The organism is Actinomyces denticolens (assembly GCF_002072185.1).
Lineage (GTDB): Bacteria > Actinomycetota > Actinomycetes > Actinomycetales > Actinomycetaceae > Actinomyces > Actinomyces denticolens.
Map to the genome: position 1 here is coordinate 1 of NZ_MVIW01000019.1, position 57,258 is coordinate 57,258.

A 57,258-nucleotide genomic window follows, 5' to 3' on the forward strand; every position below is an offset into this window, starting at 1 on the left:
CCTCAAACGCGCCGTCGCCCGAAACCTCCACCACGCCCTCAAACAAGCCCTGAACAACCCCACCTACCACCCCACCACCTTGACACCCACAACATAGGAGCGCTGGTCCGGAGGACCGGCCACCGGTTTCGATGACGGTTTCGACCGGTCTCGCATATAGAGGGGGGCTATGAGACGGCGGAGGCGGACAGGTCGACGTCCGAGGCCTCGACCCTCACATCGATGCCGTCGACCCCCACCTGGGCACTGGTGGCCCGGAACCCGGCCGGGAGGGCATCGGCCGGGAGCTCGATCGACGAGGACCCCATCCCCAGCCACTCCAGCGCGGTCCTGCCGGCGATGCTCTGATCGGCGGGGATCTCCTTGCCCGCCCATGAGATGCTCGTCACGGTCAGGCTCACGCCCCCCGCCTCGGTGACGGCGGGCGCCAGGTTGATCCCCACGCCCTGGCCGCAGATGGTCCCGCTCAGGATCGCCGTGCCGGGGGAGTCGGCCGTGCTCTCCTGGAGCGCCGATGAGGAGGGCGAGGACACGCCGACGACGACGAGGCCCGCCATGCGATCGAGCTCGGCCCAGGGCAAGGTCCCGGTGAGGGCCACGTGGTCGGCGTGATGCGCGCCCGAGGTGCTCAGTCCCTCGACCGCCACGACGACATCGCTCAGCTGCGCGCCCTGGATCGCCGCGGGGTCGCCGACCCCGGGAACGGAGCAGTCCTGGGCGCCCGTGACGATGTTGAGGAGCCCCCCGAACAGGCCCCTGTCCCCCGGGGTCGGCTCGGGCGCGGGCTCCGGGGCCGGCGCGGCGGCCTGGGTCGCGGGGGCCCCTCCACGCGCGATGGTCAGGGTCGATGCCGTGACGCTGAGACTGTCGAGCTCTCCGCGCACGACCTGGGGCAGGACGGGTCCGTCGAGGCTGAGCCTGGCATCCGGGGAGAGCCCGTGGAGGGAGCCGAGAACCCGGGAGGTGATCTCGCGGCGCGCGTAATGCTCCGCCCCCACCCCGGCCAGGCCGAGGAGCGCCGCCAGGATCACGACGACGGCGATCCCCCGTCGCCAGGTCAGGAGGCGGCGCCGGGGCTCCTCATCGGCATCCCCGAGGCCCTGCGGGCCCTCGGAGTTCTCATGACCCTCGGGGTCCTCGGCGACCGGGGGCCCATCCTCAGGGCGCTCATCGGGGTCGTCGGCCCCCGCCGCTCCCCCGGCCCCCGCGGGGCCGCCGGAGGCGTCAGTGCCATCCGCACCGTCGGCACCGTCGGTACTGTCAGCGCCGTCAACGCAGTCTGGATCATCGGCGCCGATGGGATCGGAGGGCTCGTCGGCGTCGCCGGGACCGTCAGGGGCCCCGGCACCGGCGACGGCGTCGCGCCCGCCCAGGTCCTCGTCGGTCATGCCCGCTCCTGCCCGTCCTACTCGCTCATGGTCACGTCACTGCCGGCGAGAGAGATCTTCAGGCCGTTGTCGGTGACCATGACCTGGCTGATCCTCAAGCCCTGGGGCAGCTGATCGGGAGTGATCTCCACTCCGTCGATCGGGATGCCCAGCAGCGTGAGAATCCTGCCCCCCTCGGAGTCGGGGCCGTCAATGGGCACCTCGACCCCGTCGGCCTTCGCCGAGCTGACGGTGATGCTCAGGCCGCCGTCGTCCGTGACCCGCGGCTCGAACACGATCTCGAAGGCGGAGCCGTAGCCGACGCCGGAGGCGCGGGCGCTGCCGGGGTCCGTTTCCGTGCCCGGGCGCACCACGTCCACCGTCACATCGTTGGGATTGATGTTGGCGGTGGTCACCAGGTCGTTGGCCCCCTGCCAGTCGACGATCCCCGTGGCGAGCGCACTGCGCGCGCGATGCGGGCCGGAGGTGCTCACGCCGGTGAGTTCCACGTGGACGTCGCCGACGCTCAGGGTGCTGGCCGTATCCGCTCTCACGGGCAGGTCGAGCCGGGAGGCATCGATGCTGATCGAGTCGACGCGGCCGTGGAGGAGCTGGAGGATGAGGTCATCACCGGTGGTGATGGAGGCGTCCTTGTCCAGTCCGGGAAGCGCCTGGCGGATGGCGGAGGCCACGCGCCCGGAGAGGTAGGAGTCCAGGGCGGGGCGGGCCGCGAAGTTGCCCACGGCGAGCAGGGCGACGAGGCAGGCGGCCGTGATGGCCAGTGCCCGCCCCCGGCGGGGGGAGGGACTGGCGGCGGAGGGGACGGGGGCGGAGGAGGAGGGGTTCAGGGAGGACGCGAGCGAGGAGGTCTCAGGCACGGTCGGCTCCCGCCCCCTTCGCGGCGCCGTCCATCTTGGTCGGAGCAGTGGTCACCGGGGCGACGGCCGCGGCTCGGTTGGCGGCCAGCTCCTCGTCGAGCATGGGCAGGTCCTCGGCGGTGACCATGAGGGTGGAGACGGCGTGCTCGACGAGCGCCGTCCGGCGGTTGGAGGCGGCACCCTCGGCCCTGCCCCCTCGCAGCCCTCGCACGCCGACGCGGTCGAGCTTCTCGCAGACGTTGTCGAGCTTGCGGTTGAACTTGGTGATCGGCCATCCCAGGCGCGCGGCGGCGGCCTGCGAGGAGGGGATCTCCGCTGCGCCGGTGCCCGCGCGGCGCAGCACCGGCTCGGACAGGGCGAGGATGAGCAGCAGCTGGGAGCGGGTCATCGGGGTGACGCCGATCGTCGTCTGGCCGGTGGACTGCCGGGCGCCGTCGATCCCCGCGAAGTGATCCTCGCCGGCGGTGATGAGGTCGATCTCATAGGTGGTGGGGCCGGCGGAGAAGGTGAGGATGACCCGCGGGAAGACCAGGGGCATGCGCGCGCCGGGGGCGAGGCGGGACTGGACGAGCCCATCGCCGTCGGTGAGGGTGGCGGACAGGCGCGAGCCCTCGTTGGCGATCCACCACAGGCCGTTCTCCCGGACGAGCACGACGAAGCGCCGGTGGAGGTAGGGGTTGTCATCGATGTCGAGGTCCCCGCCGCGGCCGATGACGAAGGTCTCGTCCGGGGCGATCCTGTGCACCTCGCCGGAGAAGTCGAGCACGAGCTCCTCGGGGCGGTCGGGGTCGACGGAGGGCAGCGATTCCGTCCACGTTGCGTCACTGGTCATGGGGAGAATCCTTTGCTTACTGCTGGTAGTGCTGGAATGGGTGGACCGAGGGCGGCGATGGCTGCGACGGGATCCACGGAGTCGCCGATGACGAGGATACAAGCGGCGGCATGGGCAGCGGACCCGCCGGGAGCATCTCGGCCTGCGGGGCCGATGAGGCGGTCGCCGACGGGGCGATGGCCGGTTGGGCCGGCGGCGCCGCCCCCGGCGACGCGGAGGGGGCGACGAGTCTGAGGGTGATGCCATCGCCGATGCTGAGCACATCCCCCATGCTCAAGGGCGTGGGCAGGGCCGAGGCGATGAGCACGGAAGGGCAGCCGGGGCGGTTGAGGGTCGTGCCGTTGGAGGAGTCGAGGTCCTGCGCCAGGAGCGAGGAGCCGGCGGTGGTGATCCGCACGTGGGAGCGGGAGACCATGTGGGAGGTCGAGGGGACGACGACGAGCGCGGCCCGTGCGCTGGTCGACTGGGGCGCCCTGCCGACCACCACCTCGCTGCCCGCGCGGACGAGGACGTCCTGCCCCGTCGACAGGCGCAGCAGGGCGAGGACGGGGCGGGCGTCGCGCACCATCGCCGTCGCCAGGGCCTCGGCGACGGCGGAGGAGGGCAGGGTGCTGGGCACCGACGCACTGCCCGCGGCCCCGATCGCGGGGCTGCCCGCGGACGCACTGCCCGCGGTGGGCGCCGAGGAGGCTCGGCGCCGACGCCTGCCCGAGCCGGGCTCGGGCTCGGGGAAGGAGTCGAAGAGGTCGTAGCTGTCGGAATCATCCTGGGAGGCCTGCGCCGGGCCGGGCATCTCGGCCGTCGCGGGCCCGACGTCCTCCTCGGCCTCGTCCCAGACGCCGGTGGCGGGCAGGTCCTCGTCGTCGACGCCGTCGATCGCGTCCCACGGCGAGGCGGCCTCATCGGGGCTCGGCGCGCTGGTCGCACCCGCCGCGCCCACTGCCTCCCCTGCGCCCCCTGCGCCCGCGACGGCCGGGGATGCGGGGACCGGGGCGTCCGGGGAGGGCTCCGCCCCCGCCGGGTCATCGGGCTCGTCGGCGGCGGCGAGCCGGTCCGGCTCATCGGGATCGGGGGGCTCCGGCCCGGTGGAAATGGCGGCCTGGGCGGCGGCGCCCTGGACGGCGCCGTCGTCGCCCTGGACCACGGGGCCGCCCAGGGCCGCCAGAACGGCGGCGGCCACGTGCTCGGGGGCACCGGGGACCAGGAGGGCCGTGCCGAGCATCCCGACGATCACCTCGCCGCGCTCGGCCTCGGTCAGGGTCTCCGCCGAGCGGCCCTCGGGGACAGCGCCCTCATCAGCCGGGGGCATCCGACGCACCTCCCCCCGGCTGCTCGGGGGCCGTGACGACGCCGACGAGCGACGGGCGCTCCACGAGATCGACGACCAGTGCCGTGGCGTTGTCATGCCCGCCGTTCTCCAGGGCGGCGGCGACGAGGGCCTCGGCCGTGCGCTGCGGGGTGAGGCCGGCGCCCAGGATGAGGGCGAGCTCGTCGTCGTCGAGCTCGTCGCTCAGGCCGTCGGAGCACACGAGGAAGCGCTCGCCCCCCGTGGCGGGCAGGAGGCGCGCGCTCGGCGTGAAGGGGCCCGCCAGCCCCCCGCCCAGGGCGCGGGTGACGATGTTCTTGCGGAAGTCCTCGCGGGCGTCCGCCCGACTGAGCTCACCGGACTCGATGAGCTCCTGGACCTTGGAGTGATCGGTGGTGACCTGGTGGAGCCCGCCGTCGCGCAGGAGGTAGACGCGCGCATCACCCAGGTTGAAGACCAGCCAGGCGGGGACGCCGCCGGGGTGGAGAAGGGCGATGCCGGCGATGGTCGCGCCGGGCCGGTGCGAGCCGGAGGAGGGCAGCGCGTCGACCTCCTCCCCGGCGTCCTCGATCGCCTCGATGACCTGAGCGGCGTCGTCGATGACGCTCCCGGCCAGGGCGGAGATCCGCTCCAGGGCGGTGCGGGCGGCCAGGCGCCCGGAGGAGTGCCCGCCCATGCCGTCGACGACGACGTACACGGGCTCCAGCGCCAGGTAGCCGTCCTCATTGGCGGTGCGCATGCGACCGACATCGGTGGCGGCGCCGACGATGGGGGCCCGGGACACGGCCGCGCCGGCGACCGGATCAGTGGTCTCGCTCATCGGTTGGTCCCGCCCTCCTTGTTGCCGCACTGGGGCTGACCATACCGTTCCTTCCCGCTCCCTATGGTCATCACGGCTCCCTCAGGTAGGCTCGCAGCCGCTAGTGCCCCCCGGCACTCCGGGACCCTCGCCTCCCCCGGCGGCTCCCGGCCCCCGATCGCCGCTGAAGGACCGTCATGTCTCAGGCTCAGGACGAGCTCATCGCACGCGCTCAGGATCCCACGACCCCCTGGGCGGAGCTGCACGAGCTCGCTCAGAACTACCCGGGGCTGCGCCCGTACGTCGCGCGCAATCCGAATACCTACCCGGACCTGCTGAACTGGTTGGGATCCCTGGGGGACGCCGCCGTCGACGCCGCGCTGGCATCCCGGCCCAGCGGGGCCGGCCCCATCAGCCCGATCGACCCCGCCGCCATGAGGGGCCCCAGCACGCGCGCCATGCCCGGCACGATCGCGGTCCCGCCCGCGGCCCAGTCCGCCGCGACGGCGCAGGCCGCGCAGCCGATGGACCCCGCCTGGGCCGCGCAGCAGGCCTCCCCGCAGGCCTTCCAGCCCGCGTACCAGCAGCCCGGCTACGCGGGAGTCGCGCAGCAGCCGCAGTACTCCTACGCGCAGGGCTACGACCAGCAGCCGCTCCTGCCCGGAGTCGGCGAGCCCGTGCCGCCGAGGAAGGAGAGCCACCAGCGCTCCAACCTGTTCCTGTGGTTCCTGGCCCTGCTGGTCCTGGCCCTCATCGGGGGGATCGTCTTCTGGGTCCTCGCCGAGGACGACGACGCCACCAAGGCCAGCCGGGCGAACACGGAGCAGCCGGTGGCTTCGGCCACCGCCCAGGACGCCGCGCCGCCGACCCCCTCGGCCAGCGCCTCGGCGAGCCCGACGGGCAAGAAGGCCTTCCCGGCGCCGTCGGACGCCGCCGAGCTCGGAGCCTTCACAGCGCCGTCGGGCAATATCTCCTGCACCCTGACCGACTCGGGCGCGACCTGCATCATCAAGGAGCACTCCTTCAGCCAGGGCGGCTGCACCTCCTCCCCCTACGAGGCCACCGTCGGCAATGGTGAGGCCACCGGGAAATGCACGACCTCATTCTCCGGCGGGGGCGTCACGCTCAACTACGGCGCCTCGGCGAAGCACGGCGACTACGCCTGCACCTCCTCGGAGTCCGGGATCTCCTGCTGGAGCCAGGTGACCGGCAAGGGCTTCACGCTCTCGCGCGAGAGCGTCCAGAGCACCTCGAAGAACTGAACCCGCGCGGCGCCCGCGCCCCGGCATCGCGGCGCCGTCAGGGCTCGGGCGGCGCGCCCGCGTCTACCATCCACGTATGCCGTCCTACCGCCGAATCCTGCGCCAGCCCGGTGCCCTGCGCTTCTCCAGCGCAGCGCTCATCGCCCGGTTCCCCATGTCGATGCTGGGGATCTCCCTCATCCTCACCGTCCAGGCGGTCTACGGCTCCTACTCGGCGGCCGGCGCGGTCAGTGCGGCCTTCGTCGTCGCTCAGGCGATCGGCTCACCGCTCCTGGCCAGGCAGGTCGACACCCGGGGACAGGCGGCCGTCATGCGCCCGGCGCTGGCCGTCTCCGCGAGCGCGTTGGTAGCGCTCATCGCTTGCCTGTCCACGCGCGCTCCCCTGCCCGCGGTCCTCGTCCTGGCAGCGGTGGCGGGCGCCTTCACCGGGTCGATGGGCTCGCTGGCCCGCTCGCGGTGGACCATGGCGCTGGACACCCCGCAGGACCTCCACGCGGCCTTCTCCCTTGAGGCGGCGCTCGATGAGGTCGCCTTCGTCATCGGCCCGCCGCTGGCCACCGCCCTGAGCACCGCGTCGGCGCTTCCCGCCGCCTCGGGCGTCGTCGCCTGCGCGCTGCTGCAGACCGGGGGTGGGGCGTGGCTGCTGTCCCAGAGGTCCACGGAGCCCCCGGCGCATCCCCGCACCCGGCGCGGGCGGGGCCGTGCGAGGGGCGGGGCGCCGTCGGGCGGGGGCGGCGTCGCCCCGTCGGGCGGGGGCGCCTCCCGGACCCCGGTGCTGCGGCACGGGGCGGTTCTCGCGGTCATCGCCGTGTTCATGCTCACGGGCGGGCTGTTCGGGGCGAATGACGTCGCCGCCGTCGCCGTCGCCAAGGAGCTCGGGCACCCCTCCGCGGCGGGCATCGTGCTCGCCGCGTGGTCGGTGGGCTCGCTCAGCGCGGCACTCGCCTTCGGGGCGCGCGCCTGGGGGTGGCCGCTGTGGAAGCAGCTCCTGGCCGGCGTCACCGGGCTGGCCGTCGGGTGCTCGGCCCTGCCGATGATGCCGGGCCTGGTGTCGATCGCCGTCGTCATGGCGCTCACCGGCATGGCGATCGCCCCCACGGTGACGATCGGCAACAACATCGTCCAGGTGACGGTGGCCGCCTCCCAGCTGACCGAGGGCCTGGCCTGGATCGGCACCGCCCTCAACATGGGGGTCTCCCTGGGCTCCCTCGTGGCGGGCTACGCGATCGACCGCACCGGCTCCCATGGCGGATACCTCCTCGTGGCGGGCTTCGCCTGGATGGGAGTCCTCGCTACCATCGTCGGGCTGCCGACGCTGCGATCAGCCAAGGCGAGAACCGATTTGGAGAAGCACGAATGACATCAGCCCCGCACGGCCCCGCGGCGAGGGGAGCCTCGCACCAGCGCGCGCTGGACACCATCCTCCGCTCCCCCGCCCTCCTCGTCCTGGGCTGCGCGGGCCTGCTGCTCATCCCCGTCCACCAGTTGTGGAACGACCTGGTGCCCTCGTTCAAGCTCGACGCGTGGATCTACTACCACGCCGTGGCCCAGTGGCATGCCGGCGGCTCGCTCTACGACTGGTACGCCAACCCCGGGCAGAGGACATGGCCCTTCACCTACCCGCCCTTCGCCGCGTGGGTCTTCACACCCATGCTGCTCATCACCGATCGCGCCGCGCAGGTCCTGCTCACAGCGCTCACGCCCTGGGCTGCGGCCCTCACCGGCTGGGCGAGTCTGCGCTGCCTGGGAGCGCGCGGGAGGGAGGCTCTCACCGGCGGGGTGTGGCTCGCGCTGGCGGGCTGCCTGGTGGCCGAGCCGCTGGACAAGACCATGGAGTACGGGCAGATCAACGCGATCCTCATGATGCTCGTCGCGCTCGACCTGCTCGTGGTGCCCGCCGGCTCGCGCTGGCGGGGGGTGGGCAGCGCCGTGGCCGCGGCCATCAAGCTCACCCCGGCGATCGCGATCCTCGTCTTCCTCGTGCGCCGCGAGTGGCGGGCGGCGACGACGATGGTCGCCACGGCCGCCGGGCTGACGGCGGCGGCGTGGGTGGCCTCGCCCCAGGAATCGGCGCGGTTCTTCGGTCAGGCGATGCTCGACCCCTCGCGCGCGGGGCTCCCCGATTACTCGGGCAATCAGAGCCTGCGCGGGCTCGTGGCCCGGGCCCTGCCGGAGGGGATGTGGGGCCCGGCGTGGGCGGGGCTCGCGCTCCTGGCGGTGATCGGCGCCGTGCTCCTGGCCAGGGCCCTGGGACGAGGCGCCTCCGCCTCGGACGGCCTGATCCTGCTGCTCCAGACCGGCGTGGTGATGACCTGCGGGCTGCTCGTCTCCCCCATCAGCTGGTCGCACCACTGGGTGTGGTGCCTGCCGCTGCTCATGGGCCTCGGCGTCGCCTCCTGGCGCTGGTGCTCGCCCGCCCTCATGACGGTGACGGCGGCCGGCGGGCTCGTCTTCGCCCTGGCCATGCAGTGGTGGTTCCCCGAGCAGAACCACGTGGAGCAGGACTGGCCGTGGTGGGCGGGACCGCTGGGCTCCTCCTACACGCTGTGGGCGCTCGTCGCCGGAGCGGTGCTGTGGGCCCGCGCCCCGCTCGGCGCGCACGGCCCGGACGCCGACGCATACGATCCGGACGCCGACGCGCCGGAGGGCGAGGGCGCGGACCGCCCGGCTGACTCCCGGGAGTCGTGAGGCTACGTCCACGGGAGCGGCGCGGAGCGCCCCCGCGTCACTTCTGCTGCCGTGGCGGAGGAGGCGCACCGGAGGCATGTGAGGGATCGGCGGGATCCCAACGATCGCTGCCGGCGCTTCCTCAGCGGGATCGTCCCACGGCAGCAGAATTGACACCTCCGGCCGAGGAACGAGTGCGCGGGGTCATCCCGCCCGGCGGGGAGAACCGTGACTGGCCCCGTCCGCACCCACCGGCGTCGCACACCGACCAGTGGAGAACTCCACTACCGCCCTATGGAGTTCTCCACCAGGAACTAGCGGATTTCTCCACCAGGCGGCGTGTTCCGCCGCCATGACCTGCCTCTCGTCCTCACCGGCTCCTTCACTCCCGACGACGACCCGCTGCGCCACTCCGGGGCGGATGATGGGCTCGACCATGCGACCTATGACCCTCAGCGAGACCGCCGATTCCTCCGCCGGGGTCTCCCTGACGTCCCTGCTACGGGGCGAGGAGCCCGCGGGTGTCGATGGCCCCGGCGGAATGGAGGACGTCACCTCCCGGCTGGTCCGTGCCGGATGGCCGGCCTGGTTCGGTCTGGACGAGCCCATGAGGTCGAACTCGGGGTGAACCCCGTCGATGAGGCGGCGGCGAACCTCCTACGGGTCTCGGCCAAGGTTGAGCGTCCACCGGTCCGTTGCGTCGTGGTCATCCCGACCGGCATCGCCTATACGCGTCCCGACGGCGACGCCGTCGTGCCGCTGACGGCACTCGGGGCGTGATCGCGCACCGGGGGCGGCGGCGCCCGTAAAATCGGCGGGTGCCGCTCTTCGATATCGCCCGCGCCGTGGAGGACCAGTTCCATCGCGACGTCATCCCCGTGCTCAAGCGCCGTGGCTGGCGCCCGCGCGTTGTCGCCTACGACGGCTACGGAACCAGCTCTGACCAGGCGGGCGGCGCCGATATGGCGCGTGTGCTGGCTCGAATGGTGCTGCGGCCCGTGGACGCCCCCACCGAGGGTCCGTTGTTCCGCTCCCTGCCGGAGAGGCGCCCGGCCTCGGCGGCGGAGGTGATCGACAACGCCCGCATCTCCCTGGCGGATGCGCAGCGGGGCTGGCGCCTGTTCATCGACGCGCCGGTGCCCTTCCTCCCGGTGACGATCACGGTGGGCGGCGCCCGGATCCGCACGCGGGCGGATCGTGAGGGGTACATCGACGTCGTCGTGCGCGGGCACGGCCTGGGCGCCGGCTGGCATGACGCGGTGATCGACGCCGCCGGGGCCGGGCGGTCCAGCGCGCGCGTGCTCGTGGTGGGCCCGGAGCCGACCCTGGGGATCATCTCGGATATCGATGACACGGCGATGATCTCGCACGTGCCGCGCATCCTCGTGGCGGCGTGGAACCAGCTCGTGAAGTACTCCTCGGCGCGCGAGCCGGTGCCCGGGATGGCCCGGCTGTACCGGCGCGTTCAGCGGGCCCATGAGGGGGCGCCGGTGTTCTACGTGTCCACGGGCGCGTGGAATGTCATGCCGACGCTGCGCGCCTTCTTCGCCCGCCATGGCTTCCCGGAGGGGCCCGCGCTCATGACGGACTGGGGGCCGACCAACACGGGGTGGTTCCGCAGCGGCATCGAGCACAAGCGCACGGAGTTGCGCCGCCTCATGATCGATCTTCCCCAGGTGCGCTGGCTGCTCGTGGGCGACGACGGCCAGCACGACCCCCTCATCTACGGCGAGGTGGCCCGTGAGCACGCGGATCGCGTGGCCGCGGTGGCGATTCGCCGACTGAGCGCCACCGAGCAGGTGCTCGCCGGGGGCATCACCGCTCATCCCATGGGCATCGGGCCGGCGGCCCACACGCTCGCGGAGGCCGATGTCCCGGTGATCACGGGCACCAATGGCTTCGAACTGGCCTCCCGACTGCCCGCTGCGATCGGCGGCGAGGGACGCTGAAGGACGAGGACGATCGGCCGACGGTCAGACCGCTGGGCCGGAGACCGAATCTCCGGCGGTGTCGGATCCAGTCGTGGTTGGTGAGGGCGGTGGGGTGTTGCGCCAGATCGGGGGCGTTCCGGCCTCGACCACACGGGTCCCGACCTAGTCCATTGAGTCGGGTGTCGTGCATGCCGTTCCGAGCCTCCTTGTCCCTCTCGGCATCGGATTGGCCGGGCTCGTCGGCCAACTCATGCTTCGCCTCCCTGCCCGCCCAGCGCTGGGAACGGACCCGCCGTCGGCGCCGCCGATGGCATCCCCGAGGCTCCGGCACCGCCGCCATCCGCGCGCCTCGCCCAGGAGTCGTCGGACGGCTAGGCTGGGCGCCGCGGCCCGGGCACAACGCGCCCGCCGCGCATATCTAGGAGGCACGCATGAGCAAGCTCCCCTTCGTCCTCGGCCTCGGCGCCGGGTACGTGCTGGGCACCCGGGCGGGCCGCGCCCAGTACGAGCGCATCAAGGCGACCGCCCGGGGCGTCGCCGAGCAGCCCTTCGTCCGCACCCGGGTCGACGCCGCCCAGGCGAAGGTCGCGCAGGCCGTGCGCCAGCAGGGTGAGGCCGTCACCGACAAGGTGGCCGACGCCGTCAAGGAGCGCCTCTTCGGCTCCCCCGCCGCCCCGGCCCCGGCGAGGGGCTCGGAGCCGACCGCGGTCGCCGTCGACGACGCCACGATCCGCCCCGTCGAGTAGCGCCACCGCGCGGCACCCCTCCTCCGCGCGGCTCCGACGAGAGCCCTGGCCCTCAGAGGTCCTCGGGGGCGAGGGGCTTGCGGCCGCGCCGTCCCCGGGAGGATCCGCCGTCGCCCGTGCTCGCCCGCCGGGCGCCGTCCCCCCTGAGACGAGGGCCCATGAGCCCGCGGCGCCATCCGATCGCGGATGCGCTCGGGATCGCCCACCGGGCGGGCCTGGCCCCCGCCCCGCCCCGGGCGCGCCGCCGCATCTCACGGTCCCCCACCACGGGCAGTTGCCAGCAGCGCCAGTAGGCGAGCAGGCACATCCCGGCCCCCACGAGCGTGGCGACGAGAATGCCCCAGCTCTCGTGGAAGCCGACGCGCACCATCGCCACATCGGTGAGCGCCGCGCACAGCGCCGGGATCGCGTAGAGCTTGTTGCCGCCGAAGACCGCCGGCGTCTCCCCCACCGACACGTCGCGGATCATCGACCCTCCCACCGCCGTCAGGCAGCCCAGGAGCAGCGCCGGCATGACGCCCAGCCCGTTCGCCAGGGCCTTGGTGGCGCCCGTGGCCGCCCACACCCCCAGGACCACGGCATCGGCCACCACGAGGAAGCGTCGGGCCGGGCGCGAGGTGAAGGGAACCACCCAGGCGATCACCGCCCCGGCGCAGGCGGCGTAGAGGTAGTAGGGGTCCGTCAGGGCGAAGGGAGGGCCGTTCTGGATCATGACGTCGCGCAGGATGCCGCCGGCCGTCGCCGTGAGGATCGCCAGGACCACGAAGCCCACGAGGTCGAAGTTCTTGCGACGGGCGATGAGCGCTCCCAGGATCCCGTTGAGCAGCACGCCGGACAGGTCGATGGCGCGGAAGGTGACGGGCAGGGCGCCGAGGGCCGTGATCTGCGCCGGGTGAAGCGCGATGGGGAGGCAGATCGCTGACAGCACGGCCACACGATAGAGGATGCGCGGCGGCCAGGCCCGCACGCGGCGGGGTCGAACCACGGGCGCGACCGCGCCGCCCTGTCTCCAGCACTGCCGCCCGCCGACCGGCACTGCCGCCTCAGGCTCGCCGAAACCACCGCTGGCGGGCACGACCGGCCCGGGGGGAGGATCGGGCGCGTGCCGTCGCAGTCCCTGCCCCCTCAGCCTCCTCAGCCCTCCCGGCCCTCGCCGTCGCCCCCGGCGCCGCGGCGCTCGCCCATGGGCTCGCGCTACGCCCCGCCCCAGGACCTTTCCAAGTACGCGTGGCTGTCCATCGGGGCCGCCCTGACCACCATCGCCCTGAAGTCGTGGGCGGCATGGGTGACCGGCTCGGCCGGGCTCCTCTCGGACGCCGCGGAGTCAGTCGTCAACCTGGTGGCAGCAGTGGTGGCCCTGTGGGTCCTCAAGGTCTCGATCCGCCCGGCGGACGAGGACCACCAGTTCGGCCACTCCAAGGCGGAGTACTTCTCAGCGGTGGTCGAGGGCGTCATGATCTTCGTCGCCGCCGCCTTCATCATCGTCACGGCGGCCGAGAGGATCATCCACCCGGTCATGCCCGAGAAGCTGGGACTGGGCCTGGCGGTCTCCGTGATCGCCTCGCTCATCAACGGCGGGGTCGCCTGGGTCCTGCACCGGGCGGGGCGCGCCGAGCGCTCGGCCACGCTCATCGCCGACTCCAAGCACCTGGCCACCGATGTCATCACCTCCGCGGCCGTTCTCATCGGCGTGGGGATCGTGGCGATCACGGGCTCACCGGTGCTCGACGCCCTCGTGGCCCTGGGAGCGGGCCTCAACATCATGTGGATGGGCTTCAAGCTCATCAACGAGTCGGTGAGCGGGCTCATGGACGCGGCCCCCGCCGCCGAGGCGATCGCCCGGGTGGAGGAGGTGCTGGGCGCCCGCCGCGAGCCCGGGCGCATCGACTTCCACGCCATGCGCATCCGCGAGGCGGGCAACCGCCGTTTCATGGACCTCCACGTGCTCGTACCCGACGCCTGGACGGTCAAGCAGGGGCACGATTACACCGAGGACCTCATCGATGACCTGGTCCGCTCGGATCCGGGCCTGCGAGTCTCCGCCCACCTCGAGCCGATCGGCGATCCGAAGAGCTACGAGGATCTCGACGACGTCTGAGCGCCCGGGCCCGAGGTCCTCGACGCCGGCCATCGTGCAGGCGCGGCACGGCGCCGGACCGTGTCCGGCGCCGCATTCGATCGCGAGATGGGGCGCTGCGTGCCACACTCGTGCCATGAGCCCAGCAGTTCTGTCCGCGACCGCTCCGTCCCTGCGCCATCACACCGCGCCGCACCCCGCCCCCTGGCGCGACCTCGACCATATCGGGGTCGAGATCTGCCTGGAGAACGTGGCCGGCGTACGGCTCGCGGTCCGCGCGGGAGCGGATCGCGCCGAACTGTGCGACAACCTCACCGTCGGCGGCACCACGCCCTCGATCGGCGCTGTCGAGGCCGCCATCCTGGCCGCCGCCGAGGAGGTCGAGGCCAAGCGCCAGCGCATCGGCGCTTACTGGGCCTCCTCCAAGGACGGCGCCCCCTTCGGCCTGCGCATCATGATCCGCCCCCGCGGCGGCGGCTTCATCTACGACGGCGACGGCAGGCGCGCGATGATCGCGGATGTCCGCAGGATCGCCGCCCTGGCGCGGGAGATGAGCGAGTACACCCGACCGGTGCCCACATCCAACCCGGCCCAGCCGCTGCCCCCGGCCGTGGACCTGGGGATCGTCGTCGGCGGCCTGACGGATGACGGCGCCGTCGACCGCGGCCTCATCCGCCTCCTCAAGGACCTCGCCGACGGCGCCACCCTGACCTACCACCGGGCCATCGACGCCAGCCGCGACCCCCTGGAGGCCTACCGCGACCTGCGTCGGCTCGGCGTCGACTACGTGCTCACCAGCGGGGCGGCGGACACCGCCCTCGACGGGGCGCGGACCATCGCCGCGATGGTGGCCGAGGAGGGGCCGAGGGTCATCGCCACCGGCACGGTGCGCAGCCACAACGCCGCCGAGGTCATCGCGGCCACGGGCGCCCGGGAGATCCACCTGCGCTGCTCCTTCCCGGACCTGCCCCCGCACCTGCCCCAGAACACCGATGAGGAGCAGGTGCGCGAGATCGTCGAGGTGACGCGTGCCCTGCCGGTCCCGGGCGGTCCGGGCCGCTCGGAGGGCTGAGAGACCCGGACCGGCCCGAACCGTTCCAGCGCTCAGTCCTCCAGGCCGCCCCGCACGCGCGCCGCAGCGGCCACGAGGTTCCTCAACGAGCTCGTGGTCTCCGCATAACCGCGGGTCTTGAGCCCGCAGTCGGGGTTGACCCAGACGCTCCCGGCGCCCAGGGCGTCGACCGCGCGGCCGATGAGCTCGGCGCACTCCTCGGTGCTGGGCACCCGCGGGGAGTGGATGTCCCACACGCCCGGGCCGAGCTGGCGGGTGAACCCATGCGCGGCGACCGCCGGGAGGATGTCCATCCTGGAGCGGGAGGCCTCGATGGAGGTGACGTCGGCGTCCAGGTGGTCGACGGCGTCGATGACCACGTCGAACTCCGAGTAGCACAGGTGGGTGTGGATCTGGGTGGCGCTCGCCGCCCCGCCGGTGGCCAGGCGGAAGGAGCCGACGGACCACTCCAGGTAGGCGGGCTGATCGGCGCGGCGCAGCGGCAGGGTCTCGCGGATGGCCGGCTCGTCGACCTGGATGACGCCGATGCCCGCGGCCTCCAGGTCGGCCACCTCGGCGCGCAGGGCCAGCCCCAGCTGATCGGCCACCTCGGCGCGGGGCAGGTCGTCGCGGACGAAGGACCAGGCCATGATCGTCACGGGCCCGGTGAGCATGCCCTTGAGGGGCCTATCGGTGAGAGACTGGGCGTAGGAGGACCAGGCGACCGTCATCGGGGCCGGCCGGGCGACGTCGCCCCACAGGATCGAGGGGCGGGTGCAGCGCGAGCCGTAGGACTGGACCCAGCCGTGCTCGGTGGTGGCGAAGCCGTCGAGCAGCTCGGCGAAGTACTGGACCATGTCATTGCGCTCGGCCTCGCCGTGAACGAGCACGTCCAGACCGATCTCCTCCTGGAGGCGCACCACGCGCTCGATCTCGGCCCTCATCTGGGCCCCGTAGCCGGCGGCGTCGAGCTCGCCCCTGCGATGGGCTGCGCGGGCAGCGCGGATCCCCGGGGTCTGGGGGAAGGATCCGATGGTCGTGGTGGGCAGGAGCGGCAGGCCCAGGCGGGCGTCCTGGAGCGGCTTGCGCTCGGCGTAGGGCGGGCGCGCCCGATCGGCGGGGGTGATGGCGCCGACGGCGTCGCGCACATCGGCGCGCCGCACCCCGGGGTGGGCGGCCCGCTGGGCGCGCAGGCTCGCATCACGGGCGAGCTCGTCGGCGATGGCCTCCCTGCCCTCGGCCAGGCCGCGCGCGAGGGTGAGGACCTCCCCCACCTTCTGGTCGGCGAAGGCCAGCCAGGAGCGGATGGCCGGGTCGAGGCGGGTCTCGCGCTCGACGTCGTGCGGGACGTGCTGAAGGGAGGTGGATGTGGCCACGGTCAGGGGCGTGCCCGCGGGCAGGGCGCCGCGCAGGCGCTCGAGGACGGTCAGCGCCGCCTCGAGGTCCGTGCGCCAGATGTTGCGGCCGGAGACCACCCCGGCGACGAGGCTCTTGCCGCCCAGGGCTGCCAGGTCGTCGGCCGGGGGCAGCTCCCCGGCCACGAGGTCCAGGCCCACGGCCTCGATCCCGGTGGCCCCCAGCACGGGCAGGGCGTCGCCGAGCGAGCCGTAGGCGCCGGTGACGAGGACCCGCGGGCGCTCAACGATGGCGGCGATCCAGGTGCAGGCCCGGTGGACGGCGGCCAGGACCTCCTCGCGGGGCACGCCCCAGGTGTCGGAGACGAGGGCGGGCTCGTCGATCTGGACCCACTGCGCCCCGGCGGCCCACAGGTCGGCCAGGAGGTGGCCGTAGGCGCCCAGGAGGTCGTCCAGGCGGTCGATCGGCCGGAATCCGGGGGCCGCGCCGTCGGCGGGCTTGGAGGCGAGCAGGTAGGTGACCGGGCCGACGATGACCGGCCGGGGATCCGGCTCGCCCGCGGCGAGGGCCTCCAGGACCTGGGCGGCGGGCCCGTCCGTGGGGTCGACGGCGCCGAATCCGGGGACGTAGTCGAGGACGGTGGACTCGTCGATCTCGGGGACGAGGTAGTGGTAGTTCGAGTCCATCCACTTCGTCATCTCCTGCGCCGCGAGGTCCCCCTGGCCGCGCGCCACCGTGAAATGCCCCTCGAGGCCCAGGCCGGGGTGCCCGTGCCCGGCGCCGCCGCGCAGGTGGGCGAAGCGGGAGGGCACGGCGCCCAGAGCGCTCGTGATCTGGAGGACCTGGTCGTAGTAGGCGAAGTCGGCGGGGACGGCGGCCGGTCCCGACAGCCCCAGGCCGCGCAGGCGCTGCCGGGTGGCGCGGCGCAGCTCGGCGGCGGAGGCGCGCAGCTCATCGGCGCTGGTGGCGCCCCTCCAGTAGGACTCGACGGCGCGCTTGAGCTCGCGACCCGGCCCGATGCGCGGGTAGCCGAGGATGGTGGCGGCGGGCAGGGGCGTCGAGGGGATGGGCGTGGTCGTGGCGGCGGGCGTGGTCGGGGTCGTCGGCGTGGTCATGATCGTCGCTTTCGTCGTCGAGATTCAGGGGCGCGCGGAACCGGCGTGAGCCGGCTCGGGCATTCGACGATCACCGCCGGGCGTGGCGTTGAGGTAGGCGCGGCGCACGTCGCGCTGCATGGAGGCCGAGACGCGCTCGCCGCCGAGGATGCCGCCCAGCCGCAGCTGACTGATGACGTCGAGGGCGGGACGGGTGCGGTTGAAGGTGTAGAGGTGGATGCCGGGGGCGCCGCCGTCGAGGACCTCGGTGGCCAGCCTGAGGGTGGCGTCGATGCCTCGCGCGACGGTCTGGGCGCCCCGGGCGGGCCCGAGGCTGGCGGCGAGCCCCGCGGGGATGGGCACGCCGGTGAGGGCGGCCAGGCGGGAGAGCCGGGCGAGGTCGGTCATCGGCAGGATGCCGGGCAGCAGGGGCATGGAGACGCCGCAGTAGGTGGCGGCACGGGCCAGGGAGAGGTAGTCCTCGGGGTCGTAGAAGACCTGGGTGATGGCCAGGTCCGCGCCGGCGGCCTGCTTGGCGGCGAGGATCTCGACGCCGCGCCCGTGGTCGAGCACCGCCGGGTAGGCGGCGACGGCGATCGTGAGGTGCCGCTCGCCGTCGTCGAAGTACTCGGCCTCGACCTCCCGGATGACGCGCACGAGGTCCTCGGCGTGGGCGAGCTCGCCGGGCAGCTCATCGGCGTCGTGCCCGCGAGGAGGGTCCCCGCGCAGGGCCAGGAAGCGGCGCACGCCCAGGGCCAGGAAGAGGCGGACGATCTCCACGACGTCGCGCTTGCGGTAGCCGATGCAGGTCAGGTGCGCCATGAGCGGGGTGCTGGAGCGCGCCAGCACGTGGGTGACGACGTCCTCGGCGGGGTTGTGCTCGCGGATGACCCTCACGGCGGGCTCGGCGGGGCGGGTCCCCAGGACGAAGGTCGGCCGGTAGGTGACGGAGACGAAGTCCGGGGCGGTGGCCAGCAGCCGGTCCAGGGCGCTCCAGGTCTGGGAGGCGGCGGCGCCGGCGCGGGGAGGGAAGAGCTCGAGGGAGAGCGTGGGCGCCCCGTGCGGGGCGGGCGCCGAATCGTCTGGGGTGGTCGACATGTCTTCTCCATCGGTCCTGGCGGAAGCACCCTCAGGGGTTGCTGCGACGTCGTTGAGCCAGGTCTCTCGATCGCTCTGGATGGGTGCCCGTATCCTGCCAGGGCCCCGCCGGGGCCGCCCCCCGAGTCCGTTCTCCGAGACGCGGCGTCATGTTGCGGGAATCCGTGAGCATTGCGTCGCGTCGGCAGTCACGCTTCGAGCGCAATCGGCTGATCTCCCCCTGTGGGGGGATGGCCGGGGCGGCGGCGCTGCCTTACCTTGGTGCTCATGGCTGATCAGCGCATCGAGGCGCGTATCGACACCGCCCGGGGCATCGGCCTCGCGGTGGAGCTCGCCCTGCCCGTCGGGGTCCCCGACCTCGACCCCGACGACGGACGACGGGTGGTGGACACCGGCGGCGCGATGCCCGAGCGCCCAGAGGCCATCGTCATCCTCGCCCATGACTTCCTCGCAGACCGCCACGGGCCCGGATGCAGCCTGGACCGGATGGCCGCCGCGTACAGGGAGGCCGGCCTGGCGACCCTCCAGTTCGACTTCTCGGGCCTGGGCGCCTCCGACGACGACATCATCACCCTGGCCGGCGAGGTCGCCGATCTCCAGGCGGTGTGCGGATGGCTCGCCCACCTGGGTTACGCGCGCCAGGGGATCCACGGACATGGCCTGGGGGCCACGGCGGCGCTCGTCGCCAGGCCGGAGCAGGTGCGCACGGTGGTGGCCGTCGGCGCGATCGTCGGGCCGCAGTCGATCCTGTGGGAGGAGGTCTTCTCCCCCAGCCAGCTCGACGAGCTCGCCAAGCACGGCATGACCCGCCTGCCGGATGACAACCCCAATGACCGCGCCTGGGATGTCCTGACCAAGGAGACCCTGGCGGACGTGTCGATGCAGCGCCCCGATGCCGTCATGGAGGGTCTGCCCTGGCCGATCCTCATGGTGCACGGCGCGCAGGTCGAGGAGTCCTCCGACGCCGCCGACGAGACCGCCAAGGGCTTCCCCCTCCTGCCCGACGGCTCGCGCATGCTTCAGATCCACTCCTCGGGCGAGGAGGCCGATGTCGAGCTCGCTCGCGCCGCAGTGGACTGGATGGCCCTGCGCCTGCGCTAGCGCCCGCGACGCCCACGCCAGTCCTCTCCTCTCGCGAGTTCGTACTTTTGGCGACGAGCCCGTCCCCCTACCCACCGAAGTCATCACCAGAAGTACGAACTCGGCGGGGCGTGCGTTTCCGTGGGCGATGGAATGCGGGGAGCGCTGCCCTGAACGGCCCGGCGCTGCCCTCCTCGCCCCTTCCTCCCCGGTGAGGGCTCCCCCTGTGGCTCTCCCGCGGTTCCCCGGAGAATCGGGGCATGGCCCTGTCATCCTCGCCTTTCGCCGTCCGCCCGCCCCTCGCACCCCTGAGCCGCCGAGCACTCATCGCCCTGGCGGCGCTCACCGCCGGATCCCTCGCAGCCTGCTCCGGCAAGCCGCCGCGCCCGAGCATCGGCGGCGAGGCGCTCATCGGCTCGGTCGCCCGCACGGCCGTGCCCGTATCGCAGGTCCCGGACCTGGCCGCCGCCGTCGCCGCCTGCGACACCCTGGGAGCCGCGGCGCTGACCGCCCAACTGGCCGACGGCGCTCACGCCAACACCCTCGTCAGCCCCGCCTCCCTGGGCCTCAGCCTGGCGGCGGCTGCCCTCGGCGCCACCGACCCCGCCGCTCAGGGGCTCAACACGGGACTGGGTTGCGCCGACGAGCCCACACGCAACACCACCTGGTCGGCCATCCAGAACGCCCTCCTGGCCTACGACGGCGACCCCGCCTCCTTCGATACCTCCGCCAAGGCCCCCGAGAAGCCCCTCCTCCACGTGGCCTATCAGCTCCTCGTCATCGAGGACGGGGAGTCGGCAGTGGCCCAGGAGTTCATCGACGGCGTCGGGCAGTGGTTCAGCGCGGATCTGCGCCGCTGCTCCCCCGGCGAGGCTCATGGCGTCCTCAGTGAGTGGTCTCGTCTGCACACCGGGGGACTCATCGAGGAATCGGCGATCACCCGCACCGATCCCGGTTTCGTCATTCAGAACGCGGTGCTGTTCGCGGCGCGCTGGGCGGCCATGTTCGAGGAGTCGAGCACCCACGGCCAGGACTTCACCCTGCCCGACGGGACGGTGGTGCAGGTTCCGATGATGCACCAGTCCTCCCACATGACCTGCACCATGGGCTCCTCCGGCGATTCGGGCTGGAAGGTGCTGCGCGTGCCCTACACGGACGGCTTCGCCCTCGGCATCATCCTTCCCGACGCCGGGCTCCTGCCCGAGTCCCTCCCCGCCGACACCTGGGCGCGCGCCACCGCCCTGCTCGACGAGGCGGATGGCGAGGGGATCTCCCCGACCGTCCGCCTCGCCCTGCCGCGCATCGACGTGACCACCCCGGGCGGCGGCCTCGACGTCCTGGCGATGCTGGACGGCCTCGGGATCAACGTCGTCCCGATGGACCGCGCCGGGACGGGCCTGGTCACCGACGAATACCGCCAGCAGGTCCGCCTGCTCGTCCAGGAGGACGGCACGAAGGCAGCGGCCGTCTCAGAGCAGCACGTCGGCGTAAGCGCGCCCAACCCCGGCGAGACCACCGACTTCATCGTCGACCGCCCCTACGCCATGCGCCTGCGCCACCTCAGCACGGGCCTGAGCCTCTTCGAGGCGATCATCAACGACCCCCGCGGCTAGCCCCGCCCCGGGCGGGCCCGCCGGGCCACCCGTCGGAGCACGGGCCCCGCCGCATGGGGGACAATGGGCGGCATATGGATACCACCAGTGCTGCCGGCGACGCCGGTGAGAGCCGCGGGCACCAGCAGGAGCGCCGCGATCGCCGCGACTCGGGCGGTCGGCGGGAGGGCAGTGGCCGGGGGTGCCGCCCCGCCCGGAAGCAGGACGGGCATGGCCGCCGGCGCCATGGGAATCGCCAGGGCAGGCGCCCCCGGCGCTCCTGGCCGGGATTCACCCCCGAGCAGCTGGCCGAGCGCGCCGCCTCCGTCCCGGCGATCGTCTACCCCGATGAGCTGCCCGTCACCGCCCGCCGCACCGAGATCGCCGAGGCCATCCAGCACAACCAGGTGGTCATCGTGGCCGGGGAGACCGGGAGCGGCAAGACCACGCAGATCCCCAAGATCTGCCTGGAGCTCGGCCGCGGCATCACCGGGATGATCGGCCACACCCAGCCCCGCCGCATCGCCGCCCGCTCCGTGGCCGAGCGCATCGCCGATGAGCTGGGCACCCGCATCTCCTCCGAGGGGATCGTCGGCTACCAGGTGCGCTTCACCGAGGAGGTCGGGGCGCGCACCCTCATCAAGCTCATGACCGACGGCATCCTCCTGGCCGAGATCCAGTCCGATCCCATGCTCACCCGCTACGACACGATCATCGTGGACGAGGCCCATGAGCGCAGTCTCAACATCGATTTCATCCTGGGCTACCTCGCCAGGCTCCTCCCGAGCCGCCCCGGTCTCAAGGTCATCATCACCTCGGCCACCATCGACTCCGAGCGCTTCGCCGAGCACTTCGGCACTGAGCGCTCGCGCCCCGACGGCGGCGGAGCGCCGGATGGCGACGCCCGCTCCGACGGCGCCGCCCCCACCCCGGCCGCGCGCGTGCCCGCCCCGGTCATCGAGGTCACGGGCCGCACCTACCCGGTCGAGATCCGTTACCGGCCCTTGAGCGCGGACGAGCCCGACGACGGCGCGGACGCAGCCGATGGCACCGGCAGAGCCCCGCGGGCCGGGCGCGCCAAGCGGCCGGAGCCCGCCCCCCGGGAGGACCGCGACCAGGTCACCGGCATCCTCGACGCCGTCGACGAGCTCCTGGCCACCGGCCCCGGCGACATCCTCGTCTTCCTCGCGGGCGAGCGGGACATCCGTGACACCGAATCGGCCCTGGCCGATCACCTCGGACCGCGCCTCGCCGTCGATGGGCGCTCACGGCTGCCCGGTGGGGTCGAGGTGGTGCCCCTGTACTCGCGCCTGAGCGCCGCCGAGCAGCACCGCGTCTTCGAGCCGCACTCGACGCGCCGGATCGTCCTGGCCACGAACGTCGCCGAGACCTCGCTGACGGTGCCCGGCATCCGCTACGTCGTCGACCCGGGCCTGGCCCGCATCTCGCGCTACTCCAACCGCACGAAGGTCCAGCGCCTGCCCATCGAGCCGATCAGCCGGGCCAGCGCCAACCAGCGCTCGGGGCGCTGCGGGCGCCTGGCCGACGGCGTCGCCATCCGCCTCTACTCCGAGGCCGATTTCGGTTCCCGCCCCGAGTACACCGAGCCGGAGATCCTGCGCACCTCGCTGGCCAGTGTCATCCTGCAAATGGCGGCCCTGGGGCTCGGCGCGGTGGAGGACTTCCCCTTCATCGATCCCCCGGACCGCCGGGCCGTGCGCGACGGCATCGCCCTGCTCGCCGAGATCGGCGCGATCGAGCCCGACGGCGCCGCACGCGCCGACGGGCCGCGCCTCACCGCCGTCGGGCGCCGCCTGGCGCGCCTGCCCATCGACCCGCGCCTGGGCCGGATGCTCCTGGAGGCCGGCGAGCTCGGCTGCGCCGGGGAGGTGCTCGTCATCGTCGCTGCCCTGTCCATCCAGGACGTCCGCGAGCGCCCGGTGGACAAGCAGGAGGCCTCCGACGCTCTGCACCGCCGCTTCGCCGACCCCACGAGTGATTTCCTCACCTACCTCAACCTGTGGCGCTACCTGCGCACGCAGTCCCGTGAGCTGTCCGGCTCGGCATTCCGGCGCATGTGCCGCGCCGAGTTCCTGCACTACCTGCGGATCCGCGAGTGGCAGGACGTCCACACCCAGCTGCGGCAGATGTCGCGGCAGCTGGGGCTCAGCCCCTCCCCCGTCGAGCTGCCGACGGCGCGCGCCATCCGCGCCGCCGGGGCGGCCCTGGAGCCCGGCTCGCACGCCGCCCAGATCGCCCACGGGGACGTGGCGGCCGCCGTCGTGGCGCTCGGGCGCAGCGCCGACACCCCCGACGCCGATGCCATCCACCGCTCGCTGCTGGTGGGGCTGCTGTCCAATGTGGGCAACTGGGATGAGCGGCGCCGGGAGTACGCCGGGGCGAGGGGCACGCGCTTCACGATCTGGCCCGGCTCGGGGCTGCGCCGCAAGACCTACGACTGGGTGATGACGGCGGAGCTGGTGGAGACGTCCCGTCTCTTCGCGCGCACCGTGGCGAAGGTCGACGAGCGGTGGATCGAGGAGGCGGCCGAGCGGGCGGGCCTGCTGCGCCGCGTCTACGGCGAGCCCTACTGGTCCACGCGCCACGGGGCCGCGATGGTCCACGAGAAGGTCATGCTCTACGGGATGACGCTCGTGGCTGACCGCCCCTCCACGCTGGCGTCGGTGGGCACGGACTCCGCGCGGCAGGTGGCCCGGGAGATGTTCATCCGCTCCGGGCTCGTCGAGGGCGGCTGGCACGCCCGGCACGGATTCGTGGAGCGCAACCGGGAGCTGCGCGAGGAGCTGGAGGATGTGGAGCGGCGGCGCCGCGAGCACGGCCTGCTGGCCAGTGACGAGGCGCTGTTCGACTTCTACGACGACCGCCTGCCCGAGGATGTCCATGGCGCCGCCGACTTCGACGCCTGGTGGAAGCGGGAGCGGGGCCGCCACCCGGATCTGCTGGACTTCACGCGCGAGCTACTGCTGCCCGGCGATGACGACGCCACGGGCTACCCGGACGCCTGGACGCAGGGGGACCTGACCCTGGGCCTGGAGTACGTCTTCGAGCCGGGGCATCCTCACGACGGTGTCACCGTGCGGGTGCCGATCGAGGTGCTGGGGCGCCTGGAGCCGAAGGGCTTCGACTGGCTCGTGCCGGGGATGCGGCCCGAGCTCGTCGTGGCCACGATCCGAGCGCTTCCCAAGCGGGTGCGCCGCCAGCTCGTCCCCGCCCCGGATGTGGGCGCGCAGGTGTGGGCGCTCCTGCAGGAGGAGTACCCGACGCCGCCCGGCGCCTCCTGCCCGGATACCCCCTTCGAGGAGGCCTTCGCGGCTGCGGTGGGGCGCCTGCGGGGCGTGGAGATCCGCGACGACGACTGGGCCGAGGCCGCCGAGCGCCTGCCCGATCACCTGTCGATCGCCTTCGTGGCGCTCGACGCGCGAGGAGGGGTTCTGGGGCGCGGCAAGGATCTCGTGGCGCTGCAGAGGCGCCTGTCGGGGCGCACGCAGGAGGCCGTGCGCTCGGCGGTGCACGGGGCGCTCGCCCAGGCGATGGAGGAGGCGCGGGCCCGCTCCGACGGGCGTGACGGATCGCGGGGCCCGGGCAAGAAGAAGGGCGGGCGCGGCACGCGCCACGGCAACCAGACCGGGAAGCGCGCCCGGAACGAGCCGAGTACTGGCGACGGCGCGAGCCCTGCCGGCATGGCGGCGCGCGGCGCCGGCTGCGCCGGACCGGCCGGCGTGAGCGCGGGGCTGGCCGAGCGGGCGGGCCTGGAGGAGTGGCCGAACGGCCTCGCCGGGCTCACCGGCCGGGATTCCTCCACGATCCCCGCCACGGTGGAGTCCACCGGCGTGGCCGGGCTCGTCGTGCGAGGCTACCCGGCCCTCGTGGCCAGTGGCGGCGCGACCCGACTGCGTCCCGGCGGGGCCGACTCGGGCGACAGCGGGGGACGCGCGCCCCAGGGGCCCTCGGCGACAGGCTCGAGCGGCAGGGTCTCGGGAAAGGGTCGCGGCGAGAAGGCGGGCGGCACCGGCGGGGGCGGCAGGCCCGCGGCCCCCGCCGCGGATCTGGTGATCCTGTCCGACGCCGTCGCCCAGGAGCGGGAGCATCCTGCCGGCGTGATCACGCTGGCGCTGGCGCGCGCGGCGCTGCCGACGGGGCGGATCACGAGCCGCTGGAGCGGCGGGGAATCGCTCATGCTGGCGGCGAGCCCCTACCGGTCCACCGAGGCGCTGGTCGCCGATCTCCAGCTGGCGGCGGCGCGCGCCGTCGCCGAGCAGTGGGCGGCCCGCACCGGCCGACGGCTCGCCGAGGTGCGCGAGAAGGCCGCTTTCGATGAGCTCGCGGGGGCGATGCGCGAAGGCCTGGAGGACGAGGTCCACAGGATCGCCCTCATCGTGGTGCGCGCGCTGGAGGCGCGGCGGGAGGTTCAGGACGCGGTGGATGCGCATACCTCGCTCGCGCTGCTGACCACGCTGCAGGAGGTGCGCGAGCAGGCCGCCGCGCTCATCGCCGATGGGTTCATCGCCGCCGCGCCCGCCAGCCGATTGCAGCACCTGCCCAGGTACCTCAAGGCACTGGCGATGAGGGTGGAGCGGGCGGCCTCCTCGCCGTCGGCGGCATCGCAGGACGCGGCCCTGGCCTACCAGGCGCGCGAGGCCCTGGCCCTGGTCGAGCGGGCGCGGGAGAGGAGCGCCGACCTCCCGCCGGACGCGGCGCGCGAGGCGGCGCTGACCGAGGCCCGATGGATGGTGGAGGAACTGCGGGTGAGCCTGTTCGCCCAGACGCTGGGGACCTCCCAGAAGGTCAGCCCCCAGCGCATCTCCAAGCTCGTCGCCACCATCTAGCCCCACCCATCGCTCCTCCCTATCACCGAGACCGGTCGAAACCGTCATCGAGACCGGTCGAAAACGCCATCGAAACCGGTGGCCGGTCCTCCGGACCGGTCTCGATCGCCACTTCGACCGGTCTCGATGGAGGCGGCGGGCCGCCTCGCCGTCAGGCCGGCCGCAGGCCCTCGGCGGCCAGCGCCGCCCGGGCCCTGCCCCAGCGCCGGTCATCACGGAAGGCGAGCCAGAGGGAATCGAGCCCCCGGTCGGCGACGGCGGCGTAGAAGGCCTCCGGCCCCCGCTCGGCGCCGCGTCTCAGGGCGCGGGCGTTGACGATCTCCTCCTCAGTCCGGCCGCCGCCCAGATGCGCGATGAAGGCCCTCCGATCGGACCACGCGGTGCCCGGATCGCTCTCATCGAGGTGGAGCCAGCGATGCCCGGGCGCGATCCCGAGCGCGGCATCGCCCTCGAGCGGCGGGGTCACCGGCCGCGTCCAGTCCCGACCGGCCCGGGTGGCGAGGATCGAGGCGGGCCAGACGACGCCGGTGTCCAGATCCAGCCAGACGCCGTCGCGCTGCCCGCCGGCGGCGACGGAGGTCACCAGCGCCCCCAGGCGCAGCGGAAGGGGCGAGCCGGCGGGGCTCTCCCCTCGCAGCCGGGCCATGATCAGCTCGGCGAGGACGTCGTCGCCGGGCCATCCGCGCAGTTCGAGCTGGGTGATGGCGGAGAGCATCGCGGCGGTCATCGGCTCGCGCAGCGCGTGGCCGGGCCCGTCGCTGGAGCGCCAGGTGCCCGCCAGGCAGGCGCCGACCTGCTGGAGGGCATGGCGGCAGTCGGCTCCGGTGATGGCGGACACGAGCGAGGGGATATCGCGCCGGGCCCGGGCCCTGCGCACCGCGTCGACGTCGACCGGCTCAGCCACCGGGGCGCCGAACTCCTCGAGGAAGGCCAGGTGCCGGGGGCGCTCCCCCCACTGCCCGCGCGGGTTCCGCGGATCCCGACGCTCCTCACGGTCCGGATGGTCCCAGCGGTCCCGGGCCTCGGCGCGCTCGGCGGCCCTGCGGGCGCGACGGCTCCGCCTCCCCTCGAGGGCCTCGGGCGCGGGGCGGGCTCCGGAGTTCCCGTCGCCGTCGGCCTCCCGGCGCCCGGCGCTCCGGCCGCGCTCGGGGTCGGGTCGAGTCCGGCCGTACTGGTCCGGGAGGTCGCCCCAGCCTCGGATGGGCTGCGGGCCGGTGATGCGCGGGCCGATGAGCTGCTCGACACTGATCTTGTCGGTGACCGTGCAGCGGTACACCCAGCGGTCGGACAGGTCGAAGACGTAGCGCATCGTGTCCCCGCGCTCCAGGAGCGGCTTGACCGTGGTGGTGCCGGGCAGGACTCGGTCGAGGATGGGCCCGCCGATGGCGGCTCGGGCGGCGAGGTCGCGATGAGGGACGTCGTCGATGACGCGGGTGCCGTCGGCGAGGGCGAATTCGTGGTGATGAGCCCGGTCCCAGCGGGCGAAGGCGAGGTCGATGGCGCGGGCGAGCTCGGCGAAGGTGGTCGACGGCGGCGCGATGAGATCGCGCCCGGGGGGCGGGTCGAGGTCGATACCGCGACCGCCCAGGAGCTCCACGGTGATGACCTGCCAGCGTCTCGCCATGGCCCTGATGCTGCCATAGCCTCGCGGAGCGCGCATGAGCCCCGGGCTGGGAAAATCCTGGAGGTCGCGCGTCTTCCCGGCGCGGGCCCCACCCACCTGCGGCGGGAAGCGGACGGCCGTCGCGATGCGCGTGATTCCGCGAGGCGCGGATCGCACGGGGCTCAGCGGCTCACAGCACCGACGACATGAGCCGGCACACGTTGTCGATGTAGCGCAGGTAGCGGGGCTCGGCGGCCCACTGCTCGGCGGTCAGCTCCTCGGAGACGGCCCGGTAGGCCTCATCGTTGGCGCGCAGGAGGTCGTCGAGGTCCCCGCCGAAGGCCAGCAGCATGACCTCGTAGTTGAGGGTGAAGCTGCGGAAATCCATGTTGGACGAGCCGATGACCGCCACCTCGCCGTCCACCGTCATGTACTTGGAGTGCAGGACGGTGGGCGGGGGGTAGCGGAAGATCCGTACCCCGGCGGCCAGCAGCGCCGGGTAGTAGGAGCGCTGGGCGTGGTTGACGATGAACTGGTCGGACTCCTTGCCGACGAACAGCTCGACCTGCACGCCCCGGTAGGCGGCCGACGTGATCGCGGCCAGCAGCGCCTCGTCGGGGATGAAGTAGGGGCTGGTGATGGACACCCGCCGGGTGGCCCCCTGGATGAGGGACAGGAACATCCGCAGGTTCGGCTCCAGGGGGTAGCCGGGCCCGGACGGCACGAGTTGCATGGCGTTGACGACGGCGCCGGGGCGCCCGGGGCGGGGCGCGGCGGAGCCCACGGTGGGCACGGGCCCCTGACCCACCTCGGGGATGGCCTCGGGCAGGGCCTCGGCGATGGTGGAGGTGGAGCGCTTGTGGACGGGCCGCGAGACACCGGGCTTGCGCTTGCGGGCCGGGCTGAGGGCGAAGACGTCGAGGAGCTCGTCGGCCTCGAAGAGCCAGTCCATGGCGAAGACGGCCTGCGCCTCGGCGACGATCGCGCCCGTGACCTCCACGGTGAGGTCCTTCCAGACGCGCCCCGCCCAGCGGTTGCGGCGCAGCAGATAGGTGGGGTCGATGATGTTGTGGGAGCCGATGAAGGCCCGCTCGTTGTCGATGATGAGGAGCTTGCGGTGATTGCGCAGGTCGGGGCGGCGCCAGCGCAGGCGGAAGGGCAGGAGGGGCATCATGAGCCACCACTCGATGCCCGCCGCGCTCAGGCGCTTGCCCAGGGTCCTCCAGCCGGGGTACTTGCGGCTGCCCAGGTGGTCGAGCAGGAGACGCACCTTGACGCCGCGGGCGGCGGCGCGCTCCAGGGCGCTGTAGAAGACGTCGGTGACGTCGTCCCAGGACTGAATGTAGCACTCGACGTTCACCGAGGTGGTGGCCTCATCGATGGCGCGGGCCATGGCGGCGTAGGTGGCCGCGGAGTCGTCGTGGAGGGCGATGACCTCCCCGGTGAGGCAGGGCAGTCCGGTCAGGCGCCGGTTCATGCGCAGGATCGACTCGAGGTGCCCGGACTCACTGGCCCCGGGCGGGGCGTCGGGCAGGTGCGCGGTGTAGCGCAGCGCCATCTCGTTGACCTCGACCTGCTGGCGGTAGCGCTTGCCGGTCACGCGCGGGCTGCCCAGGAGCAGGTAGAGGGGGAGTCCGACGACGGGCAGGAGGAAGATGAGGATGAGCCAGGCCGTCGACGACGACGGGCGGCGGTTCTCGGGGATGGTCCCCAGGGCGACGATCTTGATGACGTACTCGACGACGACCCACGCGGTGGCGAGGGAGGAGGGGAGCGTCATCAGCCTCATGGGCGCATGATGCCACGCACGGGTCCGTCGTCACCGACCCACACCGACGGGCGCCGAGGGGCACAGCCGGGGAGGGCACGGCGGGGCGGGCCGGCCTAGCCCGTGACGAGCGGGGAGCCGAAGAACGTGCGATAGTAGCCGTAGAAGTTCCAGTTCCCCCAGGTCGTGCAGTCATCCCCGCCGGAGGCCGCGGCGTCGTTGGTCAGGTAGGGGGTGTAGTCGTAGAGCCCCGCGGTGGCCTGGTTGGCGACCGTCACCTCCCCCGACCCGCAGGCGGCGTCCGGGGAGTAGGCGATCGTCGTCGGCGTCCCGGCGATGAAGGCGTAGCCGCCGGGGTCGAGGCGATAGCGCTGGAACTGCCCGGCGGCGCCGTAGAGCTGGGCGAAGAACCCGCTGAACGCCGGATCGCACTGACCGCCGTCGGGGCAGGCGTAGCCGGCGGCGGCTTCGTAGTCGTGGGCGGTGAGGCGGCTGCCGGAGGCGGTGAGGAGCCCCTGCTCCTTATGGATGAGCACGAGGAGGACCCGAGGGTTGATGCCGCAGGCCGAGGCGACGCCGGAGATGACCCGGGCGGCGCTCTGCCCGCCGGCGGCGATGTAGCCGCCGGGGCAGACATCGGAGACCTCGCGGGTCTGGGTCTCGAAGACGGCGTCGGCGAGGCACGGCGTGCCGTCGCGACCCGGGACGCAGCCCTCGTTGACCGTGGCGATGAAGGCGGCGATCTCCTCCTCGCTCATGGCATCGGAGTCGTAGAAGACCTCGTCGTCGATGATGCGGGAGGCGGTGTAGCCCGTCATGTCCGGGACGACGGGCGCAGGCCCCGCGGGCTCGGGGGTGGCGGTCGGACCGGTCCCGAGGGAGACGAGCCGGCCCTCGAGGGACAGGGCGAGGACGGCCACGAGCACCGTGATGAGGAAGGAGAGGATGAGGACGGCCAGTGGGCCGAGCCGACGACGGCGCCGCGCGGGCACGCGCGAATGGGCGCGGGCCGAGGTGCTCAGACGCTGGCCCGCGCCGCTGGGCTGGTCACGGCGGGAACCGGGGGGTGAAGGGGGCACTGGCCTCATGCTGCCATACTCGGGGCGGGGCGTTCACGTCTTCGGGGCGCCGGGCGCCGAGGGCGCCGGCCCCCGAGGGCGGCGGCCCTCCGGAGACAGCGGGGGCCGGCCGTACCCTTGGCCCGTGGATCCTCACGACGCCCTGACCCTCGCGCGCGGCCTCATGGAGGCGCACGGCGTGGGCGACTGGGAGCTGGCGCTCGACCGGGCCCGGCGCCGCGCGGGCCAGACCGATCACGCCCGGCGCCGCATCACCCTTTCGCGCCCCCTGACGGCGCTGTACTCGCCCTCCGAGGTGCGCGAGACGGTCCTGCACGAGATCGCCCACGCGCGGGTGGGGCCCGCCCATGGTCACGACGCCGTGTGGGCGGCGGAGGCCCGGCGCCTGGGCGCGAGCGGCAGGCGCCTGGTCGCGGCGGACGCGCCGAGCCTGCCCGGCCGGTGGGTGGGGATCTGCCCGGCGGGCCACACGGTCGATCGGATGCGCCGGCCCCGGCGGCCGATGTCCTGCGCGCGCTGCGGCGGGCGCTTCGACCCAGCCCATCTCATGCGCTGGGAGCTCGACGGCGTCCCCGTGGCCCCCGGCCGGATCGGCGCCGAGTACGAGCGGGCGCTGCGCCGCCTCGGCGGGGAAGCCTCCCCCGCGGGCAGTGTTGCCGCCGGGAGCGGTCTCAGGCGAGGATTGCACCGAACCGAGCCACGGGAAGCCGTCGGACCCACTGAGGAGACACGATGATCGTCACCACCACCCCCACCGTCGAGGGATACCCCGTCAGCCAGTACCTGCGCGTCGTGTGCGGGGAGACGATCGCCGGGGTCAACATGTTCAAGGACATCGCCGCGGGCTTCCGCAACATGGTGGGCGGGCGCTCGGAGTCCTACGAGCGCGAGCTCATCCAGGCCCGCGAGACCGCCCTGGCGGAGATGGTGCAGCGCGCCACCGAGCTCGGCGCCGAGGGCGTCGTCGGCGTCGATATCGACTACGAGACGCTCGGCTCGGACAACGGCATGCTCATGGTGACCGCCTCCGGCACGGCAGTGCGCTTCACCCCCGTCCAGCAGGCCTCGGCCGCGGGGGCGGCGGGCGCCGTCGGCTACTGACCCGCTGGGCCCTGCTGCCGTCCCGCGGCAGCAGGGCCCGGGCGGCCCCGGTCAGGCGAGATGCTGGAGATGGCCGTCGGGATCCTTGACCCCGGCCATGAGGACGAGCCCGGCGATGAGCACCGTCATGATGCCGAGGATCCCCCAGTAGCCGGCCCCCTGCCCCATGAGGCGCGCGCCCACCCAGATCGCCGCCCCGTACAGGGCGGGGGCGAGGAAGGACGCGGCGCGCCCCGTCGTCGCGTACAGTCCGAAGATCTCGCCCTCGCGCCCGTCCGGGATGAGTCGGGCGAGGAAGGTGCGCGAGGCCGACTGGGCCGGCCCCACGCACGCGGACAGGGCCAGGCCGAGCGCCCAGAACACCGCCTTGCCGCCGTCGTGGAGGAAGAAGACGGCGTTGCCCGCCACGACGAGGATCGCCAGTGAGCCCATGATGACCCGTCGCGGCCCGATGAGGTCGTCGAGCCTGCCGCAGGCGATCGTGGCGATGCCGGCCACCACGTTCGCGGCGACGGCGAACTGGATGACCTCGGCGTCGGAGAAGTCGAAGGTGGTGCGCGCGATGATGCCGCCGTAGGCGAAGACCCCGGCGAGCCCGTCCCGGAACACGGCCGAGGCCAGGAGGAACCGCAGGACGTTCGGGTGGGAGCGGTACAGGGAGCGCAGCGTGCGCCACAGGTGCCGGTAGGAGGCGAGGATCGACTCGCGGCGCCCGGTGCCCGCGGCCCCCGCGAGACCCCCCACGCCGGCGATGTCCCCGGGCACCACCGGCTCGGTCTCCATCTCGGGGATCTGCCTGGCGAGATCCGCCTCGGGCCCGCCCGCGGCCCGCGCCCCGGGCCGACGGCGCCGACTGGCGGCGCGGGACTGGGTGACGAGCACCGGGATCGCCGATAGCCCGAACCAGGCGGCGGCGACGAGCATGGCGACGCGGACATTGAGGCCGTCCGCACTGCTCACGCCGAACCAGCCGACCTCGGGACTGATGAGGCCGGTGTAGACCACGAGCAGCAGGACGATCCCGCCCAGGTACCCCATGCCCCAGCCGATCCCGGAGACCGCGCCGATCCGCTCCTTCGTGGTCACGTGGGACAGGAGCCCGTTGTAGTTGACGGAGGCGAGCTCGAAGAAGAGGTTGCCCACCCCCATGAGCGCGATGCCGAGCCACAGGTAGCCGGGGGCGGGTCTGACGAGGAAGAGCGCGGCGGAGACGGCCACGACCAGCGCGGTGTAGATCCCCAGGGAGGCGACGGCGCGCCCGGTGCGATCCGCCCGCTGCCCCGTGACGGGGGCGAGCAGGGCGATGAGCAGGCCCGCGATGGCCATGCCCGCGGACAGGCGCGACTGGTTGGAGGTGGTGTCCCCGAAGAGTGAGGAGACCAGGTAGGTCGCGAAGACGAAGGTCGTGATGACGGCGTTGAAGGCGGCCGAACCCCAGTCCCACAGCCCCCAGGCGAGGACGGGCCAGGTCAGGAGGCGGGGCTTGGTCTGCTGCCCGGAGGCGGTGGTCGCCCCCAGGGATGAATCAGGGGAGGGCATGCCCCGAGCCTACGGCGTGCACCCGCCGCTCCGCTCTCCCCCAGGGCACAGATGGGGCACGGTCATGTTGGGGGTTCCGCGCACCTACCCGCGCCGGGCGGACCGGCCCTCCTCGGCGAGGAGGGCCTCGGCGAGGAGGAGGTCGATGCGCGTGGTCACCTTGAGGGCGAGCGCGTCCCCGGCCACGGCCACGACATCCACGCCCATCGCCTCGACCAGTCCGGCGTCGTCGGACGCGGCGAGCGCCTCACTGCCCGCGCGCCGGGCCCCGGCGCGGTGAGCGGCCAGCAGCGTGTCGCGCGCGAAGCCCTGGGGTGTCTGGACGGCGCGCAGCCGGGCGCGGTCCGGGGTGGCGACGATCGGCTCGGCCGCCTCACCGGGCCGGACCTCCTTGATGGTGTCGGTCACCGGCATGACGGGGATGACGGCCTCGTGCCCCTCGCGCAGGGCGGTGACGACGCGCCGGATGACATCGGGGGGCGTGAGCGCACGGGCGGCGTCGTGGACGAGGATGAGGGCGGCGTCGGGCTGGGCGCGCAGGGCCGCCTCGAGACCGAGGGCGACGCTGGCCTGACGGGAGGCGGGGGATCCGGCGACCACGTCGACGGCGCCGAGATCGGTCACCTCGCGGCGGAAATCCTCGATCCGGCCCTCCGGCGCTGTGACGACGACGCGCTCGAGGGTGCCGGAGGCCAGCAGGCCCCGCACCGCGCGCCGCACGAGCGACTGCCCGGCGAGGGGGACGAGGCCCTTGGGGAGCTCGGCGCCGAGGCGGCTGCCCGAGCCGGCGGCGGTGACCACGGCGATCACCGGGGCTGGGGCGTCCGGGGCAGCGGCGGTCATGACGGGGCGCAGTCGGTCGGGCGGGGACGGCGGTGGCGCCGGCGACTCGAGCGCCGTCAGGCGGCGGCTCCGGCGGCGAGGACCTCGTCGAGGCGGCTCTCGGCCTCGTCCTCGGGGGTCTTCTGCGCCAGGGCGAGCTCGGAGACGAGGATCTGGCGGGCCTTGGAGAGCATGCGCTTCTCACCGGCGGACAGACCGCGATCGGTGTCCCGGCGGGACAGGTCCCGCACGACCTCGGCCACCTTGATGACGTCGCCGGAGGCGATCTTCTCCTGATTGGCCTTGAAGCGGCGCGACCAGTTGGTGGGCTCCTCGGTGAAGGGGGCGCGGAGGACCTCGAAGACCTTCTCCAGGCCCTTCTCGTCGACGACGTCGCGCACGCCGATGAGCTCGACGGACTCCGCGGGGACGAGGATCGTCAGATCGCCCTGGGCGACCTCGAGCTGAAGATAGGTCTTCTCCTCGCCCTTCACCTTGCGCTGACGAATATCGATGATCCGGGCCGCGCCGTGGTGGGGATAGACGACGGTCTCTCCGACTTCAAGGGTCATGGGTGAGGTCTCCAGTCAAGCAAACAGGAACCTCAGTTTACCAGTGCTCCACGGCGCGATACCGGGGGAGGTTGCTCACAGCGCGCGGCGGCGCCGGACCCACGAGGGGTCCGGCGCCGCCGCGGAGCGCACCCGGGGGGCGCTGGGCTCACTTGCCCTGGTTGGCCACGGCCGCGATCTTCGCCTCGGCCTCGGGGTCGAGGTAGCGGCCGCCCTTCTTGAGCGGCTGGAGGGTCTCCTCGTCGAGCTCGTAGACCAGCGGGATGCCGGTGGGGATGTTGACGGCGGCGATGTCGTCATCGGAGATGCCGTCGAGGTGCTTGACGATCGCGCGCAGGGAGTTGCCGTGGGCGGCGATCATGACGGTCCTGCCGGTCTTGATCTCGGGGACGATCGTGGACTCCCAGTAGGGCAGGAGCCGGGCGAGGACGTCCTTGAGGCACTCGGTGGCGGGAATCGGCTCGCCGGCGTAGCGCGGGTCGGCGTCCTGGGAGAACTCGCTGCCGAGCTCGATGGCCGGCGGCGGGACGTCGTAGGAGCGGCGCCAGAGCATGAACTGCTCCTCGCCGTACTCGTCGCGGATCTCCTTCTTGTTCTTGCCCTGGAGGGCGCCGTAGTGGCGCTCATTGAGCCGCCAGTCGCGCTCGACGGGGATCCAGTGGCGGTCCGCCGCGTCCAGGGCGAGGTTCGCCGTCATGATGGCGCGGCGCAGCATCGAGGTGAACAGCTTCTCGGGCAGGACGCCGGCCTCCTTGAGGAGCTCGCCGCCGTGGACCGCCTCGGCGCGGCCCTTCTCGGACAGGGGGACATCGACCCAACCGGTGAACAGGTTCTTCGCATTCCATTCGCTCTCGCCGTGGCGGAGCAGCACAAGGGTGTAAGCCATGGGCCTATCCTGCCAGGCGCGCGCGCCGCGCGCGAGGCCCCTGGTCCCATCCGGGTCATCCGGAACTGGGGCCAGGGGCCCGGCGGTCAGCGGCGCTCAGGAGCGAGGGCTCTCCCGAGCGGCGCGGTCATGGGTCCCCGCGCCTTCGGCGAGGCGCGCTGGGCGGTCCTTCAGTGGGCCTGGTTGTAGGCCTCGCGGATCGGGGCGGGAATGCGCCCGCGGTCCGAGACCTCCATGCCCTGACTGCGGGCCCACTCGCGGATCTTCTGGGTCTCGGCCGAGGAGCCGGCGCCCCGACGGCGGACATTGCGGCGACCGGAGACGCGACGGGCCTTGGCGGACCACTCCTCAATGGACTCGCGCAGCGCGGCGGCGTGCTCGTCGTTGAGGTCGATCTCGTAGGTCACCCCATCCAGGCCGAACGTGACCGTCTGCGATGCGGCGGACTGGTCGATATCGTCGACGAGGATGATCTGGGTCTTCTGGGCCATGGTTCACTCTTCTCTTCGTGACGTCTGAGGATTACCGAGATGAATCCCCTTGCGAACACCCTGAAGGATAATGGAGGAATACAGGCCGCGCAATATCGGCCAGGGATTCGCCTCTTCGGACTCCATGCATTTCCTCTGTGAGAAGCCTGGGAGCGGCCCGGTCCCCATCGCACGGGGATCGGATGGGACGGCGCGAGCGGGCCGGACGGCGCGGGGCGCGAGTTCCGCCCGGGCCAATAGGGCGCGAGGAAGAGGAGAGGGAGGATGGGCGCGGCGGGGGTCGGAGAAGCTCGCGGGACTCATGCCGCCCGCCGTTCGCGGGCCGAACCGCCCGGGGCGGACGGCGGTTGGGCAGCACCGGATGAGCGCCGACCGGCGGCCCGGCGACGAGAAGGCGCGACAAGAAGGCCCCGGGATCGTTGGTCCCGGGGCCTGGGCGAGCCACCTGTGGGAATCGAACCCACGACCTATTCATTACGAGTGAATCGCTCTGCCGACTGAGCTAAGGTGGCATGCCGCCAACGGCAGCGTGAGGACTCTACAGCGCCTCGCGCGCCCGGTGCAACGCGGAAGCCCCCGCCGTCCAGTGGCGCTGAGCACAGGCACGGCGTGGCGCGCGCCCGGCCCCGCGGAACGACGCGTGATGGGGCGCGGGACCGTGAGATACTGGGCATGACGCGCAACGGCGCAGGCCATGGCGCGTGCCGGCAAACGCCCACGCGCATTCCGATCGGGCCCCGCTGCCCCTGCGGCGCCGGCCAGGCCCCTCCTCCTGGAAAGGACCAGCAGCATGTCGCAGCAGACAGATCCCTCGGCCGGCGCGGCGGCCCCAGCGGCGTACGACAAGGGCGACGCCGGTTACAACAAGGAGTTGAAGAACCGCCATCTGCAGATGATCGCCATCGGGGGCTCGATCGGCACCGGCCTGTTCCTGGGTGCCGGCGGGCGCCTGGCCCAGGGCGGGGCGATCCTCATCGTCGCCTATGCGATCTGCGGCGTCTTCGCCTTCCTCATGGTGCGCGCCCTCGGCGAGCTCGCGATCCGCCGCCCCTCCTCGGGAGCCTTCGTGTCCTACGCGCGCGAGTTCCTCGGGGAGAAGGGCGCGTACATCACCGGTTGGTTCTTCTTCCTCGACTGGGCGGTGACCGTCATGGCGGACATCACCGCCGTCGCCCTCTACCTGCACTACTGGAGCGCCTTCAAGGTCGTTCCCCAGTGGGTTCTCGCACTTGTCGCGCTCGCCCTGGTCTTCGTGCTCAACATGCTCAATGTCAAGATGTTCGGCGAGGCCGAGTTCTGGTTCGCCCTCATCAAGGTGGCGGCGATCGTCTCCTTCATGCTCGTGGCCCTGTGGGCGATCGTCTCCGGCGCGGAGGTGGGCGGCCAGGCGGCGGGCCTGAGCAACATCACTGAGCACGGTGGTTTCGCCCCCGCAGGCATCGGGGTCATCTTCACCCTCACCCTCGGCGTCGTCTTCGCATTCGGGGGCACCGAGATGGTCGGCGTGGCGGCCGGTGAGGCGAAGGACGCGATCACCGTGCTGCCCAAGGCCATCAACTCGATGATCCTGAGGATCTTCGTCTTCTACGTCGGCTCCGTGCTCCTCATGGCCTTCGTCCTTCCCTACACCTCCTACTCCAAGAACGAGTCGCCTTTCGTCACCTTCTTCTCCGGCATCGGCGTCCCCCACGCCGGGGACATCATCCAGGTGGTCGTCCTGACCGCGGCGCTGTCCAGCCTCAACGCCGGGCTCTACGCCACTGGCCGCACGCTGCGCTCCATGGCGGTGGCGGGCGAGGCGCCCGGCCTCGCGGCCGGCCTCAACAAGCACCAGGTCCCCGCGGGCGCCATCGCCATCACCTCCGCGCTCGGCCTCGTGGGCGTCGCCCTCAACGCGTTCCTCGCCGAGGACGCCTTCAACATCGTCATGAACCTCGCGGGCATCGGCATCGCCGGCACCTGGGTGGCGATCCTCGTGACCCACCTGGCCTTCCTCAAGCGGGTCCAGGCCGGCCTCGAGGAGCGCCCGGCCTATCGGATGCCCGGAGCCCCCTACTCCAACTACATCGCGATCGCCTTCTTCGCGCTCATCGTCGTCGCCAATGTCCAGGAGCCCGAGGGCCGGTGGACGCTCGCCCTGTTCGGCCTCGTCATCGTCATGATGGTGGCAGGCTGGTACCGGGTGCGGGGCAGGATCCGCGGCGACCTCCTCGATCACGTCCTCGATGAGGCGACCACCGGCCCCGACGACGAGCAGTAGCCGCCCGCGACCCGGCGGATCCGGCGCCAGGGGAGCAGGAGGGCAGGAGGGCAGGAGGGCCCCATGATGAGCAACGTCCACATCATCTACACCGGCGGAACCATCGGCATGGTGGACTCCCCCCAGGGCCTCGTCCCGGGGGCGGATCTCGCCGGATGGCTCGCGGGCCTGCTCCCGCCCGATCGTCCTGCGGCGCCGGGCCTGGAGGCCCTGGGCTCCACCACGCTGACCGCCCTCGAGCCGCTCATCGACTCCTCGAACGCGACGCCGGAGTCCTGGCAGGCGATCGTCGACGAGGTGCGCGCGCACGCGTCGGGCCACCCCGATGAGCCGATCGTCGTCCTCCACGGCACGGACACCATGGCCTACACCTCGGCCGCCCTGTCCTACGCCCTGGCGGGGCTGGGGGCCCCGGTCGTCATCACGGGCTCCCAACTGCCGCTGGGGGCGGAGGGCAGCGACGCCGAGGCGAATGTCCTGGGGGCGCTGCGGGCCGCCGTCAGCGGGAGGGTGAACGGGGTCGCCCTGTTCTTCGGCGGCCTGCTCCTGGCCGGCGGCCGCGCCACGAAATCCTCCTCCTGGGACCTCATGGGCTTTGCCTCCCCGGTGGCCCCGCCGCTGTCCCGCGCTGCTTCCGACTCCGGCCCCTGGGAGTGGACCGCCGATGTCGGGGGCGCCGGATCCTCCGTCCCCTCCATCACCCGGGCCGCGCCCAGGCCCTACGCCCGGCACGACGTCGTCGTCATCGATATGGTCCCCGGCATCACCGGGGCTCGCGCGGCGGCACTGCTCGATCCCCTGCCGGAGGCGGTCATCCTGCGGGCATTCGGGGTGGGCAACGTGCCCAGTGACGAGCCGGGACTGGTCGAGGCGATCGCGCGGGCGATCAGGGCCGGGACCGCGGTCATCATCGCCTCCCAGTGCCACCAGGCCGAGGTGATCCTCGGGCACTACGCCACCGGGGACGCCATCGCGCGGGCGGGTGCCGTCGGCGCCGCCGACATGACCCTGGAGGCGGCCTACGCCAAGGCCCAGTTCCTCCTGGCGCAGGGCCTGACCGGCACGGCCCTCGCCGAGGCGATGGGGCACCCGATCGCGGGAGAGCTCAGCCCTCGCAGGTGAGGCCCTCGGCGGGCATCGTCCCCTTGAGCAGGTACTCATCCACGGCAGTGGTCACGCACTTGCCGGCGCGCCCGTAGGCCGTGTGCCCATTGCCCTTCCAGGTCAGCAACTGGCCCGAGTCGAGCTGATCGGCCAGCGACTGCGACCACTCGTAGGGCGTGGCCGGGTCCCCCGTCGTCCCGATGACCAGGATCGGGTTGGCTCCCGAGGCGTGGATCGCCTTGCGATCATTGCCCGACGGGTGCCCCCAGGCCTGGCAGGAGACGTCGGTGTACTGGAGGCTGTCGCCGAAGGTCGGGGAGGCCGCCTTGATCTCCGAGGCCTCCTGATCCCAGGAGGCGGCATCCCCCGAGACGGGGAAGTCCGCGCAGTTGATGGCGCTGATGGCCTCATCGCCGTTGCCGGAGTAGGTGCCGTCATTGCCGCGCTGCGCGGCGAGATCGGCGAAGTACAGGAGCGTGGAGCCGTCGGGCTTCCCGTCATCCGTGGTCTTGCCCATCGCCCGTGACAGGGCGAAGCTCAGCTGGGACCAGGCCTCGGACTGGTACAGGGGAACCATGATCCCGGAGATGGCCAGGGAGCGGGTCAGCGGGCGGTTATCGTCCGAGGTCGCAATCGGGTTGGCCTCCAGGGAGGCGAGGAGGTCCTGGATCTGCTTGACCCCGTCATCCGCCGAGCCCGTCAGCGGGCAGTCCGAGCCCGACTGGCAGTTCTCCACATAGGCCCGCAGCGCGTTCTCGAAGCCCTTCGCCTGGCCCAGCGCCATCTGGCCGCCGCTGATCGAGGGGTCGACGGCGCCGTCGAGGACGAATCGGCCCACGTTGCCCGGGAAGAGGTCGGCGTAGGTCGCCCCCAGGAAGGTCCCGTAGGAGTAGCCGAAATAGGTGAGGGCGGGGCTGCCCGTGACGGCGCGCAGGATGTCGAGGTCCTTGGCGGCCGAGACCGTGTCAACGTGGTCGAGCAGGGCGGCGGGCTGGGTCTTGGCCTCGCACTTGGCCTCGCGCTTGGTGGTCTCATCGGCCACGGCGGCGCGCTTCTGCTCCCCCGTGGCGTCGTCGGGAAGGCTGGAGGACTCCGTCCCGGAGCGCTCGGCGTCGAGCTCGGCATCGGTCAGGCAGTCGATCGCCGTGGAGTCCCCCACCCCGCGAGGGTCGAAGCCGATGACGTCGTAGGCGGTGATGAGGTCCTTGGAGAACTGGCTCGATGTGACCCGGGGAAGGAAGTCGACACCGGAGCCGCCCGGACCGCCCGGGTTGATGAACAGGGTGCCCGTGGCGGTGTCGGCCGAGGCCGAGCGCTTCTTCATCGCGATCTGGATCGTCTCGCCCCCCGGATCGCTGTAGTCCAGCGGCACCGTCACCCGCGCGCAGCTCATCGTGCCGGGCCCCGTGTCGCCGCCGCGCTCGGTCATGCCGTCATCCTCCTTGCACGGGTACCAGTCAACACTCTGGCTGTAGAAGGACTCCAGGCCCGCGGGGACGGAGGCGGTGGCGGCGCCGGTCGCCTGGGTGGCGTCGGAGACCGACGGGCTGCCGCAGGCCGACAGCGCCGACGCGGCGGTGAGAGCGGACAGGACCGCGAGAATCTTGATCCGACGGGGGCGGGAAGAGGCGTCAAGGATGCTCACACCACCAGCCTAAGCGCCTCCCGTCAAGCAGCACCCTCCTCCCCGAGGGGGAGAACGCCCCGGCGAGGTCATTCTGGCCGACGACGTGACGAGACGACGACGCCGAGTGGTCCGGTCCGCGGGGTTGTGGACGCGCCTTGTGGTTGTGAACGTGCAGCGGGGTTGCCAACGCGCCCCCGGAGCGCGTCGGCGACCTCGCCGCACGTCGGCGACCCCGGCCCGGCCCGCCGCGACCCCGCCGAACCCCGATCGAACCAGCGCTTGACGGCCCTGCGCGACGACCCGGGAACCACAAGCCCGCCGGAGCCGCCCTTCCCTGTGCACTGGGGGACGACGGCCCCGGAGTGGTCGGCGCCGCCGTCATCGTGGAGACCATGGTCTTCCCACAATCCGTCCCCGCCATCCCGAGCAATTCGATCGGCGCCGGCCTTCGCCCCGTGATCGCCCGCACGACCCGCGCCTCTCGCGTCCGCGAGGCCCCCGGCGGCCTGCGCCTGGCCCGGGGAGTCCTCTGGCTGCCCGAGGCCACGGCCCCCGCCTGGCAGCACCGGTACACGCTCTCCTTGGCCCGAACGGAGGCGGCGCGGCTGACACACGCGCCATCCGCTGTTCTCACGCACGCCTCCGCCGCGCTTCGCCTCGGATTGCCGATGTCGACCCGCCAGCCCGATGTCTACATCGCTGTCGCCTATGCACCAGCGGCCTCCGGGACGGCGCTTCCCCTGATCAGGATTCCGGCACGAGGTCGCCCCACCAGTGCACGGCGACCAGCGCCGGACGCGCCCGCCGTCAGGCTCTGGCGCCGCAAAGCGGTATTCGACGCCGATGACGTCGTCGTCGCCGACGGCGCCCTGGTCACGTCCCTTCTGCGCACCGCCTTCGACTGCGCCTGCGACGAGCCGGCCCACAACGCCCTCGTCATCGCGGACGCGGCGCTGCGGCTCTTCACAGGGGCCGCACGCGCGCACCCCGAGGAGGCACTGCGCCGCGCCGAGCCGGGGCGAGAGGCATGGCGGCACATGCTCGAGCATGCGGGCCGGCGCAAGGGCATCGCCACCGCGCGGGCAGTCCTGGCCATGGCCTCACCGCTGTCGGAATCGCAGCTCGAGAGCACGATCCGGTGGCTCATCGGATGGCTCGGACTGCCCCCGCCAGTCCTCCAGTACCGGATCGACACCCGCTCGGGCAGCTATTGGGTCGACCTGTGCTGGCCGGATCCGCGGCTCATCATCGAGATCGACGGACGCGGCAAGTACGACGAGCCGGCCTCCTTCTGGCGCGAGAGCGATCGACAGGAGGACATCAGCGGTCAGCGCTGGACGGTCAGGAGGATCCGCAGCGACCAGCTCCACGATCTCGCCTCACTCGCCGCGAGGATCCTGTCCTGGTTCCCGCCTGTCGTCGTCGCCGCTGCCCGTCGCCGCCCCGAGCTGGCCACGCCCGGATGGGAGCCGGCGCACGGGCTGAGGCGAGGATCGCTCCTGGCCGGGCGCCGGGGCCCCGTTGCGGGGGACGACGCCGAGTGGTCCGCGGGGCTGTGAACGCGCGATCGCCGGGGTCGCGGACGCCCCTTGTGGTTGTGAACGTGCGGCGGGGCAGCCAACGCACTCCGGGGGCGCGTCGGCAACCCCGCCGCACGTTCACAACCCCGCAGGGCGTCGAGCTCAGGCGGCAGATCGCCCTGGCGCCCGATGAGCGCCATCTGCCGGTCCTTCCCGTCGTCGGAGACCAGGTACCCCTTGGCGACCGTCGAACGGCCGCGGTACTCGAAGACGGCGACCAGCTGGTGGCGCGAGGCCGGCCGGGGAACGCTCCGGGGCCGGATCCCCTTCAGTCACAGCGCCTTGGAGCACGGGGAGGCGTCCCCACTCGGCCGGCGCCGCCGGCCCCGGCCCGATCCGCCCGTCTCCTCAGCGCCGACGGCCCGCGGGGAGGATGGCCCGGGCCCGTCAGGGGCTGCCGGGCCTGCCAGGGCTTGTCAGGGCCTGCCTGCGCGCGCCGCCCACGCGTAGCCTGACCGCATGAGCCGATCCGACGCCGTCGCGCCCCCCGCCGCTGATCCTCGCGCTCAGATCAAGGAGTTCCTCACCTCCCGCCGCGCGCGGGTGACCCCGGAGATGGTGGGGCTGCCCGTCGTCGGGGCGATCAGGCGCGTGCCCGGGCTGCGGCGGGAGGAGGTCGCCATGCTCGCCGGCGTGAGCGTCGACTACTACACGCGCCTGGAGCGCGGTTCGATGGCCGGCGCCTCCACCGAGGTCCTGGAGTCCCTGGCCGGCGCACTCCTGCTCGACGACGCAGAGCGCGAGCACCTCCTGGACCTGGCCCGCGCGGTCTCCCCCACCGGCAGGCCGCGCCGTCGCCCGAGGAAGGCCCGGCGCTCCGCCGTCCGCCCGGGCACGCAGTGGCTCCTCGACGCCATGCGCGTCCCGGCGATCGTCCGCGACGGCCTGGGCCGCTGCCTGGCCGCGAACACGATGGCGCGGGCGCTCTACTCCCCGCTGTTCGTCGACCCGATCCCCGAGATCGCCGACGACGCCCCATCCCTCACGCGCTTCATGTTCCTCGATCCGCGCGCCCGTGACTTCTTCCCGCACTGGGACACCGGCGCGGAGGACAGCGTGGCGATGCTGCGCCTGACCAGTGGGGCCGACCCCACGGAGCCGGACCTGACGGCGCTGGTCGGCGAGCTGTCCACCCGCAGCCGCGATTTCGCCGGGCTGTGGGCGCGCCACGACGTGCGCTACATCTGCCGGGGCGCCAAGGTCATCCACCACCCGGTGGTCGGCGATCTCACGCTCGCCTATGAGCCCACGGAGATGACCTCGAGCCCCGGCCTCACCCTCGTGGCCTACGCGGCCGAGCCCGGCAGCCCGAGCGCGCAGGCCCTGCGGCTGCTCAGCTCCTGGGCCGCCACCGAGCTGGTCGCCCCGGCCGAGCAGTGCGACGCGCTCAGCGCGCCTGGGGGCGCAACTGGATCATGAGGGCCTCGACGGCGAGCAGCGGCGCGGCATTGGAGCGCAGCCTCCCACGGCACTCCTCGATGGCGGCGATGCGCGCCAGCGACTGCTCGGGCCCGGTGGAGGCGGCCGCCCGCTCGATCTGCTCGGCCAGGTCGATGTTGACGCGCTCGACGTCGCTGCCCATCTGAGCGGCCAGGACGTCGCGGTAGAAGGAGAGCAGGTCGATCATGGCCCGGTCGAGCACATCGGTTCGGGCCCTCTTGGCCCGGCGCTTCTGATCCTCCTCCAGGGCGCGGATCTGGGCGCGCAGGGCGGGCGGGACGCGCCCCTCCCCCTCCAGGCCGAGGGCCCGCATGAGATCGGCGCGCTCGGCGGCGTCGCGCTCGGCCGTGCGGGCCTGGGCCTCGGCCTCGGCGCTCTCGACGAGGTCGGCGGCGGCGAGCACGGCGTCGCCCACACTGCGCAGCGTCACCGGCGCGAGCAGGAGGCGGCGACGGCGCTCCCAGGCGTCGGGGTCGGTGGCCAGGTGCCGGGCCAGTCCGATATGCGACTGACTGGCGCGGGCCGCGCGGGCGGCGAGGGCGGGATCGGCGCCGTCGCGGCGCACGAGGAGGTCGGCGACGGCGCCCGCGGGCGGAATGCGCAGCGTGATGAGCCGGCATCGCGAGCGGATGGTGGGCAGGACGTCGTCGGCGCTGGGGGTGCACAGGAGCCATACGGTCTGGGGCGGGGGCTCCTCGATGGACTTGAGCAGGACGTTCGTGGTGCGCTCGGCCATGCGATCGGCGTCCTCGACGAGGATGACGCGCCACCGGCCGGTCCAGGGGCGGCGCTGCGCCTCGCCGATGAGCTCCTTGACCTCGTCGAGGGTGATGATGAGCTTCTCGGTGGCCAGGCGGACGACGTCGGGGTGGGCGCCGCTCATGACGTCCCGGCAGGGCTTGCACTGGCCGCATCCGGGGACGGGGCCGGTGCACTGCAGCGCGGCGGCGAAGGCGAGTGCGGCGTTGGAACGGCCCGAGCCGGGCGGGCCGGTGACGAGCCAGGCGTGGGTCATGGCCGCTCCGGAGCCGGTGGGATTCGAGAGGGCCTCGGCCTGCCCGCTGCCGTCGGCGCCGCCGACCCGGGCCTCCCGCTGCTCGGCGAGGCCCCTCGCGGCCGCGGCCGCCCCGGACAGGACGGAGACGACCGCATCCTGCCCGACGACGTCGTCCCACACGCTCATGAGGCCCCCTGCGCGGTGCGGCCCATGCGCGCCGCGGCCCGGAGGAAGGCGGCGCGAGCGCCCGATGCCTCGGGGAGGAGGTCGGCGACGCGCTGATCGACATCCTCGGCGACCTCCTCGATGGTCCGTCGGGCGTCGAGGACGGCGAAGCGCTCGGGCTCGGCGGCGGCCAGGGCGAGGAACTGCTCGCGCAGGGCGGCGCGGAAGACCGCCCCCTCGCTCTCCAGGCGGTCCTTGGCGCCCCGGGCCCCGGTGCGGAGGTCGGCCACGGACGGGTCGGCGTCGAGGAGGATCGTCAGATCAGGGAGCAGGGAGTCGGTGGCCCACTCGGACAGGGACCGGATCTCGGCGGCCCCCAGCGAGCGGGCAGCGCCCTGGTAGGCGATGGAGGAGTCGAGGTAGCGGTCGGTGAGGACCACCTGACCGCGCGCCATGGCGGGCCGGATGACCTCGGCGACGTGCTGGGCGCGATCGGCGGCGTAGAGCAGGGCCTCGGCGCGCGGATCCACCGCTCCCCCGTGCAGGAGAAGGCGGCGGATCTGGGCCCCCAGCTCAGTGCCGCCGGGCTCGCGAGTGAGGCGGTAGTCGATCCTGGCGGCCGCGAGCACGGTGGCGAGGCGCTGGATCTGGGTGGTCTTGCCGACGCCGTCGCCCCCCTCGAAGGAGATGAGCGGGCCGGGTCGGTTCTGGGTGGCGGTCACGGCCCCAGGGTAGCGGCGCGCGGTCGAAGGCGCCCGGGGCGCGATCACCCCCGGCCCCGCGCGCCCTCCCCGGCGTGGCGGCCCCCTGCGGACCCGCGCGGCCCCGCCGTCCCGGATGATGGGGACGACGGGGCGGCGCGAGGCCGTGCGGGGCCGTGCGAGGCTGTGCGGGGGTTGTGCGGACCCGTGCCGGGCAGCGGATCCCTGCCCGCCACCGCCCGCCGCTCCGGGCGGCGGGACTACTTCCTGGTGGTGACGCTCCCGGTCCCCTCATCGGTGATCACGGGATCAGCGCCCTCATAGACCACGGAGGAGCCCACCGAGCTCGTGCCGAAGGAGACCGAGCCGACGCTCCCGGCGCACACCGTGTCCCCCGTGCCGTTCATGACGAGGCTGTCCACGGCGTCGACGTAGACCACCACGCCCACGCCCTCGACGGTCAGCGTCTCCGCCTTGCCCGTGATGCGCTTGACACCGCCGGTGTCGTTGATCCACATGGTGCGGCTCGCCGCCTGGACGTTGACCCCGCTCTCCCCCATGGCTGCGCACAGGCCGCTCGCCGTGCCGTCCTCACCGGGGGAGGCGGCGGTCGAATCGGCGCCACTCGCGCCCGGGCCTCCCGCGCCGCCCTGACCGGCCGTCGGCCGGTCGGAGGAGGCGACGTCGCCGGCCCTGGCCAGTCCGCCGCCGGCCGTGCCGGAGGGGGCCGGGGCCGCTGCGGACCGAGTGGGAGCGGTGCTGCCCTCCGCCGTCGGCGCGGCGCTCGCCGCGGGCGCTCCCGTCTCATCGGCCCCATGGTCCTTACTGGACTTCAGGCTCAGCGCGCAGCCGGTGGTCGAGGCGAGGGCCAGGGCGAGGGCCGCGAGCGCGGCCGCGCGGACCGCGCCCGTTCGGCGGCGGAGGAGCTGGGACTCGGGACTATTCACGGTTCGGTTCTCCTTGGGCGGGTATCGGGGCGCGGTGGGCGCTGCCCTCAGAAGGCGGGGACGAAGATCTCGACGCGCCTGTTGAGCTGTCGTCCGGCGGGGCTGTCGGAGCCATCGGCGTTCTCATTGGGAGCCACGGGGCGGGTCTCGCCGTAGCCGGTGGCATCGATGGACGATGTCGCGCCAGCGCCCTTGAGGATGTCGACGACGGCCTGGGCGCGCTGCTCGGAGAGGGTCTGGTTGAAGGCCTCGTCGGAGACGGAGTCGGTGTGCCCGTAGACGTGGATCGTGGGGGCCCCTGCCTTCGTGAGGACACCGGACAGGCTGGTGAGGGTGGTGGTGGCCTCGGGGCGGACCTCGGCCGAGCCGAAGTCGAACAGGACGCCATCGTCAAGGGTGATGACGGTGCCGCAGGAGGTGATGGGCTTGATGGATGACATGGGAGGGAAGTCCCCGACCTTGCCGACCGGGGGCAGGGGCTCCATGTCCACCGCCTGGCCGTTGACGGTTCCCGTGCCGTTGCCGTTGTTGATGATCAACAGTCCGGTCCCGTCCGAGTAGGTCCCCGAGCCGTCGCCCGCGTTGGTGTTGGTGACCTGGTCGGTGCTGTAGGTGCCCGAACCATCCGCTGAGACGGTGATCGTCTCGCTCGTCCCCGAGTTCGAGTAGGTGCCCGAGCCGTTGCCGTCGGACGTGATCGTGACCTTGCCGTCGGAGTACGTGCCCGAGCCGTCACTGTCGGTGGTCACCGTGATCTCGCCGGCCGAGTAGGTGCCCGAGCCGCTGCCGTCGGACGTGATCGTGACCTTGCCGTCGGAGTACGTGCCGGAGCCGTCGCCATCGGTGGTGACGGTCGCGCCGTCCCCCATGGTCGTGCCGCCCGCGGATCCGTCCAGCAGCGTCCGCCCGTGGGAGCTGTCCAGAGCCCCGGAGGCGTCGCAGCGGGCGGGGCCCACGGTGATGCCGGGCTGGGAGGACACGGTGGCGGCCAGGTCGGGGGCGTAGGAGGCGGGCTCGGCGCCGAGCACGGACAGATCGGGCATTGAGAACAGGGGGATCGGCGGGATCTCACCCACCTGGTAGCCGGCCACGGCGGGCAGCCCGGAGGCTTGGCCGCCCGCAGCGGCAGTGCCGGTGGCGGCTCCTGCCGGGCTCGCGGCCGAGGAGCCGGCGGTCGAATCGGCGGAGTCGCTCGACTCCGAGGACGAGCCGCAGGCCGCCAGGGAGCCGGCGACGACGAGGGCGGCGGTCAGGGTGATCAGGGGGGAGCGCCGATGAGCCGGGCGCCCGGAGAATGCGAGGTTCATGCGACGAGCATAAATGGCGTGATGTCGCCGTAATGTCGCGTCACTGTCGCGGTCCTGCGACAGGCAGTCGCAGCCACACCTGGGTCCCCACTCCGACCTGTGAGGCGATGGAGGCGCTGCCGCCGTGCCGCCGCACGATGGTGGATACGAGCGCCAGCCCCAGTCCCGATCCGGCGAGCCCGCGCGCGTTGCCGGCGCGGGCCAGCTCCTCCCAGACGCTGGGCAGGTCCTCCTCGGGGATGCCCATGCCGGTGTCCGCCACCTCGATGGTGACGACGCCGGCCTCCTGGCGCCCTCTCACCTCGACCCGCCCGGCGGGCGGGGTGTACTTCATGGCGTTGGCGACGACGTTGCGCACCGCCGAGTAGAGCAGGTCGCCGTCCCCGCGGACCGCGGGGAGCGGCTGCGGCGCGCGGGGCAGGTCGAGGTGGACCTGGGGGATGGGCCCCTTGGCCGCCCCCTCCTCGATGGCCGCGGACACGGCGTCGGAGATCGTCTCGCCGAGGTCCACCCGCTCCAGGGATAGAGGGGCGGTCTCCAGCTCGGCGAGCTTGCGCAGGTCCGTGAGCAGAGAGCTCATGCGCCGCGACTGACTGTCGATGAGCGCCAGGCGGTCCCCCACGACGCCCTGGGACGGGCCGCCCCTGCCCGCCCCCGCGGCCTGCGCGGTCTCCGCCAGGGCGGCGCGCACCGCGGTAAGGGGGTTCTTGAGCTCGTGGTCGAGGCGGGCGAGGAACTGGCGGTGCCTCGCCCGCGCGGCGTCCTCGGTCCGGGCGGCCTCGTGCCGGCGCCGGGCGGCGGCACGACGACGGGCCGCGGCGACGGCGGGGGCGGCGATCGCGATGGGCGCGACGAGTGAGGCGATGACGGTGGGCATGGGGGCCCTGATCGTCAGTTCCTGGTCGCGCAGCGCGAGGGCGGCGGTCAGGGCCGCGATCGCCAGGACGGCGAGGGCCAGGAGGAGGGCCGCTGCCAACGGCCGCGCGGCCCCGGTGGTGGGGCGCCCGTCCGGCCCGCCCGCCGAGCTCCGCCCGCGCGCCTCGGCGCTCATGGATGGACCTCGTGGCAGAACCGGTAGCCGATGCCGGGGGCCGTCTCGATGTAGCGCGGGGCGCTCGCGTCATCGCCGAGGACCCTGCGGATCTCTCGGATGCGGTGGTCGACGGCGCGCGTGGTGGTCGCGAAGTCGATGCCCCACAGGGCGGAGAGGAGCGCCTCGCGGGTGTGGAGCTCACCGGGGCGGCTCATGAGGAAGTCGAGGAGGGTGACCGCCTTGGGGGTCAGGACGAGCTCGCGCCCGCCCATCTCCACCCGGCGGCTGGCGCGGTGCAGGACGAGGTCGCCCGCCACGAGGCGCTCCGCGGCGGTCAGCGGCCGGCCGGGCCCTTGGGCGCGGCGCAGGATGGCGCGGATGCGGGAGACGAGCTCGGCGGGGTCGAAGGGCTTGGAGAGGTAGTCGTCGGCGCCGTCGTCGAGGGCGGAGATGCGCTCGTAGGTGGCGTCGAGCTGGGTGAGGAGGATGACGGGGGTCCAGGCGCCCTCGGCCCGCAGGCGCCGAACGAGTTCGCGCCCATCCATGCGGGGCATGAGGACGTCGGAGACGATGATGTCGACGGCGCCGCCGGCGACGCCGTTGCCGCCCCCTCCCGGGACGGCGCCGCGCGCGCTCGCGCCCCGCGGGCGCAGCAGGTCGAGGGCCTCGACGCCGTCGGAGGCGAGGATCACCCGGTACCCCGACCTCTCCAGGTAGGGGCCGAGGGTGGAGCGGATGGGGGCCTCGTCGTCGACGAGCAGGACGGTTCCTGCGGATGTGCCGGGGTGGTGCACGGGCGGGTCCTCATTTCGCGGGCATGGACGGGCGACGGGGCGCGGGGATGCGGCCGCTTGGGCCCAAGTATGCCCGGACGGGCATCGCGTCCCTCGTGGACCGGGCCCTGGGGGTTCGCGCCCGCTGAGCGCTCCCCCTCCGGCGGCGACCAGGCGCGGGCGCGCTCGGCGGGCGTCGGAGGCCTGCGGCATGAGTGACTTCCCTCACTCCTGTTGTAGACGCGCGTCACGATTGGTACGCTTGTACCAATGGTACGAACGTACCAATCCGAGAGGGTGACGCCGTCCCGATCAGAAACGCCCGGGGCCCCGCATCACCGCCACCCCTTCAGACCACACCCTGAACTCACCACCGCATCAGCGCAGGGCGAAGAGGCCCTGGGCCGAACCGCGTGCGCCCATGCCGGGCGCCGCGCCAGATTCCAGAGGAATAGGACGCGATGCTCACGCCATCCATCGACTCAGAGATCGGTCGACTCCAGACCGTCATCATCCACCGGCCCGGCAAGGAGATGCTGAGGCTGACCCCCGAGAACAAGGACGAGCTCCTCTTCGACGACGTCCTGTGGCTCGAGAGGGCCCAGCAGGAGCACGACGAGTTCGCGCGGGTGCTGCGCAGCCGCGGCGCCCAGGTCCTCTACCTGCAGGACCTGCTGGCCGAGACCCTGGAGATCCCCGAGGCGCGCGCCTTCCTGCTGGGGGCCGTCCTGTCCGAGGACTCCACGGGGCTGGCGGCCTCCCCCGCCATCCGCCAATGGGCCGAGAGCGTGGAGGCGCCCACCCTCGCCGAAACCCTCATCGCGGGGATCACCAAGGAGGAGCTCCTCGAGCACGTCCCGGGCATCTCCTCGATGGTGCTGGCCTCGATGGACCCCGAGGACCTGCTCATCGGCCCCCTGCCCAACCACCTGTTCACCCGGGACACCTCCTCGTGGATCTACAACGGCGTGTCGATCAACTCCATGTCGCGCGAGGCCCGGCGCCGCGAATCGCTCAACTACCGGGCCATTTACACCTGGCATCCGCTCTTCGCCGCCAAGGGCTTCCCCATCTGGTCCGATGGCACGATCAGCCCCGCACTGTCCACCGAGGGCGGGGACATCCAGATCATCGGCAACGGCGCCGTGCTCATCGGCGTCTCCGAGCGCACCTGCCCCCAGGGCGTGGAGCGCCTGGCCACTCAGCTCTTCGCCGGCGGCGTGCGCGAGATCGTCGCCGTCAAGATGAGGAAGACGCGCGCCCAGATGCACCTGGACACCATCATGACGATGGTCGACCACGGGACCTTCACCAAGTACGCCGGAGCGGGGATGCTCCCCACCTTCACCCTGCGCCCCGGCGAGCGCGAGGGCACGGTCGACGTCATCGAGAACCCCGCCGAGGCCATGCACGACGCCATCGCCGCCGCCCTGGGCATCGACGAGCTCACCGTGCTCACGACCCCCCAGGACAGCCGGGCGGCCGCCCGCGAGCAGTGGGACGACGGCGCCAACTCCCTGGCCGTCGCGCCCGGTGTGATCATCACCTACGAGCGCAACGTCAACACCAACGAGTACCTGACCTCCAAGGGCATCGAGGTGCTGACCATCCCCGGTAGCGAGCTCGGGCGCGGGCGCGGCGGCCCGCACTGCATGAGCTGCCCCGTGGTCCGTGAGCCCCTCGGCTCGTGACTACTCTTCCTCCCATCGCCCCCATTCACCTCGATTCCAACGAAGGACGGAACGACATGACCCACCCTCTGCACAACCGCCACTTCCTCAAGGAGACCGACTTCACCACCGCCGAGTGGATGAGTCTGCTGGACCTCGCCGCCCAGCTCAAGGCGGACAAGAAGGCCGGCCGGGAGGTTCAGCGCCTCAAGGGCAAGAACATCGCGCTCATCTTCGAGAAGACCTCCACGCGCACCCGCTGCTCCTTCGAGGTCGGCGCCGCCGACCAGGGCGCCCACACCACCTACCTCGACCCCTCCGGCTCGCAGCTGGGCCACAAGGAGTCCGTGGCGGACACCGCTCGCGTGCTCGGGCGCATGTACGACGGCATCGAGTACCGCGGTGACGACCAGGCCAAGGTCGAGACCCTGGCCGAACTGTCCGGCGTGCCCGTGTGGAACGGCCTGACCGACGCCTGGCACCCCACCCAGATGCTCGCCGATCAACTGACGATGATCGAACTGGTGGACAAGCCGATCACGGAGATCTCCCTGGCCTACCTGGGCGATGCCCGCAACAACGTCGCCAACTCCCTGCTGGTCTCCGGCGCGCTGGTCGGCATGGACATCCGCCTGGTGGCGCCTAAGGAGCTCCAGCCCGAGGCCGAGGTCGTCGCCATCGCCGAGGGGCTCGCCGCCATCTCCGGGGCCCGCATCACGATCACCGACGACGTCGACGAGGGCGTCAAGGGCGTCGACTACCTCTACACCGACGTGTGGGTCTCCATGGGCGAGCCCAAGGAGGTCTGGGCCGAGCGCATCGCCCTGCTCAAGGACTACCAGGTCAACGGCGAGCTCGTGAAGCGCACCGGCAACGACGACGTCAAGTTCCTCCACTGCCTGCCGGCCTTCCACGACCGCAACACGAAGGTCGGCCAGCAGCTCTTCGAGGCCACCGGCATGGACGGCCTGGAGGTCACCGACGACGTCTTCGAGACAGAGCGCAACGTCTCCTTCCAGCAGGCCGAGAACCGCATGCACACCATCAAGGCCGTCATGGTCGCCACCCTGGGCGACTGGGAGGACTGACCCATGCGCATTGTCGCTGCCCTGGGCGGCAACGCCCTCATGCGCCGGGGGGACAAGCCCGACGCCCGCACCCAGATCGCCAACGTGCAGGCGGCCGCCAAGCAGCTGGCCCTGCTGGCCGAGAAGCACGAGCTCATCATCACCCACGGCAACGGCCCGCAGGTGGGCGTGCTCGCCCTGGAGTCCGCCAATGATGACCGCCTGAGCGAGTGCTACCCCTTCGACACCCTGGGCGCGGAGACCCAGGGGATGATCGGCTACTGGCTCCTCCAGGCCATGCAGAACGCCCTGCCGGGCAGGCAGGTCGCCTCCCTGGTGAGCCAGACCCTCGTCCTGGCCGGGGACCCGGCCTTCGCCAACCCGACGAAGTTCGTCGGCGAGGTCTACGACGAGGCCACCGCCAACCGGCTGGCCGCCGAGAAGGGCTGGACGGTCAAGAAGGACGGCGAGCACTACCGCCGCGTCGTCGGCTCGCCCAGGCCCCAGCGCGTCATCGAGACCCGGATGGCCCGGGCCCTCCTCCACGCGGGCGCCGTCGTCATCTGCGCCGGGGGCGGGGGCGTGCCAGTCATCCGCAACGAGCACGGCAAGCTCCAGGGGGTCGAGGCGGTCATCGACAAGGACCTGACCGCCGCGGTCCTCGCCGAGCACCTCGACGCCGACGCCCTGCTCATCCTCACCGACGTCGACGGCGTCCAGGAGGGATTCGGGACGCCCGGGGCCAAGCGGGTGGACCGCGCGACCCCGGCCTCGCTGCGCGCCATGGACCTGCCCGCGGGATCCATGGGCCCCAAGGTGGAGGCCGTGTGCCGCTTCGTGGAGCTCACGGGCGACATGGCCGCCATCGGCCGCCTCGAGGACGCCATCGGGATCATCGAGGGGGTCTCCGGGACGATCGTGACCCCGGGAGGGAACTACGGCGGGCCGGATGACATCCGACCGCCGGTGCCCGACCGCACGACCAACTGACCGGGCGCTGATCGGCCGTCATCGCCCGGCGCGCCACCAATCCCAGGAGGGAGGTCTTCCCCGCACAGCGGATCTGTCAACCATCCATTCTCGATGCATCGATACCCGCGGCGCACCGCCGCACTCACAAAGGAGTGATTCTTCCATGACGAAGATCGTGAACTCGTGGAACGACTTCGACCCCCTCAAGCGCGTCATCGTCGGGCGCGCCGACTTCTCCGTCATCCCGCCCGAGGAGCCCGCCACCAGCGAGAAGGTGCCGATCGACTCCGAGATGCGCGGCATGTGGGGCCCCCGCCCCACGGAGACCGTCGAGAAGGCGAACGCCCAGCTCGACTACCTCGCCAAGGTCTGCGAGGACCACGGCGTCATCGTCGACCGCCCGACCCCGCTTCAGTGGAACCAGCCCGTCATCACCCCGGACTTCCGCACCGACTCGATGATGACCTGCATGCCGCCCCGCGACATCCTGCTGACCATCGGCAACGAGATCATGGCCTCGGCCAACTCCTTCCGCTGCCGCTACTTCGAGTACCTGGCCTACTGGCCCCTCATGAAGAAGTACTTCGACGAGGACCCGGAGTTCAAGTGGACGCAGGCCCCCCGCCCGCGCCTGACCGACGCCTCCTACAAGCACAACTACTACGACGAGAAGATCTCGCTGGAGGAGCGCCTCGAGCGCACCGCCGCGAAGGACTTCGTCACCACCGAGGCCGAGCCCATGTGGGACGCGGCCGACGTCCTGCGGCTGGGCAAGGACCTGTTCATCCAGCACGGCCTGACCACCAACCGCACCGCGATGGAGTGGTTCAAGCGGTACTACCCGGACCTGCGCGTCCACGCCGTCAACTTCCCGGGCGACCCCTACCCGATCCACATCGACGCCACCTTCGTGCCGCTGCGGCCGGGGCTCATCATCAACAACCCCCACCGCCACCTGCCCGAGGAGCAGAGGAAGATCTTCGAGGCCAACGACTGGCAGATCGTCGACGCCGCCATGCCGGCGCACGAGACCCCGCCGCCGCTGTGCTACTCCTCGGTGTGGCTGTCCATGAACTGCCTGGTCCTGGACCACAAGACCGTCATCTGCGAGGCCAGCGAGGTCCACCAGATGGAGCAGATGGACAAGCTCGGCATGAACGTCATCCCCGTGCCGTTCCGCGACGCCTACCCGTTCGGCGGTGCCCTGCACTGCGCGACGGCGGACGTCTACCGCGAGGGCGGCTGCGAGGACTACTTCCCGAACCAGGTCGAGGACCCCACCCTCGTCTGACGCACCGGGTCCCCGGGGGCCGCTCCTCCTTCCGGCCCCCGGGGACCACCCCCACCTGACCAGGCAATCGCGCCCGGTCCCTGTGCCCACCGGGGCCTTCCAGGCAAAGACGCCTGAACCGGATCCACCACGTGCAAGGACGCATAGGACGCACCCCAATGAACGACACCTCGACCACCCCTGATCTCAAGGCCGCCGGTTCCACCTACGTCATGGACAAGAGGCTCGGCGCCATCGCCATGCTCATCTCCGCCACAGGCATGGGCCTGGTGGGGACCTTCAGCCGGGGCGCCACCAATGGCCTGATCCCCGATGACAAGGCCGTCATCGGCTCCTTCCTCGCCTCGGGCCGCATGCTCACGGGCCTGGCGGGCTTCACCGTCCTGCTCCTCGTGACCGGTAGGACCGCGCTGTTCCGCGCCACCCGCCTCAGCCCGGCCATCATCATGGGAGGGATCTCCATCGGCCTGTCACTGGGCTGCTACATCTCCTCCACGCTGCTGACCACGATCGCCAACGCGGTCTTCCTCATCTACACCGGACCGCTGTTCTGCACGATCCTGGCCAGGATCTTCCGCAAGGAGAGGATCAGCCGCCTCAACGGGCTCTTCCTGCTCATCGTGTTCGTCGGCATGCTCATGACGATCGGGATCATCGACTACAAGGACGGGGCGCTCTCCTTCGGGCTGGACCTGTCGGTGACCTCGACCGAGTACCCGAAGAAGGCCCTGGGGGACCTCCTGGGCCTGCTGTCCGGCCTCTTCTACGGCATGGCCCTGTTCTTCAACGGGTACCGCAAGGACGTGGACTCCATCGTCCGCGGCGTGTGGAACTTCGTGTGGGCCTCCGTCGCGGCGCTGAGCATGGCGCTCGTCCTGCGCCCCTGGCACGGGGTGAGCGCCTTCACCGGCTCCAACTGGGGCTCGGCCGGGCTGCTGTTCGTCTTCAGCGGGCTGGTCGCCCTCGGATTCCTCGTCGTGGCGGGGAGGAACCTGCCCGCCGTGGAGATGTCCACGATCTCCTACTGGGAGTGCCCGGTGGCGATCATCTGCGGCCTGCTGATCTTCCACGAGCAGCTGACCCCGATCGGTATGATCGGTGGAACCCTGATCGTGGGCGGAGGCTTCGCCCCGATCATCGTCGATGCCCTCGCTCGAGCCGGTAAACGCTCTGTCGCTACCGCCTGACCTCATCGACGGCCGCCCCCGTTCCTCCATGGCACGAGGGGCGGCCGTCGCCACTGAACAGCCCCTGACAGTCCACGAACCCGGAGAGACGCCCATGACCACCGACGGCAGTACTGCCCCTCCACCCTCAACCGCGATCCCCAGCAGCGCCCGGGGGGCGACGGTGCGCCGAGCGGCGGCGGCGTCCTTCATCGGCAACTTCATCGAGTGGTTCGACTACGCCTCCTACGGATACCTCGCCGTCGTCATCGGCAAGGTCTTCTTCCCGGAGAGCGATACCTCCGTCCAGCTCATGTCCACCTTCGCGGTCTTCGCGATGTCCTTCCTCCTGCGGCCCGTCGGCGCCGTCGTCTGGGGGGCCTGGGGGGACAGGTTCGGGAGGCGCTGGGCGCTGTCGTGGTCGATCCTCATCATGTCCGGCTCCACCTTCCTCATCGCCTTCCTGCCCGGGTACTCGATGATCGGGCTGGGCGCGGCCATCCTGCTGCTGCTCCTGCGACTCGTCCAGGGGTTCTCCGCCTCGGGCGAGTACGCGGGCGCGGGCACCTTCCTCGCCGAGTACGCCCCCGCGGACAGGCGCGGCCTGTACACCTGCCTCGTGCCGGCCTCCACGGCGACGGGGCTGCTCGCCGGCTCCACCCTGGTGGCCCTGCTCCACTGGCTCCTCGACGACGCCTCCATGGAGTCCTGGGGCTGGCGCATCCCGTTCCTGCTGGCCGGCCCCCTGGGCATCATCGGGCGCTACATCCGGGTGCACCTGGAGGACTCCCCCGCCTTCCAGGAGATGAACGCGCAACTGGAGGCCGCCTCCGGCCCGTCGCGGCGCACGCCCGTGCTCGATGTCCTGAGCAGGCACGGCCGGACGGTGGCGATCGCCTTCGGGGTCTCCTGCCTCAACGCCGTCGGCTTCTACCTGCTGCTGAGCTACATGCCCACCTACCTGCAGAAGGAGATCGGCATCGGGGAGGGCACCTCCAACCTGCTGACCTCGATCATGCTCTGCGGCTACATCTCCTCGATCTTCGTCATGGGGCACTTCTCGGACACCGTTGGGCGCCGCAAGATGCTCATCGGCGCCTGCGTGGCCTTCATCGCTCTGTCCGTGCCGCTGTTCTGGATCATGGAGGGCGGCAACATCTGGGTCATCCTCGCCTGCGAGCTGCTCTTCGCGGTCATCCTGACCGCCAATGACGGGACCCTGGCCACCTTCCTCGCCGAGTCCTTCCCCACCGAGGTGCGCTACTCCGGCTTCGCCCTGTCCTTCAACACGGCGAACGCCCTCCTCGGCGGCAC

Annotated in this window: 46 protein-coding genes and 1 tRNA gene (1 of these 47 only partly in view); 23 read left to right on the top strand and 24 right to left on the bottom strand. The window is 72.5% G+C overall.

The features are described 5' to 3' along the window. Positions 1-167 precede the first annotated feature (167 nt). Genes B1H55_RS06820 through B1H55_RS06840 form a run of 5 tightly spaced genes read right to left on the bottom strand, consistent with a single transcriptional unit; the run spans position 168 to position 5,203 of the window. On the bottom strand, positions 168-1,388 hold the full coding sequence (locus tag B1H55_RS06820) for a hypothetical protein (protein ID WP_077240599.1): 1,221 nt from the start codon (positions 1,386-1,388) through the stop codon (positions 168-170). Positions 1,389-1,405: 17 nt separating this feature from the next. After that, a complete protein-coding gene (locus tag B1H55_RS06825) occupies positions 1,406-2,245 on the bottom strand; it encodes an LmeA family phospholipid-binding protein (protein WP_115736993.1) in 840 nt (279 codons plus the stop codon). Continuing rightward, positions 2,238-3,077 (bottom strand): FHA domain-containing protein, encoded by an 840-nt coding sequence (locus B1H55_RS06830; protein WP_077240601.1) that lies wholly within the window; start codon positions 3,075-3,077, stop codon positions 2,238-2,240. Before B1H55_RS06830 ends, B1H55_RS06825 begins: the two co-directional genes overlap by 8 nt. Positions 3,078-3,093: 16 nt before the next feature. Next, positions 3,094-4,386 carry an FHA domain-containing protein gene (locus tag B1H55_RS06835; protein ID WP_115736994.1) on the bottom strand — a complete coding sequence of 431 codons (1,293 nt, stop codon included), beginning with the start codon at positions 4,384-4,386 and terminating at the stop codon, positions 3,094-3,096. Then, the gene (locus B1H55_RS06840) at positions 4,373-5,203 is read right to left on the bottom strand and encodes a PP2C family protein-serine/threonine phosphatase (protein WP_073454378.1); all 831 of its coding nucleotides are present in this window, start codon (positions 5,201-5,203) and stop codon (positions 4,373-4,375) included. The genes B1H55_RS06835 and B1H55_RS06840 overlap by 14 nt, the downstream gene beginning before the upstream one ends. Positions 5,204-5,379: 176 nt before the next feature. Here B1H55_RS06840 and B1H55_RS06845 point away from each other — a divergent pair, with 176 nt between their 5' ends. The 6 genes from B1H55_RS06845 to B1H55_RS06870 all read left to right on the top strand — a co-directional run bounded on the left by B1H55_RS06845 (position 5,380) and on the right by B1H55_RS06870 (position 11,788). After that, complete coding sequence (locus B1H55_RS06845) at positions 5,380-6,444, top strand: variant leucine-rich repeat-containing protein (RefSeq protein WP_077240603.1); 1,065 nt, start codon at positions 5,380-5,382, stop codon at positions 6,442-6,444. Positions 6,445-6,520: 76 nt separating this feature from the next. After that, positions 6,521-7,804, top strand: coding sequence for an MFS transporter (locus B1H55_RS06850; RefSeq protein WP_073454381.1), 1,284 nt, complete (start codon positions 6,521-6,523; stop codon positions 7,802-7,804). Next, positions 7,801-9,132, top strand: coding sequence for a glycosyltransferase 87 family protein (locus B1H55_RS06855; RefSeq protein WP_077240604.1), 1,332 nt, complete (start codon positions 7,801-7,803; stop codon positions 9,130-9,132). The genes B1H55_RS06850 and B1H55_RS06855 overlap by 4 nt, the downstream gene beginning before the upstream one ends. A gap of 424 nt (positions 9,133-9,556) precedes the next feature. Next, positions 9,557-9,739, top strand: coding sequence for a hypothetical protein (locus B1H55_RS06860; RefSeq protein WP_073454383.1), 183 nt, complete (start codon positions 9,557-9,559; stop codon positions 9,737-9,739). A 190-nt stretch (positions 9,740-9,929) separates the two neighbouring features. Further along, a complete protein-coding gene (locus tag B1H55_RS06865) occupies positions 9,930-11,060 on the top strand; it encodes an App1 family protein (RefSeq protein WP_073454385.1) in 1,131 nt (376 codons plus the stop codon). 413 nt (positions 11,061-11,473) lie between these two features. After that, positions 11,474-11,788: a protoporphyrinogen oxidase gene (locus B1H55_RS06870; RefSeq protein WP_073454387.1), complete on the top strand. Its 315-nt coding sequence runs from the start codon at positions 11,474-11,476 to the stop codon at positions 11,786-11,788. 52 nt (positions 11,789-11,840) lie between these two features. Here the strand turns inward: B1H55_RS06870 and B1H55_RS06875 are convergent, their stop codons facing one another. Further along, entirely contained in the window at positions 11,841-12,716 is an 876-nt protein-coding gene (locus B1H55_RS06875) for a trimeric intracellular cation channel family protein (RefSeq protein WP_370427872.1), read from the bottom strand. 255 nt (positions 12,717-12,971) lie between these two features. Here B1H55_RS06875 and B1H55_RS06880 point away from each other — a divergent pair, with 255 nt between their 5' ends. Beyond that, a complete protein-coding gene (locus B1H55_RS06880) occupies positions 12,972-13,886 on the top strand; it encodes a cation diffusion facilitator family transporter (protein WP_073454389.1) in 915 nt (304 codons plus the stop codon). Positions 13,887-14,001: 115 nt separating this feature from the next. Then, positions 14,002-14,937 (top strand): copper homeostasis protein CutC, encoded by a 936-nt coding sequence (locus B1H55_RS06885; protein ID WP_172575555.1) that lies wholly within the window; start codon positions 14,002-14,004, stop codon positions 14,935-14,937. A gap of 32 nt (positions 14,938-14,969) precedes the next feature. On the opposite strand, the gene metE is transcribed toward B1H55_RS06885, so the two are convergent. Both metE and B1H55_RS06895 read right to left on the bottom strand, forming a co-directional pair. Continuing rightward, complete coding sequence (metE, locus tag B1H55_RS06890) at positions 14,970-17,387, bottom strand: 5-methyltetrahydropteroyltriglutamate--homocysteine S-methyltransferase (RefSeq protein ID WP_172575556.1); 2,418 nt, start codon at positions 17,385-17,387, stop codon at positions 14,970-14,972. A 24-nt stretch (positions 17,388-17,411) separates the two neighbouring features. Then, positions 17,412-18,464 carry a methylenetetrahydrofolate reductase gene (locus B1H55_RS06895; protein WP_077240605.1) on the bottom strand — a complete coding sequence of 351 codons (1,053 nt, stop codon included), beginning with the start codon at positions 18,462-18,464 and terminating at the stop codon, positions 17,412-17,414. A gap of 267 nt (positions 18,465-18,731) precedes the next feature. Between B1H55_RS06895 and B1H55_RS06900 the strand changes: the two genes are divergently transcribed. From B1H55_RS06900 to hrpA, 3 genes are all read left to right on the top strand, one after another. Then, positions 18,732-19,565 carry an alpha/beta hydrolase family protein gene (locus B1H55_RS06900; protein ID WP_073454442.1) on the top strand — a complete coding sequence of 278 codons (834 nt, stop codon included), beginning with the start codon at positions 18,732-18,734 and terminating at the stop codon, positions 19,563-19,565. A 239-nt stretch (positions 19,566-19,804) separates the two neighbouring features. Beyond that, entirely contained in the window at positions 19,805-21,157 is a 1,353-nt protein-coding gene (locus B1H55_RS06905; RefSeq protein WP_077240606.1) for a serpin family protein, read from the top strand. Between the two features lie 74 nt (positions 21,158-21,231). After that, complete coding sequence (hrpA, locus tag B1H55_RS06910; protein ID WP_077240607.1) at positions 21,232-25,983, top strand: ATP-dependent RNA helicase HrpA; 4,752 nt, start codon at positions 21,232-21,234, stop codon at positions 25,981-25,983. 151 nt (positions 25,984-26,134) lie between these two features. Here the strand turns inward: hrpA and B1H55_RS06915 are convergent, their stop codons facing one another. The 3 genes from B1H55_RS06915 to B1H55_RS06925 form a co-directional block, all read right to left on the bottom strand. Continuing rightward, complete coding sequence (locus B1H55_RS06915) at positions 26,135-27,607, bottom strand: IS1096 element passenger TnpR family protein (protein WP_157750250.1); 1,473 nt, start codon at positions 27,605-27,607, stop codon at positions 26,135-26,137. 169 nt (positions 27,608-27,776) lie between these two features. Further along, complete coding sequence (locus B1H55_RS06920; protein WP_073454399.1) at positions 27,777-29,366, bottom strand: phospholipase D-like domain-containing protein; 1,590 nt, start codon at positions 29,364-29,366, stop codon at positions 27,777-27,779. A 104-nt stretch (positions 29,367-29,470) separates the two neighbouring features. After that, positions 29,471-30,442, bottom strand: coding sequence for a hypothetical protein (locus B1H55_RS06925; protein ID WP_331713088.1), 972 nt, complete (start codon positions 30,440-30,442; stop codon positions 29,471-29,473). 115 nt (positions 30,443-30,557) lie between these two features. Here B1H55_RS06925 and B1H55_RS06930 point away from each other — a divergent pair, with 115 nt between their 5' ends. Together B1H55_RS06930 and B1H55_RS06935 are read left to right on the top strand one after the other, a co-directional pair. Continuing rightward, positions 30,558-31,169: a SprT-like domain-containing protein gene (locus B1H55_RS06930; protein WP_077240610.1), complete on the top strand. Its 612-nt coding sequence runs from the start codon at positions 30,558-30,560 to the stop codon at positions 31,167-31,169. After that, complete coding sequence (locus tag B1H55_RS06935) at positions 31,166-31,534, top strand: heavy metal-binding domain-containing protein (protein WP_073454401.1); 369 nt, start codon at positions 31,166-31,168, stop codon at positions 31,532-31,534. The genes B1H55_RS06930 and B1H55_RS06935 overlap by 4 nt, the downstream gene beginning before the upstream one ends. Positions 31,535-31,585: 51 nt before the next feature. Here B1H55_RS06935 and B1H55_RS06940 read toward each other — a convergent pair whose 3' ends face one another. The 6 genes from B1H55_RS06940 to B1H55_RS06965 all read right to left on the bottom strand — a co-directional run bounded on the left by B1H55_RS06940 (position 31,586) and on the right by B1H55_RS06965 (position 36,356). Next, positions 31,586-33,073: an MFS transporter gene (locus tag B1H55_RS06940; RefSeq protein WP_077240611.1), complete on the bottom strand. Its 1,488-nt coding sequence runs from the start codon at positions 33,071-33,073 to the stop codon at positions 31,586-31,588. An 84-nt stretch (positions 33,074-33,157) separates the two neighbouring features. Beyond that, the gene (gene ispD / locus B1H55_RS06945) at positions 33,158-33,916 is read right to left on the bottom strand and encodes a 2-C-methyl-D-erythritol 4-phosphate cytidylyltransferase (RefSeq protein ID WP_073454404.1); all 759 of its coding nucleotides are present in this window, start codon (positions 33,914-33,916) and stop codon (positions 33,158-33,160) included. Positions 33,917-33,972: 56 nt separating this feature from the next. Further along, positions 33,973-34,467 carry a CarD family transcriptional regulator gene (locus B1H55_RS06950; protein ID WP_017177592.1) on the bottom strand — a complete coding sequence of 165 codons (495 nt, stop codon included), beginning with the start codon at positions 34,465-34,467 and terminating at the stop codon, positions 33,973-33,975. A gap of 148 nt (positions 34,468-34,615) precedes the next feature. Further along, positions 34,616-35,353 carry a phosphoglyceromutase gene (locus B1H55_RS06955; protein WP_077240613.1) on the bottom strand — a complete coding sequence of 246 codons (738 nt, stop codon included), beginning with the start codon at positions 35,351-35,353 and terminating at the stop codon, positions 34,616-34,618. Positions 35,354-35,523: 170 nt separating this feature from the next. Beyond that, positions 35,524-35,844, bottom strand: a complete 321-nt coding sequence (locus tag B1H55_RS06960; RefSeq protein ID WP_073454408.1) for a histone-like nucleoid-structuring protein Lsr2 — start codon at positions 35,842-35,844, stop codon at positions 35,524-35,526. A 439-nt stretch (positions 35,845-36,283) separates the two neighbouring features. Beyond that, positions 36,284-36,356, bottom strand: a tRNA-Thr gene (locus B1H55_RS06965). Positions 36,357-36,634: 278 nt separating this feature from the next. Between B1H55_RS06965 and B1H55_RS06970 the strand changes: the two genes are divergently transcribed. Together B1H55_RS06970 and B1H55_RS06975 are read left to right on the top strand one after the other, a co-directional pair. Then, a complete protein-coding gene (locus tag B1H55_RS06970) occupies positions 36,635-38,104 on the top strand; it encodes an amino acid permease (RefSeq protein WP_073454410.1) in 1,470 nt (489 codons plus the stop codon). Between the two features lie 66 nt (positions 38,105-38,170). Next, positions 38,171-39,226 carry an asparaginase gene (locus B1H55_RS06975; protein WP_073454446.1) on the top strand — a complete coding sequence of 352 codons (1,056 nt, stop codon included), beginning with the start codon at positions 38,171-38,173 and terminating at the stop codon, positions 39,224-39,226. Here the strand turns inward: B1H55_RS06975 and B1H55_RS06980 are convergent. Continuing rightward, the gene (locus B1H55_RS06980; protein ID WP_080461655.1) at positions 39,210-40,853 is read right to left on the bottom strand and encodes an alpha/beta hydrolase; all 1,644 of its coding nucleotides are present in this window, start codon (positions 40,851-40,853) and stop codon (positions 39,210-39,212) included. The two genes, B1H55_RS06975 and B1H55_RS06980, sit on opposite strands and share 17 nt — an antisense overlap. Before the next feature lie 344 nt (positions 40,854-41,197). Between B1H55_RS06980 and B1H55_RS06985 the strand changes: the two genes are divergently transcribed. Together B1H55_RS06985 and B1H55_RS06990 are read left to right on the top strand one after the other, a co-directional pair. Further along, the gene (locus B1H55_RS06985; RefSeq protein WP_077240614.1) at positions 41,198-42,394 is read left to right on the top strand and encodes a PDDEXK family nuclease; all 1,197 of its coding nucleotides are present in this window, start codon (positions 41,198-41,200) and stop codon (positions 42,392-42,394) included. A 480-nt stretch (positions 42,395-42,874) separates the two neighbouring features. After that, the gene (locus tag B1H55_RS06990; protein WP_077240615.1) at positions 42,875-43,834 is read left to right on the top strand and encodes a helix-turn-helix domain-containing protein; all 960 of its coding nucleotides are present in this window, start codon (positions 42,875-42,877) and stop codon (positions 43,832-43,834) included. Here B1H55_RS06990 and B1H55_RS06995 read toward each other — a convergent pair. From B1H55_RS06995 to B1H55_RS07020, 6 genes are all read right to left on the bottom strand, one after another. Continuing rightward, entirely contained in the window at positions 43,803-45,038 is a 1,236-nt protein-coding gene (locus B1H55_RS06995) for a DNA polymerase III subunit delta' (RefSeq protein ID WP_077240616.1), read from the bottom strand. The two genes, B1H55_RS06990 and B1H55_RS06995, sit on opposite strands and share 32 nt — an antisense overlap. Beyond that, positions 45,035-45,739 carry a dTMP kinase gene (gene tmk / locus B1H55_RS07000; protein ID WP_167370552.1) on the bottom strand — a complete coding sequence of 235 codons (705 nt, stop codon included), beginning with the start codon at positions 45,737-45,739 and terminating at the stop codon, positions 45,035-45,037. The genes B1H55_RS06995 and tmk overlap by 4 nt, the downstream gene beginning before the upstream one ends. Before the next feature lie 239 nt (positions 45,740-45,978). Next, the gene (locus B1H55_RS07005) at positions 45,979-46,665 is read right to left on the bottom strand and encodes a hypothetical protein (protein WP_077240617.1); all 687 of its coding nucleotides are present in this window, start codon (positions 46,663-46,665) and stop codon (positions 45,979-45,981) included. A gap of 47 nt (positions 46,666-46,712) precedes the next feature. After that, positions 46,713-47,972, bottom strand: a complete 1,260-nt coding sequence (locus B1H55_RS07010) for an OmpA family protein (RefSeq protein ID WP_077240618.1) — start codon at positions 47,970-47,972, stop codon at positions 46,713-46,715. Positions 47,973-48,012: 40 nt separating this feature from the next. Next, positions 48,013-49,023 carry a sensor histidine kinase gene (locus B1H55_RS07015; RefSeq protein WP_080461656.1) on the bottom strand — a complete coding sequence of 337 codons (1,011 nt, stop codon included), beginning with the start codon at positions 49,021-49,023 and terminating at the stop codon, positions 48,013-48,015. Next, positions 49,020-49,799, bottom strand: a complete 780-nt coding sequence (locus B1H55_RS07020) for a response regulator transcription factor (protein ID WP_073454424.1) — start codon at positions 49,797-49,799, stop codon at positions 49,020-49,022. Before B1H55_RS07020 ends, B1H55_RS07015 begins: the two co-directional genes overlap by 4 nt. A gap of 440 nt (positions 49,800-50,239) precedes the next feature. On the opposite strand from B1H55_RS07020, the gene B1H55_RS07025 reads away from it, so the two are divergent. The 6 genes from B1H55_RS07025 to B1H55_RS07050 form a co-directional block, all read left to right on the top strand. Then, positions 50,240-51,469, top strand: a complete 1,230-nt coding sequence (locus B1H55_RS07025) for an arginine deiminase (RefSeq protein ID WP_073454426.1) — start codon at positions 50,240-50,242, stop codon at positions 51,467-51,469. Positions 51,470-51,525: 56 nt separating this feature from the next. Next, positions 51,526-52,536, top strand: a complete 1,011-nt coding sequence (gene argF / locus B1H55_RS07030; RefSeq protein ID WP_073454427.1) for an ornithine carbamoyltransferase — start codon at positions 51,526-51,528, stop codon at positions 52,534-52,536. Between the two features lie 3 nt (positions 52,537-52,539). Beyond that, a complete protein-coding gene (locus tag B1H55_RS07035) occupies positions 52,540-53,505 on the top strand; it encodes a carbamate kinase (protein WP_073454429.1) in 966 nt (321 codons plus the stop codon). Between the two features lie 145 nt (positions 53,506-53,650). Beyond that, positions 53,651-54,778, top strand: coding sequence for a serine/threonine protein kinase (locus B1H55_RS07040; RefSeq protein ID WP_073454431.1), 1,128 nt, complete (start codon positions 53,651-53,653; stop codon positions 54,776-54,778). Positions 54,779-54,936: 158 nt separating this feature from the next. After that, a complete protein-coding gene (locus B1H55_RS07045) occupies positions 54,937-55,965 on the top strand; it encodes a DMT family transporter (RefSeq protein ID WP_231952718.1) in 1,029 nt (342 codons plus the stop codon). A 94-nt stretch (positions 55,966-56,059) separates the two neighbouring features. Continuing rightward, positions 56,060-57,258: the 5' portion of an MFS transporter gene (locus B1H55_RS07050; RefSeq protein WP_073454433.1), read on the top strand. 190 nt of this gene lie beyond the right edge of the window; the window shows 1,199 of its 1,389 coding nt (coding positions 1-1,199); the start codon lies at positions 56,060-56,062; its stop codon lies off the right edge, out of view.

What these genes read in the sequence shown, in the direction of transcription:
- B1H55_RS06820 (WP_077240599.1), bottom strand. Translation starts at nt 1,388, where the DNA reads ATGACCGACGAGGACCTGGGCGGGCGCGACGCCGTCGCCGGTGCCGGG.
- B1H55_RS06830 (WP_077240601.1), bottom strand. Translation starts at nt 3,077, where the DNA reads ATGACCAGTGACGCAACGTGGACGGAATCGCTGCCCTCCGTCGACCCC.
- B1H55_RS06835 (WP_115736994.1), bottom strand. Translation starts at nt 4,386, where the DNA reads ATGCCCCCGGCTGATGAGGGCGCTGTCCCCGAGGGCCGCTCGGCGGAG.
- B1H55_RS06840 (WP_073454378.1), bottom strand. Translation starts at nt 5,203, where the DNA reads ATGAGCGAGACCACTGATCCGGTCGCCGGCGCGGCCGTGTCCCGGGCC.
- B1H55_RS06845 (WP_077240603.1), top strand. Translation starts at nt 5,380, where the DNA reads ATGTCTCAGGCTCAGGACGAGCTCATCGCACGCGCTCAGGATCCCACG.
- B1H55_RS06850 (WP_073454381.1), top strand. Translation starts at nt 6,521, where the DNA reads ATGCCGTCCTACCGCCGAATCCTGCGCCAGCCCGGTGCCCTGCGCTTC.
- B1H55_RS06855 (WP_077240604.1), top strand. Translation starts at nt 7,801, where the DNA reads ATGACATCAGCCCCGCACGGCCCCGCGGCGAGGGGAGCCTCGCACCAG.
- B1H55_RS06860 (WP_073454383.1), top strand. Translation starts at nt 9,557, where the DNA reads ATGACCCTCAGCGAGACCGCCGATTCCTCCGCCGGGGTCTCCCTGACG.
- B1H55_RS06870 (WP_073454387.1), top strand. Translation starts at nt 11,474, where the DNA reads ATGAGCAAGCTCCCCTTCGTCCTCGGCCTCGGCGCCGGGTACGTGCTG.
- B1H55_RS06880 (WP_073454389.1), top strand. Translation starts at nt 12,972, where the DNA reads ATGGGCTCGCGCTACGCCCCGCCCCAGGACCTTTCCAAGTACGCGTGG.
- B1H55_RS06885 (WP_172575555.1), top strand. Translation starts at nt 14,002, where the DNA reads ATGAGCCCAGCAGTTCTGTCCGCGACCGCTCCGTCCCTGCGCCATCAC.
- metE (WP_172575556.1), bottom strand. Translation starts at nt 17,387, where the DNA reads ATGACCACGCCGACGACCCCGACCACGCCCGCCGCCACGACCACGCCC.
- B1H55_RS06895 (WP_077240605.1), bottom strand. Translation starts at nt 18,464, where the DNA reads ATGTCGACCACCCCAGACGATTCGGCGCCCGCCCCGCACGGGGCGCCC.
- B1H55_RS06900 (WP_073454442.1), top strand. Translation starts at nt 18,732, where the DNA reads ATGGCTGATCAGCGCATCGAGGCGCGTATCGACACCGCCCGGGGCATC.
- B1H55_RS06905 (WP_077240606.1), top strand. Translation starts at nt 19,805, where the DNA reads ATGGCCCTGTCATCCTCGCCTTTCGCCGTCCGCCCGCCCCTCGCACCC.
- hrpA (WP_077240607.1), top strand. Translation starts at nt 21,232, where the DNA reads ATGGATACCACCAGTGCTGCCGGCGACGCCGGTGAGAGCCGCGGGCAC.
- B1H55_RS06915 (WP_157750250.1), bottom strand. Translation starts at nt 27,607, where the DNA reads ATGGCGAGACGCTGGCAGGTCATCACCGTGGAGCTCCTGGGCGGTCGC.
- B1H55_RS06920 (WP_073454399.1), bottom strand. Translation starts at nt 29,366, where the DNA reads ATGACGCTCCCCTCCTCCCTCGCCACCGCGTGGGTCGTCGTCGAGTAC.
- B1H55_RS06925 (WP_331713088.1), bottom strand. Translation starts at nt 30,442, where the DNA reads ATGAGGCCAGTGCCCCCTTCACCCCCCGGTTCCCGCCGTGACCAGCCC.
- B1H55_RS06935 (WP_073454401.1), top strand. Translation starts at nt 31,166, where the DNA reads ATGATCGTCACCACCACCCCCACCGTCGAGGGATACCCCGTCAGCCAG.
- B1H55_RS06940 (WP_077240611.1), bottom strand. Translation starts at nt 33,073, where the DNA reads ATGCCCTCCCCTGATTCATCCCTGGGGGCGACCACCGCCTCCGGGCAG.
- ispD (WP_073454404.1), bottom strand. Translation starts at nt 33,916, where the DNA reads ATGACCGCCGCTGCCCCGGACGCCCCAGCCCCGGTGATCGCCGTGGTC.
- B1H55_RS06950 (WP_017177592.1), bottom strand. Translation starts at nt 34,467, where the DNA reads ATGACCCTTGAAGTCGGAGAGACCGTCGTCTATCCCCACCACGGCGCG.
- B1H55_RS06955 (WP_077240613.1), bottom strand. Translation starts at nt 35,353, where the DNA reads ATGGCTTACACCCTTGTGCTGCTCCGCCACGGCGAGAGCGAATGGAAT.
- B1H55_RS06960 (WP_073454408.1), bottom strand. Translation starts at nt 35,844, where the DNA reads ATGGCCCAGAAGACCCAGATCATCCTCGTCGACGATATCGACCAGTCC.
- B1H55_RS06970 (WP_073454410.1), top strand. Translation starts at nt 36,635, where the DNA reads ATGTCGCAGCAGACAGATCCCTCGGCCGGCGCGGCGGCCCCAGCGGCG.
- B1H55_RS06975 (WP_073454446.1), top strand. Translation starts at nt 38,171, where the DNA reads ATGAGCAACGTCCACATCATCTACACCGGCGGAACCATCGGCATGGTG.
- B1H55_RS06990 (WP_077240615.1), top strand. Translation starts at nt 42,875, where the DNA reads ATGAGCCGATCCGACGCCGTCGCGCCCCCCGCCGCTGATCCTCGCGCT.
- B1H55_RS06995 (WP_077240616.1), bottom strand. Translation starts at nt 45,038, where the DNA reads ATGAGCGTGTGGGACGACGTCGTCGGGCAGGATGCGGTCGTCTCCGTC.
- B1H55_RS07010 (WP_077240618.1), bottom strand. Translation starts at nt 47,972, where the DNA reads ATGAACCTCGCATTCTCCGGGCGCCCGGCTCATCGGCGCTCCCCCCTG.
- B1H55_RS07015 (WP_080461656.1), bottom strand. Translation starts at nt 49,023, where the DNA reads ATGAGCGCCGAGGCGCGCGGGCGGAGCTCGGCGGGCGGGCCGGACGGG.
- B1H55_RS07025 (WP_073454426.1), top strand. Translation starts at nt 50,240, where the DNA reads ATGCTCACGCCATCCATCGACTCAGAGATCGGTCGACTCCAGACCGTC.
- argF (WP_073454427.1), top strand. Translation starts at nt 51,526, where the DNA reads ATGACCCACCCTCTGCACAACCGCCACTTCCTCAAGGAGACCGACTTC.
- B1H55_RS07035 (WP_073454429.1), top strand. Translation starts at nt 52,540, where the DNA reads ATGCGCATTGTCGCTGCCCTGGGCGGCAACGCCCTCATGCGCCGGGGG.
- B1H55_RS07040 (WP_073454431.1), top strand. Translation starts at nt 53,651, where the DNA reads ATGACGAAGATCGTGAACTCGTGGAACGACTTCGACCCCCTCAAGCGC.
- B1H55_RS07045 (WP_231952718.1), top strand. Translation starts at nt 54,937, where the DNA reads ATGAACGACACCTCGACCACCCCTGATCTCAAGGCCGCCGGTTCCACC.